The following is a 55,805-nucleotide window of genomic DNA, read 5'->3' as shown; positions in this document are numbered from 1 at the left end:
TGCCTCCGGGCGAGTTCATCCCCATCGCCGAACGTACCGGTTTGATCGCCGATATCGACGCGTGGGTCTTGGAGCAGGCCTGCCGCCAGATGTGCCAATGGCTGGCCGATGGCGTGCTGCTGAGCTTTATTGCGATCAACGTGTCCAGCCGTCTGTTTGCCCGTCGCGAACTGTACGAGCAAGTCGCCCAGGTGCTGCACGCCACCGGCCTGGATCCGGCTTTCCTGGAGCTGGAAGTCACCGAGAGTGCAGTCATGGACGACCCCGAGGAAGCCCTGGAGCAACTGCACCGCCTGCGTGAGTTGGGCTTGCGCCTGGCCATTGATGACTTTGGCACCGGCTATTCGTCCCTGCTGCGCCTCAAGCGCCTGCCGGTGCAGAAGCTGAAGATCGACCAGGGCTTTGTTGCCGGGGTGCCATGGGATGACGACGACGCGGCGATTGTGCGCGTGGTGATCGCATTAGCGAAAAGCATGGGCATGCAGGTACACGCTGAGGGAATTGAGCAGATGGAACAGGCGAGGTTCTTGTTGGAGCAGGGCTGCGATTTGGGGCAGGGGTATTGGTTTGGAAAGCCGGTGCCGGCGCAGGACGTTGACTGGGACCGCGCGCCCACCATCCAGACTTGAAACGCATTCCAATGTGAGAGGGGGCTTGCCCCCGATTTCGGTGTGTCAGGCCGAACATTGGTACCTGATTCACCACCACCGGTGGCAAGCCCCCACCCGCATTTTGGAACTTCACAAGGCGTTATTTCGGCGCTCGGGCGCAAAACCCTCTCGCAACCCCACGTCCCATCAGAAAATTCTTTCTGGTTATATAAACATTCTTAAATAGTATTTTTAAGAATATCTGCGCTTATCTACTATCGCCCTACGCCGCAAGCAGTGCCGCCACTGCCAGGCACTATTCATTTAAGGAGCGAGACCATGAGCGCATCTCTACGTAGCGTCGACGGCCAGGACGAAGCATCCATTTTGCGTGAGATCCAGAGCGCCCTGCGCGATCTGCGGTTTGGCGCGGTGGAAATCACTGTGCATAACGCCCAAGTGGTCCAGATCGAACGCAAAGAAAAATTCCGTCTGCAGAACCCGGGTAACAAACCGAGCTAAGCAACCGCGGCGATAGACCCGTCACTATAAGAAAAAGCCAACACCCCAGAATTTCAGGAGCTTCTATGTCGTCGATTCGCCGTTATGCCCTGGCCGCACTGGCCAGCGCCGTGTTTGCCGGTTCCGCTGTTGCCAAGGACTACGAGTTGCTCAACGTCTCGTACGACCCGACTCGCGAGCTGTACCAGGATTACAACGCTGAGTTCACCAACTTCTGGAAGCAGTCCCACCCTGGTGACACCGTTAAGATCCAGCAGTCCCACGGTGGTTCGGGCAAGCAAGGCCGGGCGGTGATCGACGGCCTGCGCGCCGACGTAGTGACCCTGGCCTTGGCTGGCGACATCGACGAAATCGCCAAATTGGGAAAAACCCTGCCGGAAAACTGGCAGACCCGCCTGCCGGATGCGAGCACCCCGTACACCTCGACCATCGTGTTCCTGGTGCGTAAGGGCAACCCTAAAGGCATCAAAGACTGGGGCGACTTGATCAAGAAAGACGTTTCCGTGATCACGCCGAACCCGAAAACCTCCGGCGGTGCGCGCTGGAACTTCCTTGCCGCGTGGGCCTACGGCCTGAAATCCGGTGGCAGCGAAGCCAAGGCCCAGGAATACGTGAAAGAACTGTTCAAGCACGTGCCGATCCTCGACACCGGCGCGCGCGGTTCGACCATCACGTTCGTCAACAACGGTCAGGGCGACGTGTTGCTGGCCTGGGAAAACGAAGCCTTCCTGGCCCTGAAAGAAGACGGCGGCGCCGACAAGTTCGACATCGTTGTACCTTCCCTGTCGATCCTCGCAGAGCCGCCAGTGGCCGTGGTCGACAAGAACGCCGAGAAAAAGGGCAATACCGAGATCGCCACTGAATACCTCAAGCACCTGTACAGCCCGGCTGGCCAGGAGATTGCGGCGAAAAACTTCTACCGCCCACGCGATGCAAAAGTAGCCGCCAAATACGCCCAGCAGTTCCCGAAACTGGACCTGGTGACTATCGACAAAGACTTCGGCGGCTGGAAAACTGCCCAACCGAAATTCTTTAACGACGGTGGCGTGTTCGACCAGATCTACACGGCGCAGTAAGCCGAGAAATACACACCCACGGAGCCCGCATTCACCTGCGGGTTTTGTGTGTCAGTTCCGCTAACCAAGGACTCTTATGTCGCGTCGTATTTCCCCCGTCATACCCGGCTTCGGGCTGACGCTGGGCTACACCGTGGTGTACCTCAGCCTGATCGTACTCATCCCCCTCGCGGCGATGTTTGTACACGCCGCTCAACTTACCTGGGATCAGTTCTGGAACATCATCTCCGCACCCCGTGTGCTGGCGGCGTTGAAACTGAGCTTCAGCACCGCGCTGTACGCCGCCCTGATCAATGGCGTGATCGGCACGCTGCTGGCCTGGGTGTTGGTGCGCTACACCTTCCCCGGCCGCAAGATTATCGATGCGATGATCGACCTGCCGTTCGCGCTGCCCACCGCTGTGGCCGGTATCGCCCTGACGGCGCTGTACACGCCGACCGGGCTGGTGGGCCAGTTCGCCGCTGACCTGGGCTTCAAGATCGCCTACAGCCCGTTGGGCATCACCCTGGCGCTGACCTTCGTGACCCTGCCGTTCGTGGTGCGCACGGTGCAGCCGGTACTCGCCGATATCCCCCGGGAAATCGAAGAAGCCGCTGCCTGCCTGGGCGCCAAGCCGTTGCAGGTGTTCCGCTACATCCTCGTCCCCGCGCTGCTGCCCGCCTGGCTGACCGGCTTCGCCCTGGCGTTTGCCCGTGGCGTCGGTGAGTACGGCTCGGTGATCTTCATCGCCGGCAACATGCCGATGAAAACCGAGATCCTGCCGCTGCTGATCATGGTCAAGCTTGACCAGTACGACTACCGCGGCGCCACCTCCATTGGCGTGCTGATGCTGGTGGTTTCCTTTGTCCTGCTGCTGCTGATCAACTTGTTGCAGCGGCGCATCGAACGTCCATAAGGAGGCGCGGAACATGTCCCAATCGTCTATTTCCGCCGCGTCCTCGGCCAACGCTGCCCGGCGTGGCAGTGCGGTGTCGCGACGTATCCTGATCGGCCTTGGCTGGCTGGTGTTCTTCCTGTTTTTGCTGCTACCGCTGTTTATCGTGGTGTCCCAGGGCTTGAAGAACGGCCTCGGTGCGTTTTTCACCGCGATCCTTGAACCGGACGCGTTGTCCGCGCTGAAACTCACGGTGATCGCCGTACTGATTTCGGTGCCGCTCAACCTGGTATTCGGCGTCAGCGCCGCCTGGTGCGTGAGCAAGTACTCGTTCCGTGGCAAGAGCATCTTGGTGACGCTGATCGACCTGCCGTTCTCGGTCTCCCCGGTGATCGCAGGCCTGGTCTACGTGCTGATGTTCGGCGCCCAGGGCCTGTTTGGCCCGTGGTTGCAGGAGCATGACATCCAGATCGTGTTCGCCTTGCCCGGCATTGTGCTGGCGACCATCTTCGTCACCGTGCCGTTCGTGGCCCGTGAACTGATCCCGCTGATGCAGGAGCAGGGCACCCAGGAAGAAGAGGCTGCACGCCTGCTCGGCGCCAATGGCTGGCAGATGTTCTGGCATGTGACTGTGCCGAACATCAAATGGGGCCTGATCTACGGCGTCGTGCTGTGTACCGCGCGGGCCATGGGTGAGTTCGGCGCGGTGTCGGTGGTGTCCGGCCACATTCGCGGCGTGACCAACACCTTGCCGCTGCACGTCGAGATTCTCTACAACGAATACAACCACGTTGCCGCGTTTGCGGTGGCCAGCCTGCTGCTGATCCTGGCGCTCTTCATCCTGCTGCTCAAGCAGTGGAGCGAGAACCGTATCAACCGCCTGCGCAAAAGTGCCGGTGAGGAATAAGTCATGTCGATCGAAGTCCGTAATGTCAGCAAGAACTTCAACGCCTTCAAGGCCCTGAACAGCATCAATCTGGATATCCAGAGTGGCGAGCTGGTGGCGTTGCTTGGCCCATCCGGGTGCGGCAAGACCACCCTGCTGCGCATCATCGCAGGCCTGGAGACTCCGGATGACGGCAGCATCGTGTTCCACGGTGAAGACGTCTCCGGCCACGACGTGCGCGATCGCAACGTCGGGTTTGTGTTCCAGCACTACGCGCTGTTCCGCCACATGACCGTGTTCGACAACGTCGCGTTCGGCCTGCGCATGAAGCCCAAGAACCAGCGCCCGAACGAAAGCCAGATCGCGGCCAAGGTTCACGAGCTGCTGAACATGGTGCAACTCGATTGGCTGTCTGATCGTTATCCGGAACAACTCTCCGGTGGTCAGCGCCAGCGTATCGCCCTGGCCCGCGCCCTGGCGGTCGAGCCGAAAGTGCTGCTGCTGGACGAACCGTTCGGCGCCCTCGACGCCAAGGTGCGTAAAGAACTGCGCCGCTGGCTGGCACGCCTGCACGAAGACATCAACTTGACCTCGGTGTTCGTGACCCACGACCAGGAAGAGGCCATGGAAGTTGCCGACCGTATCGTCGTGATGAACAAGGGCGTGATCGAGCAGATCGGCTCACCGGGCGACGTTTATGAAAACCCGGCCAGCGACTTTGTTTATCACTTCCTTGGTGACTCCAACCGCCTGCACCTGGGTGAAGACAAGCACGTGCTGTTCCGTCCCCACGAAGTGTCGCTGTCGCGCCATGAACTGGAAGATCACCACGCGGCCGAAGTGCGTGATATTCGTCCATTGGGCGCGACCACGCGGGTGACCTTGAAGGTCGAAGGCCAGACCGACCTGATCGAAGCCGAAGTGGTGAAAGACCACGACAGCCTGACCGGTTTGGCGCGGGGCGAAACCTTGTTCTTCAAGCCCAAGGTCTGGCAAAAAGCCTGATAACCGCGCATTACCTAATGTGAAAATGGGGCCAATGTGGGAGGGGGCTTGCTCCCGATGGCGGTGGGTCAGCTGATAAATTTGTCACTGACCCACCGCCATCGGGAGCAAGCCCCCTCCCACAATTAGACCTCTCTCGGCTTCAGATCGCGTCGAACCACCGGCCCCGAGCGCTCTTCAATCTGTTGCTTCAAGCCCTGCCGCAACCCCAGCAAAAACGCCACCTCCGCCACCACAAACAACGGCCCTACGATCAACCCCGACACATCATCCACAAACGCCGGCTTCTTGCCTTCGTAGTAGTGCCCGACAAACTGAATCACCCAACCCACCACGAACATGCCGACGCCGCTGCTGAGCCACACCATCGTGCTCTGCGCCGCCAACTCATGCCCGGCCCATACCGACAAGCCCATCATCACCGTCATCAGCACGCCCAGGGCCAGTTCCAGGCGCAGGTAAAACCACGCCGAAAACAACGCCACGATTACCGCCGGTGAAATCCATAGGCCTCCCACGGTCCATTCGGGACGCGACAGCAGCACGGCTACTGCCACCACAATCAGCGGGATACCAATAAAGTGGCTGGCGATATTGCGCGGGTCGCGGTGGTAGGCGGCGTATTGACTGAGGTGGTCGACGAGGCTTTTCATTGTTGTTCCTCCTGTAGGATGTTGGATCATGCCCTGTCAGCCTGCGCCTGACTGTCAGCTGGGCGACAATCTTCGGAGTTCTCATGGACGCAGAGAAATGGCACGCCCGCTTGACCAGCGGCCATTGGTTCAGCCATCTGCCTGTAGATCTACAGCGTAGTCTGCTGGCGGCGGCGCGGCTGCGCACGCTCGCGGCGGGGCAGTGCCTGTTCAAGCGCGGCGACCCGCCTTGCGGCCTGTATGCGGTGCTGGAAGGCGCGGTGCGCATCAGCGCGGTGAATGCCCAAGGCAAGGAGGCGGTGTTGAGCCTGGTAGAAACGCCTTACTGGTTCGGCGAAATCTGCCTTTTCGATAACCTGCCGCGCACCCACGATGCCCTGGCCATGGGGCCATGCACGTTGTTGCAGGTGCCGCAGGCGGCGATGCTCGCCCTCCTCGAAGACCATCCGGCGTATTGGCGCGACGTGGCCCTGTTGATGAGCCACAAACTGCGCCTGTCGTTGATCAATATCGAACAGATGAGCCTGATGCCCGCGTCGGCGCGTCTGGCCCATCGGCTGCTGATGATCGCGCAGGGCTACGGCGAAATAGACCAGGCGCGCCGCACCTTGCAACTGCCCCAGGAGGACCTGGCCGCGATGCTGGGCCTGTCGCGCCAGACCACCAACAGTCTGCTCAAGGCGCTGGAGCAACAAGGCCTTATCGGCCTGAGTTACGGCGCGATTGAAGTGCTGGACCTGCGCGGTTTGCAGCAGGCCGCTGGTCTATGAACTACGACCCGCGATAGGTGGAGAAACCGTAAGGGCTGAGCAACAACGGGATGTGGTAATGCTGGTCCGCCTGTTTCACCTGGAAGATCACCGGCACTTCAGGGAAGAACGTCTCGCGGTTGGCCTTTTTGTAGTAGTCGCCGGTCTTGAACACCACGCGGTACTCACCCGGCGTCATGCTGCGGTTGGCGGGGAACAGTTCGGCGATGCGCCCCTGCTGGTTGGTGACGCCTTCGGACAGCGACTGCCATTTGTCGCCTACCTGCTGTTCCAGGGTGACGCTGACACCGGCGCTCGGCAGGCCGTTTTCCAGGTTGAGCACATGCACGCTCAGAGGGTTGCCGTCGGCCAGGGCCAGGTTGCACAGGCCGCTGAGGCTGAGGGCGGCGAGGGTCATGCTGAGGGTTTTCATCGAGAGATCCTTTGGAGGGGAATCAGAGGGAAGTTTTCAGGCCCAGTTGCTCGGCGGCTTTTATTGCGCAGGACTCGTCCTGTGCTGCGCCGCCGGCACCGGCGATGCCCAGCGCGCCGACCAGTTCGGCCTCGGCAAACAGCGGCACGCCGCCGCCGAGTAACAGCAACTGGGGCAAGCTGTTAAGGTTGGCGGCCTCGGGGTTGTTACGCGCGCGCTCGGCAAACAGCCGCGTCGGGGTTTTGGTCGACAGCGCGGTGTACGCTTTGCGCTGGCTGGCGAGGCTGTTATGCGGGCCGACGCCGTCGGCACGCAGGCTCAGCAGCAGGTTGCCGCCCCGGTCCAGTACCGTCAGCGCGGCGCTGCAGTGGGCAAGGCTGGCATCGGCCAGTTGGCGTGCGGTGTGCAAATCGAGGTCGGCATGGCGTGGCAGCTGCGGTGCAGCGAACGCACCGGTGCAGACGGCGAGGCTCAAGAACAAGGCATGGCGGGACATAAAGACGACTCCGGAAAACAGGCCGCTACCGTAGCCAGTCAACAGGGTCAGAAACCGCACAATTTGATGACAGGTTTGTAATCAAACCCAGAGGTAAGGCATGCAGGTGTTGTTAGTGGAAGACCAGCCGCAACTGGCGCAGCTCATGGCTCAAGGCTTAAGCGAGGCCGGTTTCGCGGTGGAAGTCGCAGCCAATGGCATGGCGGCGCAGCGCTTTGTGGAAAGCACCGAATACGACTTGGTCATTCTCGACGTGATGCTGCCGGGCTTGAATGCCTGGAAATTGCAGCAGGCGATTCGGCACAAGGGCAAGACGCCGGTGTTGTTCCTGACCACGCCGGGCGGCATCGAAGATCGCCTGCGTGGGTTGGAATTGCATGAGGATGATTACCTGCTCAAGCCGTTTGAGGCCAAGGCGTTGGTGGCGCGGGTGAGGAAGTTATTGCGGCGCGATCGCGGGCTCTGATTGCCCCGGCATGTTGAGTGCCTGAACCATTGCTATCGCGGGCAAGTCCCCTCCCACATTTGAAATGCGTTCCCCTGTGGGAGGGGGCTTGCCCCGATGAGGCCTTCAGCCTCTGCGCGAATCCACCTACCGCAACCCATCGCGAAACTGCCCTGGCGTCACCCCCGTCCAACGCTTGAATGCCCGGTTAAAACTGCTGGTATCGGCAAACCCCAACAAATGGCTGATCTCTGCCAATGAGCACTGCGGGTCCCGCAGGTGCTGCAACGCCAGGTTCTGCCGGCACTCGTTGAGCAACGCATCAAACCGACACCCTTCATCCGCCAGGTGCCGCTGCAAGCTGCGCAAACTCAAGTGCAGCGCCTGGGCAATCCGCTCGGCACTCGGCTCGCCGTCGGGCAATTGTGCCTCGATCGTAGCGCGCACCTTGCGCTCCCAGGTCAGCGGTTGCAGCTGGGCGAGGGTGCGTTTGAGCACAGTTTCGTTGTGTTCGGCCAACTCGGGGTTGGCGTCGTCCAGATGGCTGTCGAAGTCCTGGGCTGCAAATTCCAGGCAGTCCTCATCGGCGCCAAAAAATACCGGCGCGCGGAACACCGTGTGCCAAGGCTTGGGATCGGCCGGTTCCGGGCGCCGCAAATGCACGGCCAAGGGCGCGTAGTCACGGCCCAGGCGATTGCGGCAGGTGCGCACATAGATCGCCGCGAACGCATCGATGGCTTCCAGTGCCGGTGCGGGGCTGCCTTGGGGTTGCAGCAGGCGGAAACGGTAGCGTTCGCCGTCCCGACTCAGCTCCAGCTTCAGCGCATCGCTGACCACTTGGTGATAACGCACGATGCGTTCGAACACTTCCCACAGACTGCCGCTGGCCACCAGCGCGTATCCCAACGCGTGAAAAGTGGTAGGGCTGACAAACCGCGACACGCGCAACCCAATTGCCGGATCGCCGCTGGCCTGCACTGCCAGCTCCCACAGGCGCGTGGTCGCCGACAGCGGATAGCGCGCATTGGGATCTTCCATCTGCTGCGGGTCGAGCCCAGCCTCGATGCACAGCGCGGCGCTGTCGAGGCCGAGGGCGTCGAGCTGCTTGCGCAGGGCGCGGGTCCAGCTGGCGAGGGACGTGGGTTCTGTCATGGCGATTGGCGCTTGCGGTCAACAGGTTGGCGTGTGGGGCTAGCGTCCTGCATGAAGGCCTGGTGCAGGATGTAACCATCTATGAACAAGAGGATGGGAGCATGGACGGTACTTCTGCAAGTCCCCAGCAGATGAACGCACAACAGCGTTCAGCACATATCCGTGAAGTCGTACTCGCCGAAGGCGTGCGCCTGCGCCAGCAGCACCCGTGGTTGCTGCATCAAGACGCCTTGGGCGCGGGCATCCTGGCCTTCGCGCTGCTGGGCATGATTGGCTCGGCGGCGCTCTACATCACCGGTCACATGGCCTGGTGGGCGTGCCTGTTATTGAACGCCTTCCTGGCCTCGCTGACCCACGAGCTGGAACACGACCTGATCCACAGCATGTACTTTCGCAAGCAGCGCCTGCCCCACAATTTGATGATGGGCCTGGTGTGGCTTGCGCGGCCAAGCACTATCAATCCGTGGATTCGCCGGCACCTGCACCTCAACCATCACAAAGTCTCCGGCACCGAGACCGATATGGAAGAGCGCGCCATCACCAATGGCGAGCCGTGGGGCTTTGCGCGGTTGCTGATGGTGGGCGATAACGTGATGTCGGCGTTTATCCGCATGCTGCGCGCCAAAACCTGGGGCCACAAACTCAAGATCCTGAAACGCTCGCTGCTGGTCTACGCACCGCTGGCACTGCTGCATTGGGGGGCGTGGTACATCTTCCTCGGCTTCCATGCAGCCAACGGCGTCGCCAGTCTGCTGGGTGCGCCTATCGAATGGTCCGCCGGCACCTTGCAGATGATGCAGGTGATCGATATTGCCGCCGTGGTGATCATCGGGCCCAACATGTTGCGCACCTTTTGCCTGCACTTTGTCAGCTCCAACATGCACTACTACGGCGATGTGGAATTGGGCAACGTGATCCAGCAAACCCAAGTACTGAACCCCTGGTGGATGTGGCCGTTGCAGGCGTTTTGCTTCAACTTCGGCAGCACTCACGGGATTCACCATTTTGTGGTGAAAGAGCCGTTTTACATCCGCCAGATGACCGCCAAGGTGGCGCACAAGGTCATGGCCGAGATGGGCGTGCGGTTCAATGATTTTGGGACGTTTGCGCGGGCCAATCGGCTTGGTTTTCCACCGCCAGCAGCGTTTCGATCAGTGCCTTCGCCGCAGGCGACAAGCGAACCCCAGCGCGGCTGATCACTGCGCAACGGTTGTTCAGGCTTTCCAAGGCATGAGGCACATTGCGCCAGTGCAGCACGTTCAATTCGCCGCTGGCCAAGGGGGCGGCGAAGGCTTCTTCTGCGCCCAGGCCGATGGTGTCTGACTCGCGCACGATGAGGGCCAGCGCGGCAAACTGCTCCAGCTCGATAGCGGGGGCAAAGTCGATGCGCCCACTCAGGTTCGCCAACAGTTTTCGAATGCCCGGTGCGATCAGTGGCGTGGCGAGGGGATAGTCGAACAGGTCGTTGGTCGACAGGCTGTCCTTGGCCAGCAACGGGTGCCCGGCACGGCAGAAAAACACACTGCGCCGCGGCGTGAGGGCCTGAGTCTGGAAGTTTGGGTCGGCTTCGAAGTGGCGCACATCGGCGATAAAAAATTCGATCTCTTCACGGCTCAGGCTGCGCCCGAGTCTTTCCCAGTTATCCACTTGCAACGCGCTGCGTACCTTGGGGTAGGCGGTGATGAACCGTGCCATCGCTTGGGGCACCAAGTTGACCGCCGCCACCGCATCGCTCCCAAAGCGTACTTCGCCGGCGTCGAGCTTGGTCATGCGTGTGACTTCATGGCTGAGCAATGCGGCGCCTTGAACCAGGCTCAAGGCATGCTGCAACACCACCTGGCCTTCGGGGGTCGGGCGCAGGTCTTTATGGGCGCGATCCACCAGGACGCAGCCGAACTCTTGCTCCAGGCCCTGGATGCTGCGGCTGAAAGCCGGCTGGGTGATGCCCATGGCTTCGGCGCCGCGCACAAAACTGCGGTACTCATTCAGCGCGATGAAATAGCGCAGTTGGCGAAGGTCCATGGTGTGCCCGGCATCCTTTAAGAGAACCGGGATTTTAAGGGGATTGCTTATGTCGTCAACGAAGCTTTATTGGTTTAACTAGATCTTAAAAGCATATCTATAGAGCGGGTGCCGTGCGGTAACTCGTCGGGCTGAACACCCGCGTCACCATCAGCATCGCCACTGCAGTCACCGTCAATACCACCCAGGCGCTGGTGAAGTTGCCGGTGATCTCGCGCAGCCAGCCGGTCATCCACGGCGAGATCGCGTTGATCAGGAAGCCTACGCCTTGTACGAAGGCCGCCAGTTGCCCGGCTTGCCGAGGGTCGCGATGGTGGTCGAGGGTCAATAGCAGGCTCAAGGCGAAACACGCGCCCAGACCGAAGCCGCACAACGCCACCCACAGATGAGGAAATTGCAGCGGCGCCAGCAGCAGACCGAGGTAACCCACCGTTTGTGCCAGCAGGCTGATCCCGAGCAGGGGGCGACGGTCGATACCGCGTTGCGCGAGCACTGGCATCAGCAGCGCGGCAATCACTTGGAAGATGGTCATGAACGCCAGCAGCGAACCGCTGGGCAGCACGCCCCAGCCCAATTGCTGATAGTAGGCCGGCAGCCACGCCACCAGGCTCATGTAGCCACAGTTCACCAGCCCGAAATACACCGCCAGCAGCCAGGCGCGACGATTGCGCAGGCCCTTGAATGCGGGCACCACCTGGGGATTTTTTGCTGCGCCCAGCGGCAGCCAGGCCCACAGCAACAAGGCGCCCAGCGCTGGCAACAGCCACACGCCCAATCCTGCCTGCCAGTCCTCGAAATGCGTGGCCACCAACGGACTGAGCAGCGCCGCCAAGCCACCACCGGCCATCAGCGAGGCCGAATAGACGCCCATCGCCACCGGCACGCGATGATGGAACTCACGCTTGATCATCGCGGGCACCAACGCCTGGATCAGCGCCACACCGGCACCGCCGAGCAACGCCGTGACCAGCAGCGCCGACGCTTGGCCCATCACCCAGCGCGCCAGGCACGCCAGCAGAATCATCATTAAACCCAGGGCGATACCGCGCCGTTCTCCCAGTTGCGCTTCCACGCGCACGCCCACCAACGCCACCAGCCCCATGCACACCACCGGCAAGCTGGTAAGCAGGGCACTGCTCTGGAAGCTGAGGCCGGTGGCCAAGCGGATTTCACCGAGCAGCGGACTGATAGAGCTGAGGATCGGCCGAAGGTTGAGGCCCAGCACTACCAGCAGGCCCCAGCCGGCGAGGGATTTGTTGAGGGTCATGCAGCGTCCATGCAGTGGGTAAATGAGGCGTGAGTATGGCCATCGCCACAGGTATTCTGAAATTAAATATAACCATGCCAACCAGTGGTAAAGGGAATGATGATGTTCGATCCCGTGTTGCTCAGAAGCTTTGTCGCCGTGGTGGACTGCAGCAACTTCACCCGCGCCGCCGAGCGACTGCATTTGACCCAATCCACCGTCAGCCAGCAGATCCGGCGCCTCGAAGACGCGGTGGCGTGCCAGTTGCTGGACCGCGACCAACGCCGCGTGGTCGCCACGGCTGAAGGTGAGCGCTTGCTGGCCTATGCGCGGCGCATCCTTGCGCTGCATGAAGAAGCCGCCGATGTGCTGATCAACCAGCAGAGTGACGGCGTGCTGCGCCTGGGGGTACCGGAAGACTTTGCCGCAGAGCGCCTGATGCCGCTGCTCTCGGCGTTTGTGTTGGCGTATCCACGGGTGCGCCTGGAGGTCACCAGCGGTCTCGGTCCCGAGTTGCAGCGCCAATTCCGCAGCGGCGAGTTCGATGTGTTGTTGGTCAAGCAGATGGGCGACAGCGATGACTGTCTGGCCTCGTGGCCCGAGCCGCTGTGTTGGGTCGATAGCCGCAGCATGCCGTCGTTGGGCCGCGACCCCTTGCCGTTGGTGGCCTTTCCGGTGGGCGGGTTGTACCGCAACGAAATGCTGCACCACCTGGAAGTCAGCGGCTGGCGCTGGCGCATCGGCTATTCCAGCGCCAGCCTGGCCAGTGTGTGTTCGGCTGTGGCGGCGGGGTTGGGCGTGAGTCTGTTACCGCGCCGGGTGGTGCAGCCTGGGCATGTGGAGTTGGGGCCGGACAGCGGTTTACCGGCGGTGCAAGGCGTGCGCCTGGCGTTATATGCGCGTCCTGGCCTGAGCGCGGCGGGGCAATGCTTGCAGGCTGAACTGTTGGATTTGTGTGCAAACAGCCCCGTCGAACCATGCCTTTACTGAATATTTTTTATGCCTGAAAAGCATTGAAAAAACACACCTCGGCGCCAGGCCTTGCAGGCTCTGGCTTGGGCGTTCGTGCCGGCTTCGTTTATTCAATTTAGATCTATGTATAACTTCAAAGATTACTTTAAGAGATAAGCGTCTGGCCCCGATGATTCAGCCCTCGACGGCCTTCCACGCAGGCCTGTCGGTTTTTGTTTTAAGACCGTAGGGAGTGAATCAATGGGCAATGTCCAGACCGCCGCCAGTGCACACGAGGCGCTATGGCGTCAGGCACCTGGTGGTGAGTTGGTCGACCTTGGCCGGCCGCACCGCGCGCCGTTGGGGCAACTGCGAACGCAGAAGACTCCAAAGCGTTTTTCTAGCCGCCGCGAAGGGATTCTGCTGGGGCTGCTGGTGCTGGCCCTGCACGGTGCGGTGATCTATTGGGTGAGCCAGAAGGCGACGCCAGTGCTGCCGATTGTGCCGCCGGAAATCCCACCGATGACCATCGAGTTTTCCCAGCCAGCGCCGCCAGTGGTTGAACCTCCACCGCCTGCGCCACCACCACCACCGCCGCCTGTGGTCGAGCCACCGCCCCCTGTGGTGGATGAGTTGGCTGCCAAGCCGGCGCCGAAAAAGATTCCGAAACCCAAGCCGGTGCCAAAACCCGTGCCCAAACCGGTCGCCAAACCGGTAGAGCAACCGCCGGCGCCACCGGTCCCTGCGCCACCTGCGCCAGCGCCGGTCGCCGCGCCTGCGCCCGCCCCGGTTACTCCGGCTTCTGCCAACGCCGCGTACCTGAAGAACCCGGCACCTGAATACCCGTCACTGGCCCAGCGCCGGGGCTGGGAAGGCACGGTGTTGTTGCGGGTTCATGTGTTGGCCAGCGGCAAGCCGGGTGAGATCCAGATCCAGAAAAGCAGCGGTCGCCAGCAACTCGACGACGCCGCACTGACCGCCGTAAAGCGTTGGAGCTTCGTGCCGGCCAAGCAGGGCGATGTGGCCCAGGACGGCTGGGTCAGCGTTCCGATCGACTTCAAGATTCACTAACTATTGCGCTTCGGTGTGTTGCACACGCCGCGACTTGTACAGAGGGAAAACATCATGGCATTAGCATCTCCACTTGAATCCATCGAAAGCGCGGTGATCTGGCTGCTGGTGGTCTTTTCGGTCGCCACCTGGGGCTTGGCCTTGCTCAAGGGCGTGCAGTTCGGTCGCCTCAAGGCCCAGGATCGCAAGTTCCACAAACAGTTCTGGGCGGCGTCGAGTCTTGATTCGGCCGCTGAATTGGCAGAGACCCAACCGGGTGCCGCTGCTCGCGTGGCCCAGGCCGGTTATGCCGCGATCCAGGTTGGCGATGCGCCTCACGCTGCCGACTTGAGCCAGGCAATCAACCATCAGGACCGCCTCGAACGCGCCCTGCGCCAGCAGATCGTACGTGAGCGCCGCTCTCTGGAGACCGGTTTGGCCGTGGTCGCCAGTATCGGCAGCACCTCGCCGTTTATCGGCCTGTTCGGCACCGTGTGGGGGATCATGGAAGCGCTCAAGGGCATCAGCGCCGCCGGTTCCGCCAGCCTGGAAACCGTCGCCGGCCCCATCGGTGCCGCACTGGTTGCAACAGGCGTGGGGATCGCCGTCGCCGTACCTGCGGTGCTGGTTTACAACTACTTCCTGCGTCGCCTCAAGCTGACTGCCGCCGACCTGGATGACTTCGCCCACGACTTCTATAGCCTGGCGCAGAAAAATTCCTTCCGTGTGCTGCTGCACCCGGCGCTCAACAAAAGCGTTGCCGGCAACCCGCAAAAAGTGAAGGAGGCGTCCTGAAATGGCCTTTTCCACGCAAGACAGCGATGAAGTGCTGAGCGAGATCAACGTCACGCCGCTGGTAGACGTGATGCTGGTGCTGCTGGTGGTGTTTATCGTCACCGCGCCGCTGTTGACCAACGCGATCCCGATCAACCTGCCCAAGACCGAGGCCGTGGCGCCGGTGGAGCAGAAAGACCCGCTGGTGGTGAGCATCGACGGCGCCGGCAAGCTGTTTATCAACAAGGACGAAATCCAGCCGGACCTGCTGGAATTCAACCTGCAGGCGGCCAAGGCCAAGGACCCCGATGTGCGGGTGCAACTGCAGGCGGATGACGGAGTGAACTACGGCGAAGTGGCGCGAGCCATGGCGTCTATCGAGCGCGCGGGGATTACCAAACTGTCGGTGATTACTGCACGTTAGCTTCAAAAGCCTCGACAATTTTTTGGCCGTCTCCTTGGCAGGGTGCGGCCTTTTTTTTTGCCTGGGTTTCAGCAATACCACACGTTCAAAGTGCGCCAACCCCAGCGATTTGTGGATACCGGAGTTCAACTTCTCGCTGAAACGTTCTAACGCTCTCTTTTAGCCAGTTAATCAACCTGGCGATATCAGGTTCCGACTGCCGCCCATTCCGACAAATAACGTAGTACGCGGCCGGCGACATCATCACCGGGCCGCCTAGCGTGACTAATGCACCTTCTTCCAACCGGTCATACACCAACGCTGTTCTGGCCAGCGCAATCCCGCCCCCCTTCACCGCCAGGCTGATTGCCAGGCTTGAGTCCGGAAAGCGCGGCCCATGGTGATAAGGCGCAGCCGCCAAGCCCTGAAATGCAAACCAGCTTTCCCACCCCGTGCACACTTGATCGTCCACGCGGTGAATGAGCGGGTATCGCGCAATATCTGTCAGCGGAATATCGCCGTTCGCTTGTTGAAATGCCGGCGAGCAAACCGGGAACAGGGCATCGCGCATAAGTAGCTCGGCATGATGATCCGGGTAGTTGCCGTATCCCATCACAATCGCAACATCGAATGGATGGGCGCCGAGATGGGTGCTGTTCATATCCGCACTGGTCAATACCAGGTCGAGATTCAATGAAGCGTCGGAGTGAAAACCATGCATCCTGGGAATCAGCCAGCTGGAACACAGAGAAGACGTGCACGAGAGGTAAAGCGGCTGGGACTTGCTCGGGTTAAGTGTTTGCAACACCGCCTCAAGCGCGTTGAAAAAACCGTCAGCCACCGGCAACAAAGCCTGTCCCGCAGCGGTGAGATTGACGCCCCGAGAGTGGCGCTCGAACAACTGCACGCCCCACCACTCCTCCAGCCCTGCAATCTGATGGCTTATCGCACTGGCGGTCAGGTTCAACTGGGAGGCGGCGCGCGCAAAACTCCCCGTTTGCGCAGCGCTGACGAAGGCTTGCAGCATGGGAGTAGGTGGCGGACGTTGGCCCATCAGGTGCTCACTTTGATCAGGATGATCCCGCAAACAATGACGAACGCCGAAAGCATCCGCCGCCAGCCGAACCGCTCGTGAAAAAACAGCGCGGCAATAATGGCGCCGATAATAACACTGGTTTCCCGCAACGCTGAGACCTTGGCCACCGCGTCCAGGGACAGCGCAAACAGCACCAATCCGTAGGAAGTGAGGTAAAGAACGCCGCCCATAACGCCGACTTTCCAATGGTTGCGAATGGCCTCGGCGAATGCCAAACGCTTCTTGAAAAACGCCAGCGCCGGAATCGGAATGCTCTGGAATACCGTCAGATAGAGGATGTATTGCAGCACCGTCTCACTGGCTCTTACCCCTTTGGCATCCACCACCGTGTATGACGCGATAAACGCACCAGCACATACGGCCATCAAGATTGGTTTGAACATGCGCGCGGTCATCCTTCGCACGAATGTCAGGCTGATGATGCCTACACAAATCAGCAACACCCCGCCCAATGCGTGGAACGACAGATGCTCATTCAGCAGGACGTAAGAAAACAGTGCGACCAGAACCGGTGGCACTCCACGCATCACCGGGTAGACCTGGCCGAAATCACCGGTTTCATACGCTTTGATCAGGAACAATCGATAGGCGGTGTTGAGCACTACGGAAACCAGCACGTAGCCCCACACCTGCAGGCTTGGCGCATTCACCAGCGGCAGCGCCGCCAGGCAGATCAGCAACGCCGTACCGTCGACCATGGCCAAGGTCATCAAGCGACTGCTCCCGGCCCGGACGACTGCGTTCCAAGTGGCGTGCATGAGGGCAGATATCAAAACTAGGGTGATCGCGATGTTGGAGTTGTCCATGGGGCTCGGGCGGGGGAGGAAATGAAGGCGGCTATTTAACGCAGTCATGTGCCATGGTCAGAAGCGAAAGCTCGTCAGTGCTGCCATTAAGAACCGTCATGGTTTTTAAAGGGCCAGCAAGTCATGTCCTTTTAAATTGCAGGACGTTTCCGAGACAATCCCCGCCGCCTTGCGGCTGTTGGAATGGATGGCTAGTCTTCGGCCCGTCGCTGGTTTCCAGTGATCGGGTTTAGCAGCCTGATTTCAATAGGCACACGGTTCACATCTCCATTTATGGTGGCTGTGCGTGGGGCACCCTCGGGTGCGCTGGTGTTCCTATTGGCCAGTCTGCTAACCCGCGTACAGCTGCCACCTATCGTTTAGCAGCGCTAGTGGTAGCTCCGGTGTTCACTAGGAGTTGCACCATGACCAAAGCACTTCCTGATCAACCCGTTGACTGTCTCGTCGCCAACGACAACCTCAGTTTCGAGGACGCCCAACTCTGTATCGCCCATCTGATTCACAGCGTCTAGGCCACCGTATGGGACTGTTGTGAGCACCTGCAGCCGCACGACCGCTCGAAAGTCCATGCGGTGTGGCATTTGCTGGAAATGGCCAAGACCGTGGTAAATCGCACCATCGACTGCATGCCTCGTACCCATCACGTCATCTAAAAACCACTGCAAATTGAATGTGAAATCGAGTCAATGTGGGAGGGGGCTTGCCCCCGATAGCGGTGGATCAGCCACCTACTTGTTGCTGACGGACCGCCATCGGGGGCAAGCCCCCTCCCACATTTTGAGCCTAGATACATTTGGTTTTTTGGTTATTAATAAATAGCTTCTTATTCCTTAACGAATATAACCCTCGTCCCTATACTGTCCTACAACGTTAAACGCTGCAGGAGGGCACACCCATGCACAGCGAGTCGATTCGTTATCTGATCGTGCCGGGCTGGCAAGGATCGCCAGAAGATCATTGGCAAACCCATTGGCAAAATAGCTTGCCCAACAGCGCGCGCGTTGAGCAGGCCGATTGGCTCACCCCGCGTCGCGAAGACTGGGTGGCTGCGTTGGCTGAAGCCATCGCTGCCGACAGCACGCCGGTAATCCTGATCGCCCATAGCCTTGGCTGCATCACTGTGGCCCATTGGGCCGCCGCTGCGCCGTTGCAGTACTTGCGGCAGGTGCGCGGTGCCTTGCTGGTGGCGCCGGCTGATGTCGAACGCCCGGCTTGCTCTCCAGCCCTGCGCAACTTCGCGCCGATCCCGACCGACTTGCTGCCTTTTCCCAGTCAGGTGGTCAGCTCCGACAACGACAGTGCCGTCAGCGCCCCGCGTGCGCTGGAACTGGCGCGCAATTGGGGCGCCGAAGCCGGCATCCTGTCCGGCGCCGGCCATATCAATGTGAAGTCCGGCCACCAGCGTTGGGAGCAGGGTTTCGCCTACCTCTATCGCCTGCAAAGCCGCCTTGAGCACCACGCCCGGCGTAGCGCATAAATTTTTTCAACGCCCCGTCCCTGAGTGGATTTGGGGCGGGAGCCTGCCATGAGTCTGCATGAAACCTTCGGCCAGCCGTTGCTGACCTTCCCCGACGCCGAAAAGAGCCCGCTGAGCATTCGTGCCAAGGCACTGGTGTTCGTCGACCCGCGTTCGCGTCAACTGCGCGAAGAGCTGGAAAGCCTCGCACCGCGTGCTTTGCCCGTGTTGATTCGCGGCGAGACCGGCAGCGGTAAAGAACTGCTGGCGCGGCATATTCACCGGGGCAGTGATCGCACCGGGCTGTTTGTCTCCGTCAATTGCGGCGCGATCAGTCCCACCTACGCCGACGCCGAGTTGTTCGGCTACGCGGCGGGCGCCCACAGCGGCGCGGCCAGCAGCCGGGCCGGGTGGTTTGGTTCGGCCAATGGCGGCACCTTATACCTGGATGAGATCGGCGACTTGCCGTTGCCGATCCAGGTGAAATTGCTCGCAGCCCTGGAAAACCACGAAGTTACCCGCGTCGGCGCCCATCAGCCCAGCCCGGTGGATGTGCGCTTGGTAGCTGCCACCAGTATTGATCTGGCCCAGGCCGTGGCGGCGGGCAAGTTTCATGAGCGACTGTTCCATTACTTGAGTGAAGGCCGACTGGACTTGCCAGCGCTGCGCGAGCGGGTCGGCGACATCCTTTCGTTGGCGGAATATTTTCTGGGCATCTACAGCCAGCGCCTGGACCTGCCGGTGCCGTTGATCAGCGACGCTGCCCAGCGAGTCCTGGAGCACCACAGCTGGCCGGGCAATACGCGCGAGCTGGAGAACGTTATTCACTTTGCCTTGCTGGTCAGCAGCGGCGACGAGATTTTGCCCGAACATTTGAACCTGCCGGTGGCGGGTTCACCGGTGGAGCAGCTGCAGCGGATTTTCAACGCTGCCAGTCCTGCCGAGCAGGAATCATTGCGAAAATTCCTGTATGAGCAAAATGGAATATCAACGTGAATAAAAGATATTGTTCGGGAATAAAAAATATAGGTATTGTCCGTTTCACGCCGCGATAGCACTTCGCTGGCACACCACATAAAAACGGTCGTCACCGACGCCCCCGGAATTCCGATAAGGACACTGCATGAAAAAGGTTCTGTTGTTTACCGCTCTGGCGGCTGCCCTGACTGCCGGCTTCGCCCAGGCCAACGAGAAACTGGTCGTAGCCGCGACCCCAGTGCCGCACGCTGAGATCCTCGAACTGGTCAAGCCAGCCCTCAAAAAGCAAGGCGTGGACCTGGAAATCAAAGTCTTCACCGACTACGTACAGCCAAACGTGCAGGTTGCCGAGAAGCGCCTGGACGCCAACTACTTCCAGACCCTGCCGTACCTGGAAAACTTCAACAAGGGCAAGGGCACCAACCTGGTTACCGTGGTTGGCGTGCACGTTGAACCCTTCGGCGGTTACTCGAAAAAGATCAAGAATATTTCTGAGCTCAAAGATGGCGCCACCGTTGCCATCCCGAACGAAGGTTCCAACAGCGGCCGTGCCCTGTTGCTGCTGCAAAAGAACGGTCTGATCACCCTGAAAGACCCGACCAACGCCCTGGCCACGCCGAAAGACATCGCCAGCAACCCGAAGAACCTGAAGTTCAAAGAGCTGGAATCGGCCCTGCTGCCACGCGTGCTGGACCAGGTTGACCTGGATTTGATCAACACCAACTACGCCCTGGAAGCTGGCCTCAACCCAGCCAAGGACGCGCTGATCATCGAAAGTGCCGACTCGCCTTACGTGAACTTCCTGGTGGCTCGCCCGGACAACAAGGACAGCGACGCTATTCAGAAACTGTCCAAGGCCCTGACCAGCCCGGAAGTGAAAGCATTCATCGAGAAGAAGTACAACGGCGCGGTCGTGCCGGCGTTCTGATGTAACTCAAAACCCCCTTCAAGGTTTCAACGCCGACGGCTTTTAGAGCGTCGGCGTTTTTTATGCCTGGAATTTGGAATGCAATCGACATGTGGGAGGGGGCTTGCTCCCGATAGGGGTGTGTCAGTCAAAGATGTACTGACTGAACCACCGCTATCGGGAGCAAGCCCCCTCCCACACTTGATCTTCATCTTACTTTGGATTTTTCGTGGTTTTAGAGAGCTCGGCTGTTAATCGCCCTGCGCAACGCCACCAACCACTTCACCAGCTCCTGCGGATCAATCGGTTTCGCTTTGTTCATGGTTCATTCCCTCGAAAAACAGACCCCCCAACCATAGCTGCCACCTGTCCAACCCGCGAATCCGGGGGTTATCTTTTTGGGTGATATCAATATGCTATTTAGGTATTTAAATTTTGCTTTTTATACCTTTAGAGTTCGCGCTACCCGGCGTTACCCACGCCGGAACGGACTGCGCTCGCGGCATTACCCATGCGGCGATATGGACTCAAGATGACCTTCGATTTCGCTTTTATCCTCAGCACCCTGCCGGCGTTTCTGAAAGCCGTGGGCGTCACGCTGCAAGTGGGCCTGATCGCCATTGCCACTTCCCTGTTGGTGGCGCTGATCAACGCCGCACTGCTGGTGTTTCGCACGCCCTACCTGTCGCGCCTGGTGGCGCTGTACGTGGAGCTGGCGCGTAACACGCCGCTGCTGATCCAACTGTTTTTCGTGTACTTCGCGTTGCCGGCCCTGGGCTTCAATATCTCCGGGTTCTGGGCGGCCATCATTACCATGACTTTCCTGGGCGGCGCCTACCTCACCGAAGTGCTGCGCGCGGGTGTGGAAGCGGTGCCGCTGGCGCAGATCGAGTCGGGCAAGTCCATTGGCCTGTCCCACTGGCAACTGCTGCGCCACGTGATCCTGCCTCAAGCGGGCATCCTCAGCCTGCCGGCGTTGTTCGCCAACTTCATCTTCTTGCTCAAGGAGACCACCGTGGTCTCTGCCGTGGCGGTGCCGGAGATTCTCTACACCACCAAGAGCTACATCGCCCTCTACTACAAGACCTACGAAATGCTCGCCGTGCTGACGCTGATTTGCGTGCTGTTGTTCTTGCCGCTATCGCTGCTGCTCAGCCGCTTGGAAAGGAGGCTCCAGCATGGCCAGTTCGGGTCTTGAGTTGTTGTGGGTGTCGTTGCCGCAATTGGGTAAGGGCGCTGCGCAAACCCTGTCGATTTCGTTTTTGAGCATCGCCTTCAGTACGGTCGGCGGCGTGTTGTATGGCGTGCTGCGCACCTTGAACAACAGGCTGATCAACGCGGTGCTGCGGGTATACCTGGAGCTGTTCCGGGCGATTCCAGTGCTGGTGTGGTTGTACCTGCTGTTCTTTGGCCTGCCGATCTTCTTTGGCCTGAGCATCCCGAGCTTCTGGTGCGCGGTGCTGGTGCTGTCGTTGTGGGGCGCCAGCGAAGTGGGCGAGGTGGTACGCGGCGCGTTGCACTCGCTGCCCCGTGGCCAGCGCGAAGCCGGCCTGTCGATTGGCTTGTCCGACCCGCAGTTATACGGCTACGTTTTGCTGCCTCAGGCCCTCAAGCGTATGACCCCGCCGACCATCAACGTCTACACGCGCATCATCAAGACCAGCTCCCTGGCGGTGCTGATCGGCGTGGTGGATGTGATCAAGGTGGGCCAGCAAATCATCGAGCGCACCTATGAGTCGGTTCTGATCTACGGCGTGCTGTTCCTGTTTTTCTTCTTTATCTGCTACCCGTTGTCGGCCGCCTCCAAGGTGCTGGAACGGCGCTGGGCCCAAGCATGAGCGCATTGATCGAGTTCCAGGGTTTCAACAAATTCTTCGGCGACCAGCAGGTGCTCAAGGGCATCGACCTGAGTGTGCAAAGCGGTGAAGTGGTGGTGATCCTCGGCCCCAGCGGCTGCGGCAAAAGCACCTTGTTGCGTTGCCTTAACGGGTTGGAAGTGGCCCACAGCGGCAGCCTGCGGTTTGCCGGCAAGGAGTTGCTGGAAAAAAATACCGACTGGCGCCAGGTACGCCAGGACATCGGCATGGTGTTCCAGAGCTACCACCTGTTCCCGCACATGAGTGTGCTCGACAACATCCTGCTCGGCCCGCTCAAAGTGCAAAAACGCGACCCCCGCGAGGCCCGCGAGCAGGCCGAGAAACTGCTGGAACGCGTGGTCCTGGCTGACAAACGCGATGCCTTCCCGCGCCAGCTTTCCGGCGGCCAGCAGCAACGCATCGCCATCGTCCGTTCGCTGTGCATGAACCCTCAAGTCATGCTGTTCGACGAAGTCACCGCCGCCCTCGACCCGGAGATGGTCAAGGAAGTGCTGGAAGTGATCCAAGGCCTGGCCCGCGATGGCATGACCCTGCTCATCGTCACCCATGAAATGGCCTTCGCCCGCGCCGTCGCCGACCGCGTGGTGTTTATGGAGGCCGGTCGCATCCTCGAACACAACACCCCCGAAGAATTCTTTACGAACCCGCAAACCGCACGCGCGCAGCAGTTCCTGGAGAAGTTCTCCTTTGTGTCAACACTGCCCAAGAAAACCAAGGAACTGGAGTTGCTATGAAAAAGTTACTGCTGCCACTGTTGGCCGTCGCCTTACTGGCCGGCTGCGATAAGAAGGCCGAAGAGCCCGCCAAACCTGCTGCTGCCGTGAGCTACCTCGACAAGATCAAGGCGCGCGACAAGCTGATCGTTGGTGTCTTCACTGACAAACCACCGTTTGGTTTCGTGGATGAAGCTGGTCGCTACGTCGGCTTCGATACCGACATTGGCCGTCGATTCGCCAAAGACCTGTTAGGCGATGAAAACAAAGTCGAATTCGTCGCCGTCGAGCCGGCGAGTCGCATTCCGTTCCTGCAAAGCGACAAGGTCGACCTGATCCTCGCCAACATGACCGTGACCCCGGAACGCAAGGACGCCGTGGATTTCACCAACCCCAACCTGAAAGTCGCGGTACAGGCCCTGGTGCCGAACGACAGCTCGGTCAAAAGCCTGGACGACCTGGCCACCCGCACCACTATCGTCACCACCGGCACCACTGCTGACATCTGGCTGACCAAGAACCACCCGGATTGGAAACTGCTCAAGTTCGAGAAAAACTCCGAGTCGCTGCAAGCGTTGTCGGCTGGCCGTGGCGATGCCTATGCCCAGGACAACCTGGTGCTGTTCAGCTGGGCCAAGCAGAACCCAGGCTACCGCGTGCTGGAAGAGAAACTCGGCGACGAAGCGCCCATCGCGCCTGCCGTGAAGAAGGGCAACGTCGAACTGCGTGACTGGGTGAATGCCGAGTTGGCGAAGTTGGGTGAGGAGAAATTCCTGCTCAAGCTGTATGACCAATATGTGCGTAAAGAACTGAGCGATGACACCAAACCTGAAAGTGTGATTGTTGAAGGCGGGAAGTGGCAGGGCTAGTTCTGCGCTGACTGTTATGCCGCTATTGGGAGCATGGGTATCTACACAACTTTCAAACCCTGACAAATCTCCCTGTGGCGAGCGGGACAAGCCGCTCGCCACAACAGCCCTATCTGCCGGACGTTCAGCGTTGAGCCAACGTTGTGTAGATACCTATGCCCCGATGAGGCCGGTGACCCCCCCTCAATACGCCTTCCCCATGCAGATAAGGAACCCTGATCTAAGCTCACAGTCGCATACACACTGGCACATCGCATCGCGCACAAGGAGTCTGCATGGGCGGTCGTATTTCCATCTGTATCGTCGGTTTGGGTTTAGTGGTGTTGCTGAGCGCTTGCGGCCAGGAAAAGGCTGAACCCAAGCAGCATTCCCGAGTATTTGTGCAAACCGTGCAGCCCGCGGATTTCGCCGCGGCAGTCACGCTGACCGGGGATATCCAGGCGCGTGTGCAAACCGACTTGTCCTTCCGCGTCGGCGGAAAAATCATCCAGCGCATGGTGGATGTGGGCGACCGCGTGAGCGCCCGACAAGTGCTGGCCAAGCTCGATCCCAAGGATTTGCAAACCAACGTCGATTCCGCTCAGGCCCAGGTCGTGGCGGAACAGGCGCGGGTCAAACAGACTGCCGCTGCCTTTGTGCGCCAGGAAAAACTCCTGCCCAAGGGCTACACCAGCCGCAGCGAATACGATTCTGCCCAGGCCGCGCTGCGCAGCAGCCAAAGTGCCCTGGCCGCCGCGCAGGCCCAGTTGGCCAACGCCCGTGAACAACTCGGCTATACCGCGCTGATTGCGGATGCGCCGGGAGTGATCACCGCACGCCAAGCTGAAGTCGGCCAGGTGGTGCAAGCCACCGTGCCGATTTTCAGCCTGGCCACCGATGGCGAGCGCGACGCGGTGTTCAACGTCTATGAATCCCTGTTGGTGGAGCCGCCACCTGACGCGCCGATCACCGTCAGCCTGTTGGATAACCCCAGCATCAAGGCCCAGGGCAAAGTCCGTGAAGTCACGCCGGCCGTTGCGGCCAACACCGGCACGGTGCAGGTGAAGATTGCGCTGCAATCTCTGCCTAAAGGCATGCAGCTCGGTTCGGTGGTCAGCGCCACCGCCAATGGTCCGGCCAAGCCCAGCGTCGAGCTGCCGTGGTCGGCATTGACCAAAGACTTGAGCGAACCCGCCGTGTGGCTGGTCGACGGCGACGGCAAGGCGCAGTTGCATAAAGTCACGGTGGCGCGGTACCTCACCGGTAAGGTCATCATCAGTGACGGCCTTAAAGGCGGCGAAAAAGTCGTCGTGGCCGGTGGGCAATTGCTGCATCCCGGCATGTTGGTCGAGATTGCCCAGCAGGGAGCCAAGCCATGAAGCGCCTGACGCTCATACTCGCCGCCAGCCTGTTGCTGATGGCCTGCTCCAAGGAAGAACCCGCGCCCGAGCCGGTGCGCCCAGTTCTGTCCATGGAAGTGAAGGCCGAAGACCAGGAAACCCTCGGCCGCTTCGCCGGCACCATCCAGGCGCGCTACGAAAGCAACCTGGGGTTTCGCGTGTCGGGGCGTATCGCCCGCCGCGCCGTGGATGTGGGGGCTGAAGTGCAGAAGGGGGCCTTGCTCGCTGTCCTTGACCCCACCGACCAGCAAAACCAGTTGCGCGCCGCCCAAGGCGACCTCGCTCGCGTCCAGGCGCAATTCATCAACGCCCAGGCCAACGCTCGCCGCCAGCAGGAATTGTTCAACCGTGGCGTCGGCGCCCAGGCGCAGTTGGATATCGCCCAGACCGATCTGAAAACCACTCAGGCCTCTCTCCACCAGGCCCAAGCGTCAGTCAACCAAGCCAAGGACCAGCTCAACTACGCCGAGCTGCGCACCGACCACGCCGGTATTATCACCGCCTGGAACGCTGAGGCTGGCCAAGTGGTCAGCGCCGGTCAGCAAGTGGTGACCCTGGCGCGCCCGGACATCAAGGAGGCGGTGATCGACCTGCCCGCAGGTCTCGCCGAGCGGCTGCCCCCGGACGTGGTGTTCCTCGTCGCCGGGCAACTCGATCCCAGCGTCAACACCACTGCCACTGTGCGCGAGATCGAACCCCAGGCCCAAAGCGCCACGCGCACCCGTCGCGCGCGCCTGACCCTGGCCGAAACACCGCCCGCGTTCCGCCTTGGCACGGCGATCAGTGTGACCTTGAGTTCGGCCATCGCTCCACGCATCGAGTTGCCCCTGAGCGCCTTGCAGGATGTCGACGGCAAGACCCGCATCTGGATCCTCGACACCCAAAGCCAGACCGTGCAACCGCGCGACATCACAGTGCTTAGCCGTGATGCTGATAGCGCCTTGCTCAACGGTGGGGTCAAACCCGGCGAACGTATCGTCACCGCCGGCGTAAACAGCCTGAAGCCTGGGCAAAAAGTCAAAATCGACGAGGACAGCCCGCGATGAAAGGGAGCTTCAACTTATCCGACTGGGCCCTCAAGCATCAGTCCTTCGTCTGGTACCTGATGTTCGTCGCGCTGCTGATGGGCGTGTTCTCGTACATGAACCTGGGCCGCGAGGAAGACCCCTCGTTCACCATCAAGACCATGGTGATCCAGACCCGCTGGCCGGGCGCGACCCAGGAAGAAACCCTCAAGCAGGTCACCGACCGCATCGAGAAAAAACTCGAAGAGCTCGACTCCCTCGACTACGTGAAAAGCTACACGCGACCGGGTGAATCCACGGTGTTCGTGTTCCTCAAGGACACCACCAGCGCCAAGGCCATCCCGGAGATCTGGTACCAGGTCCGCAAGAAGATCGACGACATTCGCGGTAGCTTCCCCCAGGGCTTGCAGGGGCCGTCATTCAACGACGAATTCGGTGATGTGTTCGGCTCGGTCTACGCCTTTACCGGCGACGGCCTGTCGATGCGCCAGTTGCGCGACTACGTGGAGCAGGTGCGCGCCGAGATTCGTTCGGTGCCGGGATTGGGCAAGGTCGAGATGATCGGCCAGCAGGACGAAGTGATTTACCTGAATTTCTCCACGCGCAAATTGGCTGCGTTGGGCGTTGACCAGCGCCAGGTGGTGCAGAGCCTGCAATCGCAGAACGCGGTGACCCCGGCCGGGGTGATCGAGGCCGGGCCTGAGCGGATTTCAGTGCGCACATCCGGGCAGTTTGCTTCGGAGAAAGACCTGGCCGATGTCAATTTGCGCCTCAATGACCGCTTCTATCGCCTGGCGGACATCGCCGAGATTACCCGTGGCTACGTCGACCCGGCGCGGCCGATGTTCCGCTTCAACGGCAAGCCGGCGATTGGTTTGGCCATCGCCATGCAGAAGGGCGGCAACATCCAGTCGTTCGGCAAGGCGCTGCACACGCGCATGGACGAACTGACCGCCGACCTGCCGGTGGGCGTCGGTGTGCATAAGGTCTCCGACCAGGCCGAGGTGGTGGAAGAGGCCGTCGGCGGCTTTACCAGCGCGCTGTTCGAAGCGGTGATCATCGTGTTGGTGGTGAGCTTTATCAGCCTCGGCATGCGCGCTGGGCTGGTGGTGGCGTGCTCGATTCCATTGGTGCTGGCGCTGGTGTTCGTGTTCATGGAATACAGCGGCATCACCATGCAGCGCGTGTCGCTCGGTGCGTTGATCATCGCCCTCGGCCTGTTGGTGGACGACGCGATGATCACCGTGGAGATGATGATCACGCGCCTGGAAAAAGGCGAAACCAAGGAGCAGGCCGCCACCTACGCCTACACCTCCACGGCATTCCCGATGCTTACCGGTACCTTGGTGACCGTCGCCGGTTTCGTGCCGATTGGCCTCAACGCCAGTTCGGCGGGGGAGTACACCTTTACCCTGTTCGCGGTGATTGCCGTAGCGATGCTGGTGTCGTGGGTGGTAGCGGTGCTGTTTGCGCCGGTGATTGGCGTGCACATCCTCAGTGCCAAGGTGAAACCCCACAGCGCTGAGCCGGGGCGCATCGGCCGTGCGTTCAATGGCGGCATGCTGTGGGCCATGCGCAACCGTTGGTGGGCCATCGGCATCACCGTGGGCCTGTTCGTGGCGTCGGTGTTCTCCATGCAGTTCGTGCAGAACCAGTTCTTCCCGTCGTCGGACCGACCGGAAATCCTCGTTGACCTCAACCTGCCGCAAAACGCCTCGATCAACGAGACGCGCAAGGCTGTTGATCGCCTCGAAGCGATCATCAAGGACGACCCGGACATTACGCGCTGGAGCACCTATATCGGCCAGGGCGCGATCCGTTTCTACCTGCCCCTCGATCAGCAATTGGAAAACCCGTATTACGCGCAGTTGGTGATCGTCAGCAAAGGCCTGGAAGAACGCGGTGAGCTGATCGCGCGCCTGCAAAAACGCCTGCGTGATGACTTCGTCGGTATCGGCAGCTTTGTGCAGCCGTTGGAAATGGGCCCGCCGGTGGGCCGCCCGATTCAGTATCGCGTGTCCGGCAAAGACACCGACCAGGTGCGCAAGCACGCCATCGAACTGGCGACCCTGCTGGATAAAAACACCCACCTGGGCGAGATCATCTACGACTGGAACGAGCCGGGCAAAGTGCTGCGCATCGACATTGCCCAGGACAAGGCGCGCCAGCTCGGGCTGTCATCCGAAGACGTGGCGCAGTTGATGAACAGCGTGGTCAGCGGCGCCTCGGTGACTCAGGTGCACGACGATATCTACCTGATCAACGTGGTCGGCCGCGCCGAGGACGCCGAGCGCGGTACCCCGGAAACCTTGCAGAACCTGCAAATTGTCACGCCCAACGGCACCTCGATCCCGCTGCTGGCGTTCGCCACTGTGCGCTATGAACTGGAGCAGCCGCTGGTGTGGCGTCGCGACCGCAAGCCGACCATCACCATCAAGGCCTCGGTGCGTGACGAGATGCAGCCGACCGACTTGGTCAAGCAGCTCAAGCCGGAGATCGACAAATTCAGCGACGGCCTGCCGGTGGGCTATAAGGTCGCCACGGGCGGTACCGTGGAAGAAAGCGGCAAGGCCCAAGGCCCGATTGCCAGCGTGGTGCCGTTGATGCTGTTCCTGATGGCGACGTTCCTGATGATCCAACTGCACAGCGTGCAGAAGATGTTCCTGGTGGCCAGTGTCGCGCCGTTGGGGCTGATCGGCGTGGTGCTGGCGTTGATCCCCACGGGCACGCCCATGGGCTTTGTTGCGATCCTCGGTATCCTGGCGCTGATCGGCATCATCATCCGCAACTCGGTGATCCTGGTGACGCAGATCCACGAATATGAAGTGGCCGGCTACACGCCGTGGGACGCGGTGGTGGAAGCCACCGAGCATCGGCGTCGTCCGATCCTGCTCACGGCGGCAGCGGCGAGTCTGGGCATGATCCCGATTGCTCGGGAAGTGTTCTGGGGGCCGATGGCTTACGCGATGATTGGCGGCATCATCATCGCCACCTTGCTGACGCTGTTGTTCCTGCCGGCGCTGTATGTGGCCTGGTACAAGATCCGCGAACCCCAACAGGAAGAACACGGTTAAAAATGTGGGAGGGGGGCTTGCCCCCGATGGCGGTGGGTCAGTCAAAGATGCTCCAACTGATCCACTGCTATCGGGGGCAAGCCCCTCTCACATTTGAAGTGCGTTGCCTCTAAGGTCTGCGCCAGACACTGGCTAGCCAAGGCTGCTGCTCACGCGGCAACCCCGCCGGCCGGTAGTAATGCTCCAGCTCCACAAACCCAGCGGTGGTGAGCAGTGTTTGCCACGCCTCCAGGTCGTGATAAGCCCCATAGCGCGGCCCATTCCAGCCTTCCTGGTTCTCACCCCGCGGGTTGGAGCTGAACAGCACACCCCCAGGCTTCAGCGCCCCATGCAGTTGCTTGAGCACACGTGGCAGTTCCTGCTTGGGTATATGAAACAGCACCGCATTGGCAAAGATCCCATCGAAGCGTTCAGCGGGTAAGTCCAGCTTGAGGAAATCCTGCTGCAACACCTCGCAGCCGCTGTCTTCGCGCGCCATCTGCGCAAAGCGCTCCGAGCCGTCCAGGCCGACGGCGATATGGCCCATTCGCGTAAACGTCTGCAAATCCCGTCCCGGCCCGCAACCGAAATCCAGCACGGTGAACGGCGCAGCACCTTGGAGATGCCGCAGCAGTGCGTCGATATTCTGGCTTACATCGTGATCGCGAGTGCCTTCACGGAAGTCCTCGGCCACTGTGTTGTAGTGGCCGAGGGTGGTGGACGTGATCTGGTTGAGATCGTCGGGCTTGAGGGTCATGACGGTGAATACCGGGCGCTGAGAGGGCCCCACTATACCTCACCTCTTGTTCAGCACCCGCGCCAGGCGATCGCCGCTCAGTTGAATCACCGCCACCAGCACCACCAGCAGCACAATCACGGTCAGCATGATCTGCGTGTCAAAACGCTGATAGCCGTAGCGGTACGCAATGTCGCCCAAGCCTCCGGCCCCAATCGCGCCGGCCATGGCTGACGAGTTGATCATGGTCACCAGCGTAATCGTAAATCCGCCGACAATTCCCGGCAGCGCTTCGGGCAACAGCACATGCCAGATGATGTGCCAACGACGGCAGCCCATGGCCTGTGCGGCTTCGATCAGCCCGTGGTCGACCTCGCGCAAACTCACTTCGGCGATCCGCGCGAAGAACGGTGTCGCGGCGATGGTCAGCGGTACAACCGCCGCCCACACACCGTAGGTGGTGCCAACGATCAGCCGGGTGAACGGGATCAAGGCCACCATCAAAATCAAAAAAGGAATCGAGCGGAACAGATTGACGAAGGCCCCCAGCACCCGGTTCAGCGCCGGCGCCTGGTAGATGCCGCCCTTGTCGCTGGTCACCAGAAACACCGCCAGTGGAATCCCCACCAGCAATGCAATAAGCGACGACACGCCGACCATCAACAAGGTGTCGATGGCGCCCTGTACTAAACGATCAAACCACATAGCCCAGCACCTCCGCCTGTTGTGCCCAATTCGCGGCGCGGTTGCGCAGTTCTTCGGCGCTGTGGGGTGAGCCATTCACCGCCAGCAGCAATTGCCCCAAGGCATGGCCCTGGATGCGTTCTACACCGCCTTGCAGCAAGCGCACGCGCCCGCCGAGAGCGCTGAACAGCGCGGCCAGGTCCGGTTCATCGCTGGCACTGCCGGTGAGCTGCAAGCGCAACACCACTGCAGCGTCCGCTGATGACGGCGAGTGCTGCAACCGGCTTTGCAGTTCTTCCGGCAGCCCATGTTGCAGCGGCGCCAGCAGGGTCTTGCTGACCTCGTGCTGCGGGTTGCCAAACACTTGCCACACCGGGCCTTGCTCGACGATGCGCCCGTGTTCCAGCACCACCACGCGGTCGCAGATGTCGCGGATCACCGCCATCTCATGGGTGATCAATACGATGGTCAGGCCCAGGCGCCGGTTGATCTCGCGCAACAGGCCGAGGATCGATTGGGTGGTCTCCGGGTCCAGCGCCGAGGTGGCTTCGTCGCACAGCAGGATCTGCGGGTCGTGCACCAGCGAACGGGCGATGCCCACGCGCTGTTTCTGCCCACCGGAAAGCTGCGCCGGGTAGGCCTTGTGCTTGTCCTGCAAACCCACTAATTCCAGCAGCTCACGCACCTTTTGCTCACGCTGGAGCTTGGGCACGCCGGCGACTTTCAGCGGCAATTCGACGTTCTGCCACACGGTCTTGGCCGACATCAGGTTGAAGTGCTGGAAGATCATGCCGATGCGCCGACGCAGCGCCACCAGGCGGTCTTCGTCGAAGTCGCCGATGTCCACCTGATCGATCAGCACGCGCCCGCTGCTCGGTTGCTCCAGCCGGTTGATGGTGCGGATCAGCGAGGATTTACCGGCACCGCTGCGGCCAATGATGCCAAACACCTCACCGCGCTGGATCGCCAGGTCGATGCCTTGCAGGGCATGCACCGTGCCGTCGTAGGTCTTGCCCAGGTTGATAAAGCGCACGTGCGCGCGGTTCAGGTCTGGATGCAGTTCAGTCTGCTCGGCGTCCCTGGGCGGTGTGCTCAGGTCGCGCAGTTGAGAGTGGGCGGCGGTCATTTTTTATCTTCCCAACCCACTTGGTAGAGCTTGCCAAGGGATTTATCCAACGCAGCGCGCACCACCGGCGAGTGCTGGTAGATGTCGACGAACTTGATCACACGCGGGTCGGTTTTGCTCTTCGGTTGGATCACGAACTGGATCACGTATTCCGGGTGGTCGAGGCCGTCGAACAGCAGCGCCGATTCCGCGTCGAAAGTCTTGGACAGGCGGATATACGCCGGGTAGCCCTGCACCAGGTCTGCATCGTCATAGGCACGTACCAGCTGCACGGCCTCGACTTGCAGGATTTTGATTTTCTTTGGGTTTGCGACGATGTCTTCTTCGGTGGCCTTGTAGCCCACACCCGGCTTGAGGGTGATCAAGCCGGCCTTGGCCAGCAGTTGCAGGCCGCGACCGCTGTTGATCGGGTCGTTGGCGATGGCCACGCTGGCGCCTTCGGGCAGCTCGTTGAAGCTTTTGTACTTTTTCGAATACAGCCCGACGTTGTTGATGATGCCCGGCGCGTAAGGCACCAGGTCAAAACCGGCGGCGGCCTTGGCGTTTTCCAGGAAGGGGATGTGCTGGAAGTAGTTCACGTCAATATCGCCGGCGGCCAGGCTGACGTTGGGCGCGATCCAGTCGGTAAACTCCACCAGCTCGACTTTCAAGCCTTGCTTGCCGGCTTCAGCGACTGCGGCTTCCAGGGGAATTGCGAAGGCCGCGGTGGTGCCGATTTTCAACGGTGCATCGGCGGCGAACACCGCCGAGCTGAACAACCCGAAGGCCAGGGCCAGTGCTTTGACTGGGTTATTGAGGAATGTCTTTTTCATAGTGGATTTCCAGTCATAAGGTATTAGGACAAACAATGCAGATCCAATGTGGGAGGGGGCTTGCCCCCGATAGCGGAGTGTCAGCAAACCAATCCGGTGACTGATACACCGCTATCGGGAGCAAGCCCCCTCCCACATTTTTGTTCAGTGGCGGTAGGTCGAGCCGGTGTGTTGTTCAGGTAGGCGAGCACTGCCGTGGAAGACTTTTTCCCGTAGCGTGCCGTTCTCATATTCGGTCTTGTACGACCCCCGCTTCTGCAGCACCGGCACCACCAGGTCGATAAAGTCCACATAGCTTTCCGGCGTCACAATCCGCGTCAGGTTGAAGCCATCCAACCCGGTTTCGCTGATCCACGATTCCAGCTCGTCAGCGACTTGTTCGGGCGAGCCGACCAAGGTGATATAGCGTCCGCCGAGGGCGTGCTGCTCCAGTAATTTGCGCCGGGTCCAGTCGTTGTTTTGCAGGTTCTTGGTGGCCGACTGGATTGCGTTGCTCTTCACGTACTGGATCGGTTCGTCGATTTCGTACTGGGAAAAATCAATCGCGGTGGACGCCGAGAAGTGCGCCACGCCGGCCTCCGCGCTGGCATAGCTCAGGTACTCGGCATGCTTGGCCCAGGCCTGTTCTTCGGTGGCGCCGACGATTACGTTGAGGCCCATGAACACCTTGATGTCATCCGGATTCCGCCCGGCCTCGACTGCACTGGCGCGCACCTTGTCCACCTGGGCCTTGGTCGACGCTTTGTTCTGCCCGCTGATAAACACGCACTCGGCATGGCGTCCGGCGAACAGCAAGCCACGGTCCGAGCTGCCGGCCTGGAACAGCACCGGCGTACGTTGCGGCGACGGTTCACACAGGTGATAACCCTCCACCTGATAAAACTCGCCATGGTGCTCGACCTTGTGCACCTTGCCCGGCTGCGCGTAGACCCGCGCTTGCGGATCGTTGAGCACCGCGTCGTCTTCCCAACTGCCTTCCCAGAGTTTGTAGAGCACTTCCAGGTACTCATCGGCCTGGTCGTAGCGCCGGTCATGCTCGACCTGCTCGCTAAGGCCCATGGCTTTGGCGGCGCTGTCGAGGTAGCCGGTGACGATGTTCCAGCCCACCCGGCCACGGCTCAGGTGATCAAGCGTGGACATGCGTCGGGCGAACAGATACGGCGGCTCATAGGTGAGATTGGCGGTCAGGCCGAAGCCTAGATTCCTGGTGACCGCAGCCATGGCCGAGACCAGCAGCAACGGGTCGTTGACCGGCAGTTGGATCGACTCCTTGAGCGGCACGTCGATGGAGTTTTGATAGACGTCGTACACGCCGACGATATCGGCGATAAACAAGCCATCGAACAGCCCACGCTCCAGGGTTTGCGCCAACTCAGTCCAGTACTCGATGGTCTTGTACTGGGTGGACGTATCTCGTGGGTGGGTCCACAGGCCGTGGTTGATGTGCCCGATGCAGTTCATGTTGAAGGCATTGAGCAGGATCTTTTTCTTCGCCATCAAATGGTCCCCCGCAGTGGCGGGTTTTCAGCATTGAGGTAGTAATTGCCTACCGCGTGGTACTTCCAGCGCACCGGGTCGTGCAGGGTGTGCACCCGTGCGTTGCGCCAGTGGCGGTCGAGGCCGTGCTCGGCCAGGGTCGCCTGGCTGCCGGCGAGTTCGAATAAGGTGCTGCCGGCGGCCAGGGAGATTTCGGTGCTCAAGGCGCGTACTTCGGCCACGGCAATCGAGGCAGCCGCAACGGTCTCGGCATTGCTGTCGGCCTGGGCGCGGTCGAGGAATTCACCTGAGCGTTCCAGCAATGCCTCTGCGGCGTGCAGACGGATGCTCAAGTGGCCGAAGCTCTTCAGGGTCAACGGGTCTTCAGTGGCCTTGTCGTTGCCGGAGTCGATCCATGGGCGAGTCTTGGTGCGCACAAAGTGCAGCGCATCCTCAAAGGCGGCGCGGGCGATGCCGGTGTCGATGGCAGCATGAAGAATCTGCGCGAGCGGGCCGACGGTAGTCGGGCGTTCAAAGGCGCTTTGGAAAGGGAGCACGTCGTGGGCCGCGACCCACACGTTATCGAACACTACCGAGCCGCTGCCGGTGGTGCGCTGGCCAAAGCCGCTCCAGTCGTCAATCACGCTCAGGCCTTCGCTGTCGCGCGGTACAAACGCCAACTGCTGCACGCCGTGCTCATCCACCACTGAGGTCGGGATGCGTTGCGCGTAGATCGCACCGGTTGAGTAGAACTTGCGGCCCGTGATGCGAAAACCGTCGCCGTCGCGGGTGATGCTCGTGACGCGATCGTGAGCGGTCTTGGTGCCCAGTTCTGCAAGGGCATTGCCAAAGCGCTGGCCGGCGAGTACTTCGGCGTACAGGCGTTGTTGCTGCGCCGGGCTGCCATTCACGCGCAGCACTTCCAGGGCATAGAAATGGTTTTGCGGAATCTGGCCCAGGGAGGCGTCGGCCTGGGCGATCAAGGCGATGACCTTCGCCAGGGTGACGTTGGACACGCCTGCTCCGCCGTATGCCTTCGGCACGCTGATGCCCCACAGGCCGGAGCGGGAAAACACGTCCAACTCGGGCAGCGGCAGGCGGCGTTCGCGGTCGCGCTGGGCGCTGTCGCGGCGGAAGTCTTCGGCCAGGTCGCTGGCGACAACAAGGGCTTGTTCATCGCTGGTGATAACCGCGACGTGATGAGAAAGGGTCATGCGTATTTCTCCAGAGGTCTGGTCGGTTAAATCCAGGAGTGGCGAGCAGGCAGGGTGCCGTTTAAGCGATAGGTGCCCACCGCGTGGTACTTCCAGCGCACGGGGTCGTGCAGCGTGTGTACGCGCGCGTTGCGCCAATGCCGGTCGAGGTTGAACTCAGCGAGGGTGGCGCGACTGCCGGCCAGTTCAAAGAGCTTCTCGCTGACCAGCAACGACACTTCAGTGGTCAACACTTTGGCCTCGGCCACGGCGATTGAGGCGCGTGCAGCGGACTGCGCGGTAATCGGCGCGGCACTGACCTGATCCAGCACTTGGCCGGCCTTGCGCAAGAGCGCTTCGGCGGCGTGCAGCTCGATTTTCAGCTTGCCGATATCGGCGATTACATACAGGTCATCGCTGGCGCGTTCGACCTTGGCGTCGATCCAGGGCCGTGAGCGCTCGCGAACAAAGCTGATGGTGTCATCCAGAGCACCACGGGCGATGCCGGCGTCGATCGCGGCCTGGATTAATTGCGAGACGGCGCCCTGGATGTTCGGGCTTTCGCCGATGCGCCAGTTGTCGACCACCAGGTCGGCGTCGACCGGTACCTGGTCGAGCAGCACCGTACCGCTGGCGGTGGTGCGTTGGCCGAAGCCTGACCAGTCATCGACGATGCGCAGCCCTTCGGTGCCACGGCGCACGAACGCCATGACCTGCTTGCCGTCATCGTTCAGCGCCTTGATCGCTACCCAGTGGGCAAACAGCGCACCGGTGGAGTAGAACTTCTGGCCGCTGATCACGTAACCGTCGCCCTTGGCGGTGATGCGCGCCTTGAGTTCCAGGGTGTTTTTGGTGCCCCGTTCCGGGCCGCCGTTGCCGATGCGCCAGCCGTCGAGCACGCTCTGGAACAACTGCTTTTTCTGGCGCTCGGTGGCAGCGCCCTGCAACAGGTGCAGGATGCCGAAATGGTTCTGCGGGATCTGCCCGAGGGCCGGGTCTGCCGCGCTGATGATTGCGAACACGTCGGCCAGCGTCACGAATGACACCTGCGGGCCGCCGTATTCGCGGGGAATGGAAATACTGCCTAGCCCACTGCGGGTGAACTGTTCGATCTGTGCCCATGGCAGCTTGCGTTGCTGATCGCGCGTGGCGGCTTGCAGGCGCGCGGCCTCGGCCAGCTCATGGGCGGCGTTCAGCGCCTCGGCGTCGTTGCGCAGCACGGCGGCCGGCAACAGCAGCGGTGCTACGTCCAGATCACGTTGGGGGGGTGTTAGAGCCAAGTTAGACATCAGCGCCGCTCCTTGGCTGCACGTAATGCCCTGGCGTTGTGCACCGGGGTAATTCTGACCATACCGACCTCGCATTCAATGAAATGAAAACAGAAAAATCAAAGATGTCCGGTGGTCCGGTGCATATACCCTAAGCTTGTTAAATATTTAAATAAACTAACTTTTGGGAATATGCATAGAAGGGCGATCAACCGGGTTCACAGGGTGAGCCCAGAGGGCGTGGCTGATAGACCGGCGCGGTGCCGGCCGGACGGGTGATCGCGCTGGCGGCAATACGTAGCGTCCGGGCTGGCGCCCAGCGCGAATTGTTGCCGACCCGGTCCAGAATGCAGTAAGTCACCTCCAACCGGCTGTCGTCGCCGGCCTCGACTATCAACGTCGGCGGCACCCAAACCTGCACCGCCTGGCCGACGGCCTTGGCCTGTATCTTCGGCAGGTCCATGCGTGCGTCGCCCCAACGCAGGGTGATGGCATCGCCGGTGGTCATGTTCAGGTAGGGCTCGATGGTCAGCGGAATCCCCCGCCGCACCTGGCTGGCATTCACGCCGTAGCGGCGAATGGTGTCCGGCAGACCCACCGGGGCAAGGTTCTGGTTTTCATCGCTGTAGAGGGCGCAGGGCAGGCCTCCGGGGGAGTTGGTTTTCACACGCAGGTGCGTCATGGCCGAACGTGCTGGGGCGCGGCCGACCTGCATGATTTGGTAATGAACCTGAGCGACACCCTCCTGCACAAAACTTTCCGGAACACGCAGTCGGGTAGGCATGCCGACTTCGCAGGCAGTCACCCGCCGTGAGGCCGCAAAACAGTTGTTCCAGAACAGCTCGATCAGATCGCCGTCATCCATGCCAGGGTAGGGTGCGATATCGACCAGCAGCTGTGCGGCTGCCAGGGCATTGATGCCGTTTCGAAGGGCCTGTGGCAACGTCGGGGCGGTGAGCAGGGCCGGGGTTGCAGTGCACGTCATAAGTAATCTCCTTGATGCAGCCAGCAGCAATCGTTCCGACCCTTTGGCGCAGGTGCGCAGCGGGGCTGAAAGGAACGATTCAGTGAATAGCCGGGATAGGATCCAATCCTCTGGGCCTTAGATAAGAGGGTTGGCCAAGGGGCGTCAATGGCGGCAAAAGGCTTAACGGCGGGTTCGGTGATATTCAGACGGGTCTGACTGGGCGGGGGATTTTAAGGCGCAATAGCGAGCGTGTTTTACAGCTGTGGGCGAGGACTTCTTGTAGGAATACTAATGGTGGCGAGGGAACAAGCTCCCTCACCACAAATGCTCAATCGTAGGGTGCAGTTAATGCGCGAGGAATTTGCTCAAAAACTGCCGCGTGCGTTCTTCCTTGGGGTTGGCAAACAACGCCTTGGCTTCGCCCTGTTCCACGATCACGCCCTTGTCGAAAAAGATCACCCGGTTGGCAACGTCTCGGGCAAAGCTCATTTCGTGGGTGACGATGACCATGGTGCGATTCTCCTCAGCCAGGCTGCGGATGGTCGCCAAGACTTCACCCACCAGTTCCGGGTCGAGGGCCGAGGTGGGTTCGTCGAACAGAATCACCTCCGGCTCCATGGCCAATGCACGGGCAATCGCCACGCGCTGTTGCTGACCACCGGACAGACGCCGTGGGTAGGCGTCTTCCTTGCCCGCCAGGCCGACCCTGGCCAGGAGCTTGCGCCCCAGGGCAATAGCGTCTTCGCGCGGCATCTTCTTGACCACGGTGGGGCCTTCGATGACGTTTTCCAGCGCAGTGCGATGGGGGAACAAGTTGAAGTTCTGGAACACAAAACCCACGTGTTGGCGCAGGCGTCGCACCAGGTTCTGTTGTTGGTTGAGCGGTTTGCTGCCGTCGATCTGGATGTCGCCCACCTTGATGCGGCCGCTGGTGGGTTCTTCAAGGAAATTCAGGCAGCGCAGGAAGGTGGTCTTGCCGGAACCGCTGGGGCCGATGATGGCGACAACTTCGCCTTCCTTGACCTCAAGGTCGATGCCGTTGAGCACCACCTGACCGTTGAATTGTTTGGTCAGTTTTTCAACCACGATCATGCTTCAAGACTCCAGGTCATGCCGGTTGACCCGGTCTTCCAGACGATTTTGAAAATGCGCCAGGATGCTCGCCAGTACCCAGTAGATCAGAGCGGCGGACAGATACATGGTGAAAATTTCGAAGGTACGCGCCGACACCAGTTGCGCTTGGCGAAACAGCTCCGGCACCTGAATGGTGGCGGCCAGCGCCGTGTCCTTGACCAGCGAAATAAAGCTGTTGCCCAGCGGCGGCAGCGCGGTGCGCATCGCCTGCGGCAGGATGGCCCGGCGCAGGGTCTGCGCGCGGGTCATGCCGATACTGGCAGCGGCCTCCCACTGGCCACGCTCGATAGACGCGATGGCGGCCCGCAGGATTTCACAGGCGTAGGCGGCCATGTTCAGCGAAAAGCCGATCATGGCTGCCGGGATCGGATCCAGCTCGATGCCCACTTGCGGCAAGCCGTAGTAGATCAAAAACAGCTGTACCAGCAAGGGCGTGCCGCGAAAGAACGACACATAGACACGGGCAGTCCAGCTCAGCAGCTTGAAGCGCGACAGACGCATCAAGGCCAGGCCGAAGCCCAGCAGCAAGCCGAAGAACATGCCGCCAAGGCTGAGAATCACCGTGTAATACGCGCCCTTGAGCAGAAAGGGCGCGGAGTCCAGCGCGAGTTGGAAACCTGCTTCCATTATTGAGTGACGTCAGCGTTGAAGTACTTCTCGGACAGCTTCTTCAAGGTGCCATCGGCGCGCAGCTTGTCGAGGGCCTTGTTCACCGCTTCCAGCAATTCAGGCTCGCCTTTGCGCAGCGCGATACCGGCTTCCTGGCGGGAGAAGGCATCGCCTGCAGCGGCGGTGTCCGGGGCTTTCTTGGCGTATTCCAGGGCGGCCAGGCGGTCGATCAGAATCGCGTCGATACGGCCGATGCGCAGGTCCTGGAACTTGGTCGGGTCATCGTTATAGGTCTTGATGATGGCTTTGGGTTGGTTGTCCTTGAGCCATTGCTCGTAGTTGGTGCCCAGGCCCACACCAACTTTTTTGCCGGCCAGGTCGTCGGCGGTCTTGATGGTGTCAACGTTCTTCTTCAGCACCAGCGCCTGGATACCGGAAACGGTGTAAGGCGTGGAGAAATCGTACTTCTTCTTGCGCTCTTCAGAGATGGTCACTTGGTTGACCACTGCGTCCAGGCGCTTGGATTCCAGGGCGGCGAGGATGCCATCCCATGGCGTGGCCTGCAGTTTGACCTTGACGCCCAGCTCCTTGGCCAGCGCTTCGGACAGCTCGACTTCGAAACCGCTGAGCTTGCCGCTTTCATCGACGAAGCTGAACGGCGGATAGGTGCCTTCCAGGCCGATTTTGATCTCGCCGGCCTTTTTGATGTTGCCCAGTTGCTCGCCGGCAACGGCCTGGCCCAGCAGGCTGGCACCGAGAGCCAAACCCAAAGTACCGACCAGCAACGTGCGACGGAATACGGAAATAGTCATGAAGAGCCCCTGTGTTTTTATGTTGAGCGAAGCAGGTGACGCGGTAGTCGTATCCTGCCTTAAAGCGCGAAGCGCGTCTTCGCCTTCGGCGCGATGATAAAGCCCGGTTTTAAGACTTGAAAATAATATAAAACTCAATTGATATTCTTTTTATGAATATGCGTTGAGTCTAATGTGGTAAGGGGCTTGCCCCCGATAGCGGTGTATCAGTAACAGATGAGCTGGCTGACACTCCGCTATCGGGGGCAGGCCCCCTTCCACATTTAGCCCGCGTTTATTCAGTTGAAAACCGAGTCATAGGCAAACAACGCCGGTGCCCCACCGGTATGCAGGAAAATGATCGGACCATCTTCAAAGCGCTGGCGCCCGATACCGTCCAGCAAGCCGGCCATGGCCTTGCCAGTGTAGACCGGGTCCAGCAGCAGGCCTTCCTGGCTCGCCAATAGCTTGACCGCCGAAAGGGTCCCGGCGTTCGGTTCGCCATAACGCGGGCCGAAGTATTCGTCCCACAGGATCACCTTGAAGGCTTTGGGGATATCCACGCCGAGCAACTCGGCAGTGCGTTCGGCCAGGCCCTGGACTTTGGGGCGCTGGGCTTCGTCGGTGCGCGATACGGTGACGCCGACTACCGGTAAGTTCGGCAGTACTTCACTCAACGCTAAGGCCAGGCCGCTGTGGGTGCCCGCACTGCCGGACGCCAGTACCACGGCGGCGAATTCGATGCCGCTGTCTTCGATCTGCGCGGCCAGTTCCAGCCCGGCGCGCACATAACCTAAGGCGCCGAGGGCATTGGAGCCGCCGATGGGCACCAGGTACGGCTTCTTGCCGTTGCTGCGCAGGCGATCGGCGAGGGCGTTGAGTTGGTCGTCGACGTTATCGAGGTTTTCCACCAATTCCACCTTGGCGTCGAACAGCTCCAGCAGCAGGCGATTGCCGTTGCCCAGGTAGTTGGGGTCTTCGGTACCGGTGGGGTTTTCCAGCAGGGCCACGCAGCCTAGGCCGAGCTTGGCGGCAAGGGCGGCAGTCTGGCGTACGTGGTTGGACTGGATGGCACCGGCGGTCACCAGGGTGTCGGCCCCCTGAGCGATGGCGTCGGCGGCCAGGTATTCGAGTTTGCGCAGTTTGTTGCCGCCCATCGCCAGTGGCGTGGTGTCGTCGCGCTTGACGTAGATGTCCCGTCCCAACCAGGTCGACAACCGTTCGAGTTTTTCCAGGGCGGTGGCGCCGCCGAGCAGGTCCAGGCGGTTAAAACGGTCGAGCTGTTGCTTGATCATGGCTACGCACGGTGGCTAAGGGATGAAGCGACTATAGGCAGGCACTTTTCATCGGGCAACCGTCAATCGCTTATGCCCGATGGTTCTTAGCATCACACCATTGGTTCTTAATGGCGGCCAGGGTGCATACCGTAAAGTGATGGCCATTACGTCAGGAGTAAATACTGTGAGTGAGCGTTCCAGTCATTGGCAATTGCAGACCATTGTCAGCCAGTTGCGCGGCGCCCGGGACCAGTGGCGAACGCGCAATGGCCGCTTGAGCGGCGAGCATGGCGGACGCGAATTGCCGTCCCGAGAAGCCGTTGCACAAATCCTCGAAGCGCTGTGCGGCGCGCTGTTCCCGATGCGCTTGGGGCCGGCGGATTTGCGTGAAGAAAGTGAAGATTTTTACGTCGGTCATACCCTCGACGTCGCGCTCAATGCGTTGCTCGCTCAGGCGCGTCTTGAGCTGCGTTATGCCGCGCGACAGGGCGGGCAGGATGACAGCCAGATCGATGCCCACGCCATCCGCCTGATCCAGGGTTTTGCCCTGGCCTTGCCGTCTCTGCGCAGCCTGCTGGACACCGACGTACTCGCCGCTTACCACGGCGACCCGGCCGCGCGCAGTGTGGATGAAGTGTTGCTGTGCTATCCGGGGATCCTGGCGGTGATTCACCACCGTCTGGCCCACCACTTGTACCGCGCCGGCTTGCCGCTGCTGGCGCGGATCATTGCGGAAATCGCCCACTCGGCCACCGGCATCGACATCCACCCCGGCGCGCAGATCGGCCCGAGCTTCTTTATCGACCATGGGACCGGTGTGGTCATTGGTGAAACCGCGATCATCGGCGAGCGGGTGCGCATCTACCAGGCCGTGACGTTGGGCGCCAAGCGCTTCCCGGCAGATGAAGACGGGCAGTTGCAGAAAGGCCATCCGCGTCACCCGATCGTCGAGGATGATGTGGTGATCTACGCCGGGGCGACGATCCTCGGGCGGATCACCATCGGCAAGGGCTCGACCATTGGCGGCAATGTGTGGCTGACGCGCAGTGTGCCGGCTGAGGCGAACATTACTCAGGCGAATCTGCAGCATGATGACGGGGCGCAGAAGTAAAACCCTACGCAGATCCCCTGTGGGAGGGGGCTTGCTCCCGATAGCGCAGTGTCAGTTGGTACATTCATTGACTGACACGCCGCCATCGGGAGCAAGCCCCCTCCCACATTGTTAGCCTCATTCCAGATTTACCCCGCAATCGCTGAACGATTTGCCTCCCCCACCCGTCATACCAATCCTTGAGCTAGTGTAGGAATAACCGACCACTCAGCCCTGCGATTAGTCCAAAACCGCCTATCCATGTTTAACTTGAATGTTCGTTCAAGTTAAACCCGGTGGTTCGCTGCCCGCTCACAACAGGAGGCTTACCTTTGCTGAGTCCGTTATTTACAGCCACATGCTCCAACCTCGGGGTGCATCGCTCATGAGTGCATCGTCCACCCCAGCCAGCGGCCAAGTGCGCATGAATGCGCCGGTTTTCTACTTCGCCGCGACCTTCATCCTGCTGTTCGGCATCACTGTCATCGCTATCCCGCAACAGGCCGGTGCCTGGTTGCTGGCAGCGCAAAACTGGGCGGCCAATACGGTCGGCTGGTACTACATGCTGGCGATGACCCTGTATCTGGTCTTCGTGGTGGTCACCGCGCTATCGGGCTACGGCAAGATAAAACTCGGTGCCGACCACGACGAGCCCGAATTCAGTTACCTGTCCTGGGCCGGCATGCTGTTCGCCGCAGGGATCAGCATCACGCTGTTCTTCTTCTGCGTCTCCGAGCCGCTGACGCACTTGGTGCAGCCGCCCCAAGGCGCGCCGATGAACGCCGATGCCGCGCGCCAAGCCATGCAGATTCTGTTTCTGCACTGGGGCCTGCACGGTTGGGGTGTGTTCGCGTTTGTCGGCATGGCGCTGGCGTATTTCGCCTACCGGCATAACCTGCCACTGGCGTTGCGTTCGGCGCTGTACCCGCTGATCGGTAAGCGCATCAACGGCCCTATCGGCTACGCGGTGGATGGCTTCGGCATCATTGCCACGGTGTTTGGTCTTGGCGCCGACATGGGCTTCGGCGTGCTGCACCTCAACTCCGGCCTCGACTACTTGTTTGGCATTGCCCACACCCAGTGGATTCAGGTCGGTTTGATCACCCTGATGATGGGCGCGGCGATCCTTGTTGCAGTGGCCGGCGTCGATAAGGGCGTGCGGGTGATGTCCGACATCAACATGCTGCTGGCTTGCGCGCTGCTGCTGTTTGTATTGTTCGCCGGGCCTACCCAGCACTTGCTCAACACCTTGATCCAGAACATCGGTGACTACCTCGGCGCGCTGCCGACCAAGAGTTTCGACGTCTACGCCTACGACAAACCGAGCGACTGGCTGGGCGGTTGGACGGTGTTCTACTGGGCCTGGTGGATCGCATGGTCGCCGTTCGTGGGCCTGTTTATCGCGCGGATTTCCCGTGGCCGCACCATCCGCGAATTCGTGTTCGGCGTGCTGCTGATCCCGCTGGGCTTTACCCTGGCGTGGATGTCGATCTTCGGCAACAGCGCCATCGACCAAGTGCTCAACCACGGCATGACCGCGCTCGGTCAGTCGGCCATCGATGACCCGTCGATGAGCCTCTACCTGCTGCTGGAAACCTATCCGTGGAGCAAAACCGTTATCGCGGTGACCGTGTTTATCAGCTTCGTGTTCTTCGTCACCTCGGCGGACTCGGGCACGGTAGTTTTGTCGACGCTGTCGTCCAAAGGCGGTAACGCCGATGAAGACGGGCCGAAATGGCTGCGGGTGTTCTGGGGTGCGATGACCGCGCTGGTCACCAGTGCGTTGCTGTTTGCTGGCAGTATCGACTCGCTGAAATCGGCGGTGGTGCTGACCTCGCTGCCGTTCTCGCTGATTCTGTTGCTGATGATGTGGGGCCTGCACAAGGCTTTCTATCTGGAGTCGCAAAAGCAGATCGCCCAGTTGCATTCCTTGGCGCCGATCTCGGCTTCGCGTAAAGGCAAGGGCGGCTGGCGCCAGCGCTTGAGCCAGGCGGTGCATTTCCCATCGCGCGATGAGGTGTACCGCTTCCTTGAATCGACGGTGCGCCCGGCGATTGAAGAAGTGACGGCGGTGTTTGTCGAGAAGGGACTTTCGGTGGTCACCCAACCGGATCCATCCAACGACAGCGTGAGCCTGGAAATCGGCCATGGCGAGGAGCATCCGTTCATCTACCAGGTGCAGATGCGCGGCTACTTCACGCCGTCGTTTGCCCGTGGCGGCATGGGCTCCAAAGAGATCAACAACCGCCGCTATTACCGGGCGGAAGTGCACTTGAGTGAGGGCAGCCAGGACTACGACCTGGTGGGCTACACCAAGGAGCAGATCATCAACGACATCCTCGACCAGTACGAGCGGCACCTGCAGTTCCTGCACCTGGTGCGCTAGGTTTTGCGCAGGCCGGCGGTGACGTTGGCTTGCGTGAAATTGCAGTTTTTTATGAGTCTTATCGTTCCTCTGGCGTAGGACTTTGCTGTACAACGAAAGGGCAGACTTAAGCGATTCAGCTGGTTAAAAGGCCTGGGAATAACCTTATTCCCAGGCCTTATTTGCCCTAGACCCAGAGAGGATTCGATGACGTACATTGCTGCCGAAAACCGCTATGAATCTATTCCGTATCGCCGCGTAGGCCGCAGTGGATTGGTGCTGCCTGCACTGTCCCTGGGGCTGTGGCACAACTTTGGCGACAGCACCCCGATCGACACCCAGCGCGCCCTATTGCGCACGGCGTTCGACCTGGGTATCAACCACTTCGACCTGGCTAATAACTACGGCCCGCCCTACGGCAGCGCCGAGATCAATTTCGGTCGTTTGCTGCGTGAAGACTTCAAGCAGTACCGCGACGAATTGATTATCTCCAGCAAGGCCGGTTGGGACATGTGGCCCGGCCCTTACGGCCAGGGCGGCGGTTCGCGCAAATACGTGCTGGCCAGCCTGGACCAAAGCCTGCAGCGCCTGCGCGTCGACTATGTGGATATTTTCTACTCCCACCGCTTTGACGCCGACACCCCGCTTGAAGAAACCGCCAGCGCCCTCGCCACCGCCGTGCAACAAGGCAAGGCGTTGTACATCGGCATTTCGTCGTATTCCGGCGTGAAGACTCGCGAAATCGCTGCGCTGCTCAAGGAGTGGAAGGTACCGCTGCTGATCCACCAGCCGGCCTACAACCTGCTCAACCGCTGGGTGGAAAAAGACCTGCTCGACACCACCGAGGAACTCGGCGCCGGCGTGATCGCTTTTACGCCACTGGCTCAGGGTTTGTTGACCGACAAGTACCTCAACGGTGTGCCGGCTGATGCACGGGTCAATCGCCCGGGCGGTGGTTCGTTGCAGGCCAAACACTTGTCCGACGCCAACATCGCCCATGTGCGTGCGCTGAACGAAATCGCCCAGCGTCGCGGTCAGAGCCTGGCGCAACTGGCACTGGCGTGGACGTTGCGTGATCCACGGGTCACCAGTGCGCTGATCGGCGCGAGCCGGCCGGAGCAGATTATCGAGAACGTCGGAGCGTTGAAGAACTTGAGCTTCACTGCGGAAGAACTGGCGGAGATTGATCGGTTTGCGCAGGAAGGCGGGATTAACCTGTGGGAAAAGCCATCGACCGCTGAATAGTTTGGTATGACTCGGTCAATGTGGGAGGGGGCAAGCCCCCTCCCACATTTGATGTGCAGTGTGGTTTAGAACGGCACGTCCCCAAGAATCGTTGCCCGATGCATCACCCGCCGCTGCGGCCGGTAGTCATCCACCGCGTAGTGCTGGGTCACGCGGTTGTCCCAGAAGGCCACGTCGTTCTCCTGCCAGCGCCAGCGGATCGTGAATTCCGGCCGTGTCGCATGGGCAAACAGCAGCTTCAGGATCGCTTCGCTCTCTGCGGGCTCAAGCTCATTGATCCTGGTGGTAAACCCCTCACTGACAAACAGCGACTTACGCCCGCTCACCGGATGCGTGCGCACGACCGGGTGCGACAGCGGCGGGTTCTTCCTACGGGTTTCTTCCCAGCGCAACAGGTCTTCGGCGGTGTTGCCGAAGCGCTCCAGCGGAAAAGACTTAGTGAAATCGTGGGTGGCGGTGAGGCCGTTGAGCAACGCCTTAAGCGGCTCGGACAACGCCTCATACGCCGCAATACCACTGGCCCACAACGTATCGCCACCAAACGCCGGCAACAGCTTGGCGCTAAGTACGGCGCCGAGCGCCGGGGTGGGCAGGAAGGTCACGTCGGTGTGCCACACGGCGTTGTCGCGCACGTCGGTGACGGCGGTATCGAGGATCAGCACTTCGGGCTGTTCCGGCACGTTGGGGTAGATCGGATGAATATGCAGGTCGCCAAAATTCGCGGCGAACCGCGCTTGTTGCTGCGGGGTGATCGGCTGGCCACGGAAGAACAGCACCGAGTGGCTGAGTAACGCCTGCTCGATGGCATCGCGGTGTTCGGCGCTCAGCGGCTGGGTAATATCGACGCCACTGATCTGGGCGCCCAAGGCAGTGCTCAATGGGGTAACGGTCAGGTTGCTCATCCGGTTCTCACTCAATGTGCCTGGCCATGCCAAGGCACTAACTTACGCTGCAGGGCACGCAGGCCCATTTCCATGGCGAAGGCGATCAGAGCGATCACCAGGATCCCCAGCACCACCACATCGGTGACCAGGAACTGCGCCGCCGACTGCACCATAAAGCCCAGGCCGCTTGTGGCGGCGATCAGCTCGGCAGCGACCAAGGTCGACCAGCCCACACCCAGTCCGATGCGCACGCCGGTGAGGATGTCAGGCAGGGCGCTTGGCAGGATCACATGGCGAATCAGCTGGGCGCGGGTGGCGCCCAATGACTGCGCGGCGCGCAATTTGGCCGGGTCGACGGTGCGTACGCCGGTCGCGGTGGCGATGGCAATCGGTGCGAAGATCGCGAGGTAAATCAGCAGCACTTTAGACAGCTCACCGATGCCGCACCAAATCACAATCAGCGGCAGGTAGGCCAAAGGTGGAATCGGTCGGTAGAACTCGATCAGCGGGTCGAGAATGCCTCGGGCAATGCGATTGGAACCGATGGCGATGCCCACCGGCACGGCGGTCAGCACCGCGAAGCCCAGGCCCAGGCCGATACGGCTGAGGCTTGCGCCCAGGTGTTGCCACAGAGTGGAGTCCATATAGCCCGTGGTCGCGAGCAACCAGCCTTTTTGCAGCACGGCGGACGGCGGTGGCAGGAACAACGGTTCGATCAAACCGGTGGCGGTCACCCCCCACCAAATTGCCAGGAGCGCGGCCAGTGTCAGCAGGCTGATCCAGCGTGTGCTTAAGCTGCGGCGCACCGTAATGACCGCGTGCGTCACCGGCTTGGCGGCGGTGGCGGGAAGTTCGTAGCTGCTCATGCGGACACCTGCCGTTGGGAGAACACTTTGCCCAGCACGTGTTCGCGGGTCTCGATAAAGCGCGGGTCGGACTTGATCACCCGCGCCGACTCACCCGCCGCATAGCGTTGGCCGAAGTCCAGGTGCAGGCGTTCCACGATCTGGCCTGGGTTGGGCGCCAGCAGGATCAAATCAGTGGCGAGGAACACGGCTTCTTCGATGTCATGGGTAATCAGGAACACAGGCTTGGCCGTGCGGCGCCAGACTTGCAGCAACAGCTCTTGCATCTGTTCGCGGGTGAAGGCATCGAGGGCGCCGAAGGGTTCGTCCATCAGCAGCACACGCGGGTCTGCCGCCAAGGCGCGCGCCAAGCCGACGCGTTGCTTCTGGCCGCCGGAGAGCTGCCAGATACGGCGGCTGTCGAAACCCGCCAGGTCCACCAGCGCGAGCATTTCCCTGGCACGTACTTCACGTTGCGCCTTGGGTACGCCGGCCAATTCGAGACCGAAGCCGACATTGGCCAACACATCCTGCCAGGGCAGCAACGCATCGTCCTGGAACACCACGCCACGCTCGGCGCTGGGGCCTTTGACCGGCACGCCATCAAGGGTAATGCGCCCGGCAGAAGGTTCGACAAAACCGGCAATCAGGTTCAACAGCGAGGTCTTGCCACTGCCGGACGGCCCGAGGGCCACCAGCAATTGCTGGGGCCCAAGGTCGAGTGAAATATCCGCCAGTACCGGTTCCGGGGCGCCTGGGTACTGTGCGCTGATGCGCTCCAGTTGTAGCAAGGCCATCGCGATGAACTCCTCAGTTAGTAATGAACTTGGCGCTGACGTAAGGCGCGTAGTCCGGCAGCACGGCGTCGACCTTGCCTTGTTCCTTGAGGAACGCAGCCGTATCGGTCACGGCCTTGGTAGTCGGGGCGCCCAGCAGGGTCACTTGGTCAGCGGCCAGCGGGTAGACGTTGCCTTGCAACAACAGCGGGATATCGCTGGCCTTAGCGCCGGATAGCTTCACCAACTTGTCGACGTTGCCTTTGTCGGCGAGCCAGGCTTGTGGGTCTTTGCGGTAGGCGGCGTAGGCATCCAGAGTGACTTTGGCGAAGGCCGTGACGATTTCCGGGTGCTTCTCGGCAAAATCCTTACGCACGATCCACGCATCGAACGTTGGCGCGCCGAACTTGGCCAGCTCGCCAGAGGTGATCAGCACTTTGCCGTTTTCCTTGGCCACGCCCAACGCGGGATCCCACACGTAGGTGGCGTCGATATCACCGCGCTTCCAGGCGGCGATGATCGCCGGTGGCGCGAGGTTGAGGATGGTCACTTTCGACGGGTCGATGTTCCAGTGCTTGAGTGCGGCCAGCAGGCTGTAGTGGCCAGTGGAGACGAAGGGAACGGCGATCTTTTTGCCGATCAGGTCCTGGGGGCTGTTGATCCCCGAACCGTTGCGCGCCACCAGGGCTTCGGCCCCGCCAATCTGGGTGGCGACGAGGAAGGTTTCCACTGGCACTTTGCGGGTGATCGCCGCGGTCAGCGGGCTGGAACCGAGGTAGCCGATCTGCACGTCACCGGAGGCGATGGCGGCAATGATGTCGGCGCCATTGTCGAATTTGCGCCAATCAATTTTGGCGTTGGTGGCTTTTTCATACGCGCCGTCGGCCTGGGCGACTTTGGCCGGATCCACGGTGGTCTGGTAAGCGATGGTCACATCAGCCGCCTGGGCAAACAGGCTGGCACCGGCCAGGGACAACGCCGCCAAGAGGCGCAGGGGGGTTAAAAGTTTCAAGGGGAAGCTCCTCAATCAGGCGGCCGAGGGTCGGCGTGAGAGGAGACTAAATGATCTAAGAATCCAAAAATAAATAACATTTTCGAATTAGCTTATGTGGGGAAAGGTTGAAGCAAGTCTTGAGCTTGATGAGGGCAAATGTGGGAGGGGGCTTGCGCCCGATGGCGGTAGCTCAGCCACTGATGGGTGACTGACGCTCTGCTATCGGGGGCAAGCCCCCTCCCACATTTTGAGCCGGGTCCGGCTTCAGTTAGTTACTGATGGCGAGAATGCTGGCCTGGTACGACCCCACAAACACATCAAAATCGCCCACTTCGTTCTGCTCCAGTTCCGCCTGTTGCGCCAGCGATTTGCGCGCCAGGTCCTCAAAGCGCGCCTGCTCTTCTGCGGGCAACGGCTCACGGCGGAAATACTCGGCATGCAACTCGCTCTGATGCAGGGAGAACTGCGCGAAACTCTCTTTGCGCTCGGCCATCGCGGCCAGTACCTGCGCCGACGGGGTCAGCGATGGGTCGTTGACCTTAGCAAGCTGGGCGTCCAGCGCCTGGCTGTGCTCGCTGATGCCATGGCTCTGATCGAGCAGGGCGGCCAACGGTGCAATCTTCTCCAATAGCTCGGTGGCCCATTCCTTCATGTCCACCGGCGCGCCGTCGCGCTGCAATTGCAGGCCCGGACGGCGACCTTCCTTGACCACGCTGAGGAAGTTGGCGGTGGCATTGCCGCACGCGTTGTTGGCGAACAACGGGCTGTCGTTCAGCGCGCAGTACAGCAGGAACGCGTCGAGGAAGCGCGACTCGGGCAGGTCGATGCCCATCGGCAAGAACGGGTTGATGTCCAGGCAACGCACTTCGATGTACTGAATGCCGCGTGCCACCAGCGCCTGGATTGGTCGTTCACCGGTGTAGGTCACGCGCTTGGGGCGGATGTTGGAGTAGTACTCGTTTTCGATCTGCAGGATGTTGGTGTTGAGCTGTACCCACTCACCGTCCTTGTGCGTGCCGATTTCGACGTAAGGCGCGTAGGGTGTTGCCACCGCTTCGCGCAGGCTGTCGGTGTAGCTCGCCAAGTCGTTGTAGCACGGCGTCAGGCCGGCCTGGGCGTTGCTCTGGTAACCCAGGTCACTCATGCGCAGGCTGGTGGCGTAGGGCAGGTAGAGGGTGTCGGCGTCGAGCACTTCCAGCTGGTGCGAGCGACCGCGCAGGAAACCCGCGTCCAGGGCCGGTGAGGCACCGAACAGGTACATCAGCAGCCAGCTGTAACGGCGGAAGTTGCGGATCAGCGCGATGTAAGCCGTGGACTGATAGTCGCGGTCGGTGCCGACGAACCCTTCAGTTTCCTTGAGCAACGGCCACAACTGTTCCGGCAGGGAAAAGTTGTAGTGGATGCCGGCGATGCACTGCATGGTCTTGCCGTAACGCAGGGCCAGGCCCTTGCGGTACACGTACTTGAGCTGTCCGATATTGGAGGTGCCGTAGTAGGCAATCGGAATATCTTCCTCGGCCGGCAACGGACACGGCATCGAGGGGCTCCACAGGTATTCGCTGCCCAGCTTGGTGTAGGCAAAGCGGTGGATCTTGTCCAGGCTGCTCAGGGTATCGGCCGGGTTGGGCAGGGCTGGGGTGATGAACTCCAGCAGCGATTCTGAGTAGTCGGTGGTGATCTGTTCGTGGGTCAACGCGGCGCCCAGAGCTTCCGGGTGCGGCGTTTGCGCCAGGCGACCTTCACCCGTGACACGTAGGCACTCACGCTCGATGCCATGCAGGCACTGCTCTAGCAGGGAGAGGTGTTCGCGCTTGCCGAGCAGAGCCAGGCGGCGGTTGAGAAGTTCGCTCAAGTTGGATTCCTTCACGCGTCAGTCGCCCCAATATGGGGGTGGGCAGGACGGTCTACAAGGGTGAAGTTAAAACTGGCGTGATCGCCTGGTTGTGAGTCGATTTGACCCGCGGTAAAAAAGCCTACTTCACTCCATGAATTGGGCCATAGCGCAGCAGGAAAATTCCGACGCCGTTATCGCAGCGCCGAAATTAACTCAAATCGTGGGTGGTGAGCTATAGGACAGCGAAGGTGCCCTGTGCTTTTGCGACAAGTCGTTCCTCCTGATACACATCGGCTTCGACCACCAGGGTGCGCCGGCCGGCGTGAATCACACGGCTGGTGCACAGCACATCCCCGTCTTCCACGGCGCGGATGTAGTTGATCTTGCACTCGATGGTCGCGCTCTGCTGGTCGAAACCATGGGAACTGGAACAGGCCAGCCCCATGGTGATGTCTACCAGGCTGAAAATCGCCCCGCCATGGAGCTTGCCCGCGCGGTTGCGCAGGTGCGGCTCCAGGGTCAGGGCCACCTCGGCAACGCCTTCTTCCAGGCGTTGCAGGCGGCAGCCGATCAGTTCGCTGAAGGCGCTCTGAGTCAAACCGGCCGGGATTTCCATCAACGTTTCTTCAACTGCTTGGCGTTGGCGAACAGCGAGGCCATGGCATTGTTGCTTGGCGCCGCGGTTGCGGTTTCCTTGCGCGGTTGACTGCTTTCGGAGCGGTTCTGCGACTGGCGCGGCGCCGAGCCTGGGCGTGCGCCACGGGCACCGTCGATTTTCTCGCCGGGGGTGTCGCTCATACGCATAGACAGACCAACGCGTTTGCGCGGGATGTCGACTTCCATGACCTTGACCTTGACCACATCACCGGCTTTCACCGCTTCACGTGGGTCTTTAATGAACTTCTCCGAAAGTGCGGAGATATGCACCAAACCATCCTGATGCACGCCGATGTCCACAAACGCGCCAAAGTTGGTCACGTTGGTCACCACACCCTCCAGGATCATGCCCAGCTCCAGATCCTTGAGGTCTTCGACGCCGTCCTGGAACTCGGCGGTCTTGAACTCAGGACGTGGGTCGCGGCCAGGCTTTTCAAGCTCTTGCAGGATGTCGGTGATGGTCGGTACGCCGAACGTTTCGTCGGTGTACTTCTTCGGGTCCAGGCGCTTGAGGAACGCAGCGTCACCGATCAGCGAACGGATGTCGCGGTCGGTCTCGGCGGCGATGCGTTGCACCAGCGGATACGCTTCCGGGTGAACGGCCGAGGAATCCAGCGGGTTGTCACCGTTCATTACGCGTAGGAAACCGGCGGCTTGCTCGAAGGTTTTCTCGCCCAGTCGAGCGACCTTTTTCAACGCGGCGCGGGTTTTGAACGCGCCGTTTTCGTCTCGGTGAGTGACGATATTCTGCGCCAGCGTGGTGTTCAGGCCGGAGATACGGGCCAACAGCGCGACCGAGGCAGTGTTTACATCCACGCCAACCTTGTTCACGCAGTCTTCCACCACCGCATCCAGGCCACGCGCCAGCTTCAGCTGTGACACGTCGTGCTGGTACTGGCCGACACCGATGGATTTAGGGTCAATCTTCACCAGTTCGGCCAGCGGATCCTGCAGGCGACGGGCGATGGATACCGCGCCACGGATCGACACGTCGAGGTCCGGGAATTCCTTGGAAGCCAGTTCCGACGCCGAGTACACCGAAGCGCCCGCCTCGGAGACCATGACCTTGGTCATCTTCATGGCTGGGTATTTTTTGATCAGCTCGGCGGCAAGCTTATCGGTTTCACGGCTGGCGGTGCCGTTGCCGATGGCGATCAGGTCCACCGAATGCTTGGCGCACAGGGCGGCCAGAATCGCGAGGGTCTGGTCCCACTTGTTATGCGGCACGTGCGGGTACACGGTGGCGTGGTCCAGCAGCTTGCCGGTGGCATCGACCACGGCGACCTTGCAGCCGGTGCGCAGGCCCGGGTCGAGGCCCAGGGTGGCGCGCGGGCCGGCTGGTGCGGCCAGCAGTAGGTCGTGCAGGTTGTGGGCGAAGACGTTGATCGCTTCGGTTTCGGCGCCGTCGCGCAATTCGCCCAGTAGGTCGGTTTCAAGGTGGGTGTAGAGCTTGACCTTCCAGGTCCAGCGCACTACTTCACCGAGCCACTTATCAGCAGGACGATTCTGATTCTGGATGCCGAATTGTTGACCGATCATGCCTTCGCACGGGTGCATGGTGCCCGGCAGCTCGTCGCCGACTTTGAGTGCGGAGCTGAGAATGCCTTCGTTGCGGCCACGGAAAATCGCCAGTGCACGGTGGGACGGCATGCTCTTGAGCGGTTCGTCGTGTTCGAAGTAATCGCGGAATTTGGCGCCCTCTTCCTCTTTGCCGGCGATGACGCGAGCGCTGATGATGGCTTCCTGCTTGAGGTAGGTACGCAGTTTTTCCAGAAGGCTGGCGTTTTCGGCGAAGCGCTCCATGAGGATGTACTTGGCGCCTTCGAGGGCTGCCTTGACATCGGCAACGCCTTTTTCAGCGTTGACGAAGCGCGCGGCTTCGGTGTCCGGGGTCAGCGACGGGTCGTTGAAAAGGCCGTCGGCCAGTTCGCCCAGGCCGGCTTCGAGGGCGATCTGGCCCTTGGTGCGGCGCTTTTGTTTGTATGGCAGGTAAAGGTCTTCGAGGCGGGTTTTGGTGTCGGCGAGCTTGATGTCGCGCTCAAGCTGCGGGGTCAGCTTGCCCTGTTCCTCGATGCTGGCGAGGATGCTGATACGCCGTTCGTCGAGTTCTCGCAGGTAGCGCAGGCGCTCTTCCAGGTGACGCAGTTGGATGTCGTCGAGGCTGCCTGTCACTTCTTTTCGGTAACGGGCGATGAAGGGCACCGTGGAGCCTTCATCCAGTAGAGCGACGGCCGCTTCGACCTGTTGTGGGCGTACACCGAGTTCCTCGGCGATGCGGCTGTTGATGCTGTCCATAAAACCACCTGAAATTCTTAGAAGCAGCTCGCAGGCCCGGAAAACAAGGCCTTGCGCAGCTGGTTGAGCGGCCCGACTGGCGCCGCTGCCTGGGTCAAGAGGCAGCCTATTGACCCTCGAAATCGGAAAAATCGCGACAAGCGGGTAAAAAAGCTTGGCAGTAAAAAGGTAACGATCTGACGTCGCCCTGTATGAGGGCGCCGCATTATAACCAGCGTTTTGTCCTTGAGGGCTACTGCGCGGGTGGTTGTAGGGCGCGGGTTTGCTGGCAGTTGAGGAAAAATCTGCTAACAATGCACACGGTGCGTATAACGACAGCTACGCCATAATGCGCGCCGAGATAAGAGGAGCATCTAATGAGCAGCACTGCACAAACTGCTGAAGGCGAAAAAATTCTCATCGTTGATGACGATCCAGGGCTGAGCAGCCTGCTGGAGCGTTTCTTCAATTCCAAGGGCTACCGTGCCCGCGCGGTGCCGAACACCGAGCAGATGGATCGCCTCCTGGGGCGCGAAGTATTCAACCTGGTCGTACTCGACCTGATGCTGCCCGGCGAAGATGGCCTGACCGCATGCAAACGCCTGCGCGGCGCGAACAATCAGATTCCAATCATCATGCTCACCGCCAAAGGCGATGAGCTGAGCCGCATCAAGGGCCTTGAACTGGGCGCCGATGACTACCTGGCCAAACCCTTCAATCCGGATGAGTTGATGGCGCGGGTCAAAGCCGTATTGCGCCGTCAGGCACCGCCAGTACCGGGCGCGCCAGGCAGCGAAGACGAAAGCGTTACCTTCGGCGACTACGAACTGTCGCTGGCGACCCGCGAACTCAAGCGCGGCGATGAAGTGCACATGCTCACCACCGGCGAATTCGCCGTGCTCAAGGCGCTGGTGATGAACGCTCGCCAGCCGCTGACACGCGACAAACTGATGAACCTGGCTCGTGGTCGTGAATGGGACGCCCTGGAGCGCTCCATCGACGTGCAAATTTCCCGTCTGCGCCGGATGATCGAGCCGGACCCTTCCAAGCCACGGTATATCCAGACTGTCTGGGGCGTGGGTTATGTGTTTGTGCCGGATGGCACCGCAACCAAGTGATCGATGATTTGCAGGGCGGGCATCCTGGCGTTTGACTCCATGAGGGGCGACGGGATGCCCGGCGTCTGCAATTCTGCGAGCGCCGCTCGTTCCTGCAAGGTGTCCAGCTTTCATCTATGAAAACCCCGCTGTGGTTCCCACAAAGTTTCTTCTCCCGCACCCTT

The 55,805-nt window shown here is 60.7% G+C and carries 55 protein-coding genes (2 of these 55 cut by a window edge); 28 read left to right on the top strand and 27 right to left on the bottom strand.

The annotated features are described in order from the left end of the window. From dibA to CKW32_RS25810, 6 genes are all read left to right on the top strand, one after another. Positions 1-629, top strand: the end of a protein-coding gene (gene dibA / locus CKW32_RS25835) for a phosphodiesterase DibA (protein ID WP_095186316.1). Its footprint begins 1,285 nt before the window's first position; 629 of the gene's 1,914 nt are visible here — the last part of the coding sequence; its start codon lies off the left edge, out of view; it ends in the stop codon at positions 627-629. Positions 630-929: 300 nt separating this feature from the next. Further along, positions 930-1,112, top strand: a complete 183-nt coding sequence (oscA, locus tag CKW32_RS25830) for a sulfur starvation response protein OscA (RefSeq protein WP_074752461.1) — start codon at positions 930-932, stop codon at positions 1,110-1,112. Positions 1,113-1,177: 65 nt separating this feature from the next. Continuing rightward, the gene (locus CKW32_RS25825) at positions 1,178-2,188 is read left to right on the top strand and encodes a sulfate ABC transporter substrate-binding protein (RefSeq protein ID WP_027607869.1); all 1,011 of its coding nucleotides are present in this window, start codon (positions 1,178-1,180) and stop codon (positions 2,186-2,188) included. Positions 2,189-2,264: 76 nt separating this feature from the next. Continuing rightward, the gene (cysT, locus tag CKW32_RS25820) at positions 2,265-3,083 is read left to right on the top strand and encodes a sulfate ABC transporter permease subunit CysT (RefSeq protein ID WP_027607868.1); all 819 of its coding nucleotides are present in this window, start codon (positions 2,265-2,267) and stop codon (positions 3,081-3,083) included. A 13-nt stretch (positions 3,084-3,096) separates the two neighbouring features. Next, on the top strand, positions 3,097-3,969 hold the full coding sequence (cysW, locus tag CKW32_RS25815; protein ID WP_032884876.1) for a sulfate ABC transporter permease subunit CysW: 873 nt from the start codon (positions 3,097-3,099) through the stop codon (positions 3,967-3,969). Positions 3,970-3,972: 3 nt separating this feature from the next. Further along, complete coding sequence (locus tag CKW32_RS25810) at positions 3,973-4,953, top strand: sulfate/molybdate ABC transporter ATP-binding protein (protein WP_032884878.1); 981 nt, start codon at positions 3,973-3,975, stop codon at positions 4,951-4,953. Between the two features lie 125 nt (positions 4,954-5,078). Here CKW32_RS25810 and CKW32_RS25805 read toward each other — a convergent pair whose 3' ends face one another. Beyond that, the gene (locus CKW32_RS25805) at positions 5,079-5,606 is read right to left on the bottom strand and encodes a DUF962 domain-containing protein (RefSeq protein WP_095186315.1); all 528 of its coding nucleotides are present in this window, start codon (positions 5,604-5,606) and stop codon (positions 5,079-5,081) included. An 83-nt stretch (positions 5,607-5,689) separates the two neighbouring features. Here CKW32_RS25805 and CKW32_RS25800 point away from each other — a divergent pair, with 83 nt between their 5' ends. Then, a complete protein-coding gene (locus tag CKW32_RS25800) occupies positions 5,690-6,376 on the top strand; it encodes a Crp/Fnr family transcriptional regulator (RefSeq protein ID WP_095186314.1) in 687 nt (228 codons plus the stop codon). Position 6,377: 1 nt separating this feature from the next. Here the strand turns inward: CKW32_RS25800 and uraH are convergent, their stop codons facing one another. Then, positions 6,378-6,788 (bottom strand): hydroxyisourate hydrolase, encoded by a 411-nt coding sequence (uraH, locus tag CKW32_RS25795; protein WP_032884882.1) that lies wholly within the window; start codon positions 6,786-6,788, stop codon positions 6,378-6,380. A gap of 22 nt (positions 6,789-6,810) precedes the next feature. Continuing rightward, the gene (locus CKW32_RS25790) at positions 6,811-7,284 is read right to left on the bottom strand and encodes a heme-binding protein (RefSeq protein WP_095186313.1); all 474 of its coding nucleotides are present in this window, start codon (positions 7,282-7,284) and stop codon (positions 6,811-6,813) included. 100 nt (positions 7,285-7,384) lie between these two features. Here CKW32_RS25790 and CKW32_RS25785 point away from each other — a divergent pair, with 100 nt between their 5' ends. Then, positions 7,385-7,750 (top strand): response regulator, encoded by a 366-nt coding sequence (locus tag CKW32_RS25785; protein ID WP_032884886.1) that lies wholly within the window; start codon positions 7,385-7,387, stop codon positions 7,748-7,750. A gap of 126 nt (positions 7,751-7,876) precedes the next feature. Here CKW32_RS25785 and CKW32_RS25780 read toward each other — a convergent pair whose 3' ends face one another. Further along, positions 7,877-8,881, bottom strand: coding sequence for an AraC family transcriptional regulator (locus tag CKW32_RS25780; RefSeq protein ID WP_095186312.1), 1,005 nt, complete (start codon positions 8,879-8,881; stop codon positions 7,877-7,879). 101 nt (positions 8,882-8,982) lie between these two features. On the opposite strand from CKW32_RS25780, the gene CKW32_RS25775 reads away from it, so the two are divergent. Next, on the top strand, positions 8,983-10,077 hold the full coding sequence (locus CKW32_RS25775; RefSeq protein WP_095186311.1) for a fatty acid desaturase: 1,095 nt from the start codon (positions 8,983-8,985) through the stop codon (positions 10,075-10,077). Here CKW32_RS25775 and CKW32_RS25770 read toward each other — a convergent pair. Then, complete coding sequence (locus tag CKW32_RS25770) at positions 9,968-10,903, bottom strand: LysR family transcriptional regulator (protein ID WP_081797602.1); 936 nt, start codon at positions 10,901-10,903, stop codon at positions 9,968-9,970. The two genes, CKW32_RS25775 and CKW32_RS25770, sit on opposite strands and share 110 nt — an antisense overlap. A 97-nt stretch (positions 10,904-11,000) precedes the next feature. Continuing rightward, a complete protein-coding gene (locus CKW32_RS25765; protein ID WP_095186310.1) occupies positions 11,001-12,170 on the bottom strand; it encodes a CynX/NimT family MFS transporter in 1,170 nt (389 codons plus the stop codon). A gap of 102 nt (positions 12,171-12,272) precedes the next feature. Between CKW32_RS25765 and CKW32_RS25760 the strand changes: the two genes are divergently transcribed. The 4 genes from CKW32_RS25760 to CKW32_RS25745 all read left to right on the top strand — a co-directional run bounded on the left by CKW32_RS25760 (position 12,273) and on the right by CKW32_RS25745 (position 15,348). Next, positions 12,273-13,139: a LysR family transcriptional regulator gene (locus CKW32_RS25760; protein ID WP_032884891.1), complete on the top strand. Its 867-nt coding sequence runs from the start codon at positions 12,273-12,275 to the stop codon at positions 13,137-13,139. A gap of 222 nt (positions 13,140-13,361) precedes the next feature. After that, the gene (locus CKW32_RS25755) at positions 13,362-14,171 is read left to right on the top strand and encodes an energy transducer TonB (protein ID WP_032884892.1); all 810 of its coding nucleotides are present in this window, start codon (positions 13,362-13,364) and stop codon (positions 14,169-14,171) included. 54 nt (positions 14,172-14,225) lie between these two features. Then, complete coding sequence (locus CKW32_RS25750) at positions 14,226-14,945, top strand: MotA/TolQ/ExbB proton channel family protein (RefSeq protein ID WP_371854034.1); 720 nt, start codon at positions 14,226-14,228, stop codon at positions 14,943-14,945. Position 14,946: 1 nt separating this feature from the next. Next, positions 14,947-15,348, top strand: coding sequence for a biopolymer transporter ExbD (locus CKW32_RS25745; RefSeq protein ID WP_010565408.1), 402 nt, complete (start codon positions 14,947-14,949; stop codon positions 15,346-15,348). Positions 15,349-15,433: 85 nt separating this feature from the next. On the opposite strand, the gene CKW32_RS25740 is transcribed toward CKW32_RS25745, so the two are convergent. Next, positions 15,434-16,381, bottom strand: coding sequence for a LysR substrate-binding domain-containing protein (locus CKW32_RS25740; RefSeq protein WP_095186309.1), 948 nt, complete (start codon positions 16,379-16,381; stop codon positions 15,434-15,436). Beyond that, the gene (locus CKW32_RS25735) at positions 16,381-17,229 is read right to left on the bottom strand and encodes an EamA family transporter (RefSeq protein ID WP_032884895.1); all 849 of its coding nucleotides are present in this window, start codon (positions 17,227-17,229) and stop codon (positions 16,381-16,383) included. The genes CKW32_RS25740 and CKW32_RS25735 overlap by 1 nt, the downstream gene beginning before the upstream one ends. Before the next feature lie 895 nt (positions 17,230-18,124). Here CKW32_RS25735 and CKW32_RS25725 point away from each other — a divergent pair. From CKW32_RS25725 to CKW32_RS25680, 10 genes are all read left to right on the top strand, one after another. Beyond that, complete coding sequence (locus CKW32_RS25725) at positions 18,125-18,706, top strand: alpha/beta hydrolase (protein WP_032884898.1); 582 nt, start codon at positions 18,125-18,127, stop codon at positions 18,704-18,706. Positions 18,707-18,754: 48 nt separating this feature from the next. Continuing rightward, complete coding sequence (locus CKW32_RS25720) at positions 18,755-19,681, top strand: sigma 54-interacting transcriptional regulator (protein WP_032884899.1); 927 nt, start codon at positions 18,755-18,757, stop codon at positions 19,679-19,681. Between the two features lie 127 nt (positions 19,682-19,808). After that, a complete protein-coding gene (locus tag CKW32_RS25715) occupies positions 19,809-20,591 on the top strand; it encodes a MetQ/NlpA family ABC transporter substrate-binding protein (protein WP_095186308.1) in 783 nt (260 codons plus the stop codon). A gap of 511 nt (positions 20,592-21,102) precedes the next feature. Beyond that, positions 21,103-21,768, top strand: coding sequence for an amino acid ABC transporter permease (locus CKW32_RS25710; protein ID WP_032884903.1), 666 nt, complete (start codon positions 21,103-21,105; stop codon positions 21,766-21,768). Next, entirely contained in the window at positions 21,749-22,408 is a 660-nt protein-coding gene (locus CKW32_RS25705; RefSeq protein ID WP_033898855.1) for an amino acid ABC transporter permease, read from the top strand. The genes CKW32_RS25710 and CKW32_RS25705 overlap by 20 nt, the downstream gene beginning before the upstream one ends. Continuing rightward, positions 22,405-23,181, top strand: coding sequence for an amino acid ABC transporter ATP-binding protein (locus CKW32_RS25700; protein WP_095186307.1), 777 nt, complete (start codon positions 22,405-22,407; stop codon positions 23,179-23,181). Before CKW32_RS25705 ends, CKW32_RS25700 begins: the two co-directional genes overlap by 4 nt. Continuing rightward, positions 23,178-24,029 carry a transporter substrate-binding domain-containing protein gene (locus CKW32_RS25695; protein ID WP_095186306.1) on the top strand — a complete coding sequence of 284 codons (852 nt, stop codon included), beginning with the start codon at positions 23,178-23,180 and terminating at the stop codon, positions 24,027-24,029. The genes CKW32_RS25700 and CKW32_RS25695 overlap by 4 nt, the downstream gene beginning before the upstream one ends. A gap of 275 nt (positions 24,030-24,304) precedes the next feature. Continuing rightward, entirely contained in the window at positions 24,305-25,387 is a 1,083-nt protein-coding gene (locus CKW32_RS25690) for an efflux RND transporter periplasmic adaptor subunit (RefSeq protein WP_095186305.1), read from the top strand. Next, entirely contained in the window at positions 25,384-26,454 is a 1,071-nt protein-coding gene (locus CKW32_RS25685) for an efflux RND transporter periplasmic adaptor subunit (RefSeq protein ID WP_095186304.1), read from the top strand. Before CKW32_RS25690 ends, CKW32_RS25685 begins: the two co-directional genes overlap by 4 nt. Then, positions 26,451-29,507 (top strand): efflux RND transporter permease subunit, encoded by a 3,057-nt coding sequence (locus CKW32_RS25680; RefSeq protein WP_095186303.1) that lies wholly within the window; start codon positions 26,451-26,453, stop codon positions 29,505-29,507. The genes CKW32_RS25685 and CKW32_RS25680 overlap by 4 nt, the downstream gene beginning before the upstream one ends. 109 nt (positions 29,508-29,616) lie before the next feature. Here CKW32_RS25680 and CKW32_RS25675 read toward each other — a convergent pair whose 3' ends face one another. The 12 genes from CKW32_RS25675 to CKW32_RS25620 all read right to left on the bottom strand — a co-directional run bounded on the left by CKW32_RS25675 (position 29,617) and on the right by CKW32_RS25620 (position 41,577). Then, positions 29,617-30,243 (bottom strand): bifunctional 2-polyprenyl-6-hydroxyphenol methylase/3-demethylubiquinol 3-O-methyltransferase UbiG, encoded by a 627-nt coding sequence (locus CKW32_RS25675; RefSeq protein ID WP_095186302.1) that lies wholly within the window; start codon positions 30,241-30,243, stop codon positions 29,617-29,619. A 39-nt stretch (positions 30,244-30,282) separates the two neighbouring features. Further along, positions 30,283-30,927: a methionine ABC transporter permease gene (locus CKW32_RS25670; RefSeq protein ID WP_003187635.1), complete on the bottom strand. Its 645-nt coding sequence runs from the start codon at positions 30,925-30,927 to the stop codon at positions 30,283-30,285. Then, entirely contained in the window at positions 30,917-32,032 is a 1,116-nt protein-coding gene (locus CKW32_RS25665) for a methionine ABC transporter ATP-binding protein (protein WP_095186301.1), read from the bottom strand. Before CKW32_RS25665 ends, CKW32_RS25670 begins: the two co-directional genes overlap by 11 nt. After that, on the bottom strand, positions 32,029-32,844 hold the full coding sequence (locus CKW32_RS25660; protein WP_032884914.1) for a MetQ/NlpA family ABC transporter substrate-binding protein: 816 nt from the start codon (positions 32,842-32,844) through the stop codon (positions 32,029-32,031). Before CKW32_RS25660 ends, CKW32_RS25665 begins: the two co-directional genes overlap by 4 nt. A gap of 144 nt (positions 32,845-32,988) precedes the next feature. Beyond that, complete coding sequence (locus tag CKW32_RS25655; RefSeq protein ID WP_095186300.1) at positions 32,989-34,341, bottom strand: LLM class flavin-dependent oxidoreductase; 1,353 nt, start codon at positions 34,339-34,341, stop codon at positions 32,989-32,991. Further along, positions 34,341-35,534 (bottom strand): SfnB family sulfur acquisition oxidoreductase, encoded by a 1,194-nt coding sequence (locus tag CKW32_RS25650; protein ID WP_095186299.1) that lies wholly within the window; start codon positions 35,532-35,534, stop codon positions 34,341-34,343. The genes CKW32_RS25655 and CKW32_RS25650 overlap by 1 nt, the downstream gene beginning before the upstream one ends. 26 nt (positions 35,535-35,560) lie before the next feature. Then, positions 35,561-36,802 (bottom strand): SfnB family sulfur acquisition oxidoreductase, encoded by a 1,242-nt coding sequence (locus CKW32_RS25645; protein ID WP_032884917.1) that lies wholly within the window; start codon positions 36,800-36,802, stop codon positions 35,561-35,563. A gap of 187 nt (positions 36,803-36,989) precedes the next feature. Further along, a complete protein-coding gene (locus CKW32_RS25640; protein ID WP_095186298.1) occupies positions 36,990-37,766 on the bottom strand; it encodes a hypothetical protein in 777 nt (258 codons plus the stop codon). 327 nt (positions 37,767-38,093) lie between these two features. Beyond that, complete coding sequence (gene tcyN, locus CKW32_RS25635) at positions 38,094-38,840, bottom strand: L-cystine ABC transporter ATP-binding protein TcyN (RefSeq protein ID WP_032884920.1); 747 nt, start codon at positions 38,838-38,840, stop codon at positions 38,094-38,096. A 3-nt stretch (positions 38,841-38,843) separates the two neighbouring features. After that, positions 38,844-39,509, bottom strand: a complete 666-nt coding sequence (tcyL, locus tag CKW32_RS25630; protein ID WP_032884921.1) for a cystine ABC transporter permease — start codon at positions 39,507-39,509, stop codon at positions 38,844-38,846. After that, positions 39,509-40,303, bottom strand: a complete 795-nt coding sequence (tcyJ, locus tag CKW32_RS25625) for a cystine ABC transporter substrate-binding protein (RefSeq protein ID WP_032884923.1) — start codon at positions 40,301-40,303, stop codon at positions 39,509-39,511. The genes tcyL and tcyJ overlap by 1 nt, the downstream gene beginning before the upstream one ends. A 278-nt stretch (positions 40,304-40,581) precedes the next feature. Then, on the bottom strand, positions 40,582-41,577 hold the full coding sequence (locus CKW32_RS25620) for a D-cysteine desulfhydrase (protein ID WP_095186297.1): 996 nt from the start codon (positions 41,575-41,577) through the stop codon (positions 40,582-40,584). A gap of 166 nt (positions 41,578-41,743) precedes the next feature. Between CKW32_RS25620 and epsC the strand changes: the two genes are divergently transcribed. The 3 genes from epsC (at position 41,744) to mgrA (ending at position 46,259) form a co-directional block, all read left to right on the top strand. Continuing rightward, positions 41,744-42,670, top strand: a complete 927-nt coding sequence (gene epsC / locus CKW32_RS25615; RefSeq protein ID WP_095186296.1) for a serine O-acetyltransferase EpsC — start codon at positions 41,744-41,746, stop codon at positions 42,668-42,670. Between the two features lie 403 nt (positions 42,671-43,073). Further along, complete coding sequence (gene betT / locus CKW32_RS25610; RefSeq protein ID WP_163033287.1) at positions 43,074-45,035, top strand: choline transporter BetT; 1,962 nt, start codon at positions 43,074-43,076, stop codon at positions 45,033-45,035. A gap of 186 nt (positions 45,036-45,221) precedes the next feature. Next, positions 45,222-46,259 carry an L-glyceraldehyde 3-phosphate reductase gene (gene mgrA / locus CKW32_RS25605; RefSeq protein WP_095186295.1) on the top strand — a complete coding sequence of 346 codons (1,038 nt, stop codon included), beginning with the start codon at positions 45,222-45,224 and terminating at the stop codon, positions 46,257-46,259. Positions 46,260-46,324: 65 nt separating this feature from the next. Here the strand turns inward: mgrA and tauD are convergent, their stop codons facing one another. The 7 genes from tauD to CKW32_RS25570 form a co-directional block, all read right to left on the bottom strand. Next, a complete protein-coding gene (gene tauD / locus CKW32_RS25600; RefSeq protein ID WP_095186294.1) occupies positions 46,325-47,161 on the bottom strand; it encodes a taurine dioxygenase in 837 nt (278 codons plus the stop codon). 11 nt (positions 47,162-47,172) lie between these two features. Then, complete coding sequence (gene tauC, locus CKW32_RS25595) at positions 47,173-48,009, bottom strand: taurine ABC transporter permease TauC (protein WP_095186293.1); 837 nt, start codon at positions 48,007-48,009, stop codon at positions 47,173-47,175. Next, on the bottom strand, positions 48,006-48,785 hold the full coding sequence (tauB, locus tag CKW32_RS25590; RefSeq protein WP_095186292.1) for a taurine ABC transporter ATP-binding subunit: 780 nt from the start codon (positions 48,783-48,785) through the stop codon (positions 48,006-48,008). Before tauB ends, tauC begins: the two co-directional genes overlap by 4 nt. A 13-nt stretch (positions 48,786-48,798) precedes the next feature. Next, positions 48,799-49,776: a taurine ABC transporter substrate-binding protein gene (gene tauA / locus CKW32_RS25585; protein WP_095186291.1), complete on the bottom strand. Its 978-nt coding sequence runs from the start codon at positions 49,774-49,776 to the stop codon at positions 48,799-48,801. Positions 49,777-50,026: 250 nt separating this feature from the next. Beyond that, positions 50,027-51,610 (bottom strand): glutamate--cysteine ligase, encoded by a 1,584-nt coding sequence (gene gshA / locus CKW32_RS25580; protein ID WP_095186290.1) that lies wholly within the window; start codon positions 51,608-51,610, stop codon positions 50,027-50,029. Positions 51,611-51,824: 214 nt separating this feature from the next. After that, positions 51,825-52,208 (bottom strand): PaaI family thioesterase, encoded by a 384-nt coding sequence (locus CKW32_RS25575; RefSeq protein WP_050442803.1) that lies wholly within the window; start codon positions 52,206-52,208, stop codon positions 51,825-51,827. Next, positions 52,208-54,544: a Tex family protein gene (locus CKW32_RS25570; RefSeq protein ID WP_095186289.1), complete on the bottom strand. Its 2,337-nt coding sequence runs from the start codon at positions 54,542-54,544 to the stop codon at positions 52,208-52,210. The genes CKW32_RS25575 and CKW32_RS25570 overlap by 1 nt, the downstream gene beginning before the upstream one ends. A gap of 356 nt (positions 54,545-54,900) precedes the next feature. On the opposite strand from CKW32_RS25570, the gene ompR reads away from it, so the two are divergent. Further along, positions 54,901-55,641, top strand: coding sequence for a two-component system response regulator OmpR (gene ompR, locus CKW32_RS25565; RefSeq protein WP_015373500.1), 741 nt, complete (start codon positions 54,901-54,903; stop codon positions 55,639-55,641). 116 nt (positions 55,642-55,757) lie between these two features. Next, positions 55,758-55,805 carry the start of an ATP-binding protein gene (locus CKW32_RS25560; RefSeq protein WP_032884939.1) on the top strand. Its footprint extends 1,266 nt past the window's final position, so the window shows 48 of its 1,314 coding nt (coding positions 1-48); it begins with the start codon at positions 55,758-55,760; its stop codon lies beyond the right edge, outside the window.

Origin of the sequence: Pseudomonas sp. Irchel 3H9 (genome assembly GCF_900187495.1) — a bacterium.
In the GTDB taxonomy this organism is placed as follows: Bacteria; Pseudomonadota; Gammaproteobacteria; order Pseudomonadales; family Pseudomonadaceae; genus Aquipseudomonas; species Aquipseudomonas sivasensis.
Note: the sequence above shows the minus strand (reverse complement) of the source record. Positions and strands in the feature narration are given on the sequence as shown.

What these genes read in the sequence shown, in the direction of transcription:
- oscA (WP_074752461.1), top strand. Translation starts at nt 930, where the DNA reads ATGAGCGCATCTCTACGTAGCGTCGACGGCCAGGACGAAGCATCCATT.
- CKW32_RS25825 (WP_027607869.1), top strand. Translation starts at nt 1,178, where the DNA reads ATGTCGTCGATTCGCCGTTATGCCCTGGCCGCACTGGCCAGCGCCGTG.
- cysT (WP_027607868.1), top strand. Translation starts at nt 2,265, where the DNA reads ATGTCGCGTCGTATTTCCCCCGTCATACCCGGCTTCGGGCTGACGCTG.
- cysW (WP_032884876.1), top strand. Translation starts at nt 3,097, where the DNA reads ATGTCCCAATCGTCTATTTCCGCCGCGTCCTCGGCCAACGCTGCCCGG.
- CKW32_RS25810 (WP_032884878.1), top strand. Translation starts at nt 3,973, where the DNA reads ATGTCGATCGAAGTCCGTAATGTCAGCAAGAACTTCAACGCCTTCAAG.
- CKW32_RS25805 (WP_095186315.1), bottom strand. Translation starts at nt 5,606, where the DNA reads ATGAAAAGCCTCGTCGACCACCTCAGTCAATACGCCGCCTACCACCGC.
- CKW32_RS25800 (WP_095186314.1), top strand. Translation starts at nt 5,690, where the DNA reads ATGGACGCAGAGAAATGGCACGCCCGCTTGACCAGCGGCCATTGGTTC.
- uraH (WP_032884882.1), bottom strand. Translation starts at nt 6,788, where the DNA reads ATGAAAACCCTCAGCATGACCCTCGCCGCCCTCAGCCTCAGCGGCCTG.
- CKW32_RS25790 (WP_095186313.1), bottom strand. Translation starts at nt 7,284, where the DNA reads ATGTCCCGCCATGCCTTGTTCTTGAGCCTCGCCGTCTGCACCGGTGCG.
- CKW32_RS25785 (WP_032884886.1), top strand. Translation starts at nt 7,385, where the DNA reads ATGCAGGTGTTGTTAGTGGAAGACCAGCCGCAACTGGCGCAGCTCATG.
- CKW32_RS25780 (WP_095186312.1), bottom strand. Translation starts at nt 8,881, where the DNA reads ATGACAGAACCCACGTCCCTCGCCAGCTGGACCCGCGCCCTGCGCAAG.
- CKW32_RS25775 (WP_095186311.1), top strand. Translation starts at nt 8,983, where the DNA reads ATGGACGGTACTTCTGCAAGTCCCCAGCAGATGAACGCACAACAGCGT.
- CKW32_RS25770 (WP_081797602.1), bottom strand. Translation starts at nt 10,903, where the DNA reads ATGGACCTTCGCCAACTGCGCTATTTCATCGCGCTGAATGAGTACCGC.
- CKW32_RS25765 (WP_095186310.1), bottom strand. Translation starts at nt 12,170, where the DNA reads ATGACCCTCAACAAATCCCTCGCCGGCTGGGGCCTGCTGGTAGTGCTG.
- CKW32_RS25760 (WP_032884891.1), top strand. Translation starts at nt 12,273, where the DNA reads ATGTTCGATCCCGTGTTGCTCAGAAGCTTTGTCGCCGTGGTGGACTGC.
- CKW32_RS25755 (WP_032884892.1), top strand. Translation starts at nt 13,362, where the DNA reads ATGGGCAATGTCCAGACCGCCGCCAGTGCACACGAGGCGCTATGGCGT.
- CKW32_RS25750 (WP_371854034.1), top strand. Translation starts at nt 14,226, where the DNA reads ATGGCATTAGCATCTCCACTTGAATCCATCGAAAGCGCGGTGATCTGG.
- CKW32_RS25745 (WP_010565408.1), top strand. Translation starts at nt 14,947, where the DNA reads ATGGCCTTTTCCACGCAAGACAGCGATGAAGTGCTGAGCGAGATCAAC.
- CKW32_RS25740 (WP_095186309.1), bottom strand. Translation starts at nt 16,381, where the DNA reads ATGGGCCAACGTCCGCCACCTACTCCCATGCTGCAAGCCTTCGTCAGC.
- CKW32_RS25735 (WP_032884895.1), bottom strand. Translation starts at nt 17,229, where the DNA reads ATGGACAACTCCAACATCGCGATCACCCTAGTTTTGATATCTGCCCTC.
- CKW32_RS25725 (WP_032884898.1), top strand. Translation starts at nt 18,125, where the DNA reads ATGCACAGCGAGTCGATTCGTTATCTGATCGTGCCGGGCTGGCAAGGA.
- CKW32_RS25720 (WP_032884899.1), top strand. Translation starts at nt 18,755, where the DNA reads ATGAGTCTGCATGAAACCTTCGGCCAGCCGTTGCTGACCTTCCCCGAC.
- CKW32_RS25715 (WP_095186308.1), top strand. Translation starts at nt 19,809, where the DNA reads ATGAAAAAGGTTCTGTTGTTTACCGCTCTGGCGGCTGCCCTGACTGCC.
- CKW32_RS25710 (WP_032884903.1), top strand. Translation starts at nt 21,103, where the DNA reads ATGACCTTCGATTTCGCTTTTATCCTCAGCACCCTGCCGGCGTTTCTG.
- CKW32_RS25705 (WP_033898855.1), top strand. Translation starts at nt 21,749, where the DNA reads ATGGCCAGTTCGGGTCTTGAGTTGTTGTGGGTGTCGTTGCCGCAATTG.
- CKW32_RS25700 (WP_095186307.1), top strand. Translation starts at nt 22,405, where the DNA reads ATGAGCGCATTGATCGAGTTCCAGGGTTTCAACAAATTCTTCGGCGAC.
- CKW32_RS25695 (WP_095186306.1), top strand. Translation starts at nt 23,178, where the DNA reads ATGAAAAAGTTACTGCTGCCACTGTTGGCCGTCGCCTTACTGGCCGGC.
- CKW32_RS25690 (WP_095186305.1), top strand. Translation starts at nt 24,305, where the DNA reads ATGGGCGGTCGTATTTCCATCTGTATCGTCGGTTTGGGTTTAGTGGTG.
- CKW32_RS25685 (WP_095186304.1), top strand. Translation starts at nt 25,384, where the DNA reads ATGAAGCGCCTGACGCTCATACTCGCCGCCAGCCTGTTGCTGATGGCC.
- CKW32_RS25680 (WP_095186303.1), top strand. Translation starts at nt 26,451, where the DNA reads ATGAAAGGGAGCTTCAACTTATCCGACTGGGCCCTCAAGCATCAGTCC.
- CKW32_RS25675 (WP_095186302.1), bottom strand. Translation starts at nt 30,243, where the DNA reads ATGACCCTCAAGCCCGACGATCTCAACCAGATCACGTCCACCACCCTC.
- CKW32_RS25670 (WP_003187635.1), bottom strand. Translation starts at nt 30,927, where the DNA reads ATGTGGTTTGATCGTTTAGTACAGGGCGCCATCGACACCTTGTTGATG.
- CKW32_RS25665 (WP_095186301.1), bottom strand. Translation starts at nt 32,032, where the DNA reads ATGACCGCCGCCCACTCTCAACTGCGCGACCTGAGCACACCGCCCAGG.
- CKW32_RS25660 (WP_032884914.1), bottom strand. Translation starts at nt 32,844, where the DNA reads ATGAAAAAGACATTCCTCAATAACCCAGTCAAAGCACTGGCCCTGGCC.
- CKW32_RS25655 (WP_095186300.1), bottom strand. Translation starts at nt 34,341, where the DNA reads ATGGCGAAGAAAAAGATCCTGCTCAATGCCTTCAACATGAACTGCATC.
- CKW32_RS25650 (WP_095186299.1), bottom strand. Translation starts at nt 35,534, where the DNA reads ATGACCCTTTCTCATCACGTCGCGGTTATCACCAGCGATGAACAAGCC.
- CKW32_RS25645 (WP_032884917.1), bottom strand. Translation starts at nt 36,802, where the DNA reads ATGTCTAACTTGGCTCTAACACCCCCCCAACGTGATCTGGACGTAGCA.
- CKW32_RS25640 (WP_095186298.1), bottom strand. Translation starts at nt 37,766, where the DNA reads ATGACGTGCACTGCAACCCCGGCCCTGCTCACCGCCCCGACGTTGCCA.
- tcyN (WP_032884920.1), bottom strand. Translation starts at nt 38,840, where the DNA reads ATGATCGTGGTTGAAAAACTGACCAAACAATTCAACGGTCAGGTGGTG.
- tcyL (WP_032884921.1), bottom strand. Translation starts at nt 39,509, where the DNA reads ATGGAAGCAGGTTTCCAACTCGCGCTGGACTCCGCGCCCTTTCTGCTC.
- tcyJ (WP_032884923.1), bottom strand. Translation starts at nt 40,303, where the DNA reads ATGACTATTTCCGTATTCCGTCGCACGTTGCTGGTCGGTACTTTGGGT.
- CKW32_RS25620 (WP_095186297.1), bottom strand. Translation starts at nt 41,577, where the DNA reads ATGATCAAGCAACAGCTCGACCGTTTTAACCGCCTGGACCTGCTCGGC.
- betT (WP_163033287.1), top strand. Translation starts at nt 43,074, where the DNA reads ATGAATGCGCCGGTTTTCTACTTCGCCGCGACCTTCATCCTGCTGTTC.
- mgrA (WP_095186295.1), top strand. Translation starts at nt 45,222, where the DNA reads ATGACGTACATTGCTGCCGAAAACCGCTATGAATCTATTCCGTATCGC.
- tauD (WP_095186294.1), bottom strand. Translation starts at nt 47,161, where the DNA reads ATGAGCAACCTGACCGTTACCCCATTGAGCACTGCCTTGGGCGCCCAG.
- tauC (WP_095186293.1), bottom strand. Translation starts at nt 48,009, where the DNA reads ATGAGCAGCTACGAACTTCCCGCCACCGCCGCCAAGCCGGTGACGCAC.
- tauB (WP_095186292.1), bottom strand. Translation starts at nt 48,785, where the DNA reads ATGGCCTTGCTACAACTGGAGCGCATCAGCGCACAGTACCCAGGCGCC.
- CKW32_RS25575 (WP_050442803.1), bottom strand. Translation starts at nt 52,208, where the DNA reads ATGGAAATCCCGGCCGGTTTGACTCAGAGCGCCTTCAGCGAACTGATC.
- CKW32_RS25570 (WP_095186289.1), bottom strand. Translation starts at nt 54,544, where the DNA reads ATGGACAGCATCAACAGCCGCATCGCCGAGGAACTCGGTGTACGCCCA.
- ompR (WP_015373500.1), top strand. Translation starts at nt 54,901, where the DNA reads ATGAGCAGCACTGCACAAACTGCTGAAGGCGAAAAAATTCTCATCGTT.